We start from the raw sequence: 57,671 nt of genomic DNA on the forward strand, positions 1-57,671 counted from the left end.
AGGCGTGCCGATCGGGAACATGGAGTTCATCCAGTTTCATCCGACCTGCCTTTTTCATCCGCAAGCCAAGTCCTTTCTCATCAGCGAAACAGTGCGAGGTGAAGGCGGTGTGTTGGTCCGCCCGGATGGCTCCTCCTTCATGACCGACTACGACAAGCGGGGCGAACTCGCGCCGCGCGACATTGTTGCACGCGCGATCGACAGTGAAATGAAGGCGCACGGCTTCGACAACGTCTTCCTCGACATCACGTCGTGTTCCGAAGCCTACCTCCTCGAACGCTTTCCGACGATCGTCAACCGCTGCCGCTCTTTCGGCATCGACCCGGCCACCGAACCGATACCGGTGGTCCCCGCGGCCCATTATACCTGTGGCGGAATCCTGACCAACGACGTCGGCGCGACCTCCTTGCAGGGACTCTATGCCGCGGGCGAAGCTGCCATGACGGGACTTCATGGTGCCAATCGGCTTGCTTCGAACTCGCTCCTCGAGGGGCTCGTCTTCGGCCACCGCGCGGCAACCGATGCCGCGGAGGCCAGCGCCGCGACGCCGACTCGAAATCTTCCGATTCCGGACTGGAATCCCGGGGGCTCCCACCCACGCGACGAAGAAGTTCTGGTCAGCCAGACATGGGACGAGATTCGGCGTCTGATGTGGAACTACGTCGGAATCGTCAGAAGTAATCGCCGTCTGGCGCGCGCCCGCGCGCGAATGGACCTGGCCCTCGCAGAGATTCGTTCGGATTATTGGTCATTTCACCCGACCGCCGGATCCATCGAGCTCCGTAATCTCGCCATGGTGGCCGACCTGATTATCGCCTCGGCGGCTCTGCGTCGCGAAAGTCGAGGCCTGCACTTCAACACCGATTTCCCGCATCGCGACGACGCGGTTTGGGCTCGTGATTCGATTTTGGTTCGGAGTCCATCCACCCATCGCCCTGTACCCAGCACCTGAGCTACGTCGGCTCTTTACCGCGAGCGCGGTACCGCATACAGGAGGAGCGTGACTTCCAGCGACGAGCTCTACTTCGACCCCTTCACTGACGAGAACCTGCAGGACCCGCATCCGATCTACCAGCGGCTGCGCGCGGAAGATCCGATCCACTGGAGCCCGAAGCTGCGAGCCTGGCTGGTCACCCGCCACGAAGACGCCCGTCGTTTTTTCCAGGACGATGCCTGCCTGAGTGCCGACAGAGGCAAAGTCAGTCGCAAGCAGGCGACCAGCGTGGAGATGAAACCGGGCACAAAAATTCGTACCATCTCGCTCGACCCGCCCGAACAACTGCCGATGCGGGCGATGATGACCTCTGCGCTGACGCCGGCCATGCGGGCGATGCCTCCGCAAATTGAGCAGCTCATCGAACTTCTTCTCGAGCGCATAGAAACCGCGACGACGACCGCCGCCGAACGTCTGGAAACCGACAACCCTGTCGACCTAGTGACGGAACTGGCCTACCCCTTGCCTATCGGCATCATCACGGAGCTTTTCGGAATTCCGGAAAAGGACCGTAACGAATTTCGAGCGGTCGCCGATGAAATCGCTCGGGGAATGGATCAGTTCTTCTCGAGCAAGACAGTCGGCGAGAAGCTTCGGGAAATCGGTGGCTATATCGGTGGTCTGGTCGCGGAGAGACGAGCGCATTGTGAAACCGATCTGATCTCCCGGCTTTGCGAAGTTGAGCACGATGGGGATTCGCTGGACGATATCGAGATCATTGCGATGGCGACAGCTCTGGTTTTCGGCGGCTATGAGACAACCGCGAATCTGATCTCAAATGGAATGCTGGCCCTGCTGGAGCATCCGGAGCAACGAGCCCTGCTTGAGGAGGACTACTCCAGAGCGCCCGCCGCGATCGAGGAAATGTTGCGTTTCGACACGCCGCCTCAAGCCATCTCGCGCACCGCAGCCAAGGACTTTATCTGGCACGGCAAGTCGATCGCCCGGGGCGACCTTGTCCTCGGATGCCTCGGCGCAGCGAACCGCGATACAGCGATCTTCCGCGACCCCGACACCTTCGACATCCGGCGCGAACCCAACCCGCATATCGCCTTCGGACTCGGCGCTCATTTCTGCCCGGGTGCACAACTCAGCCGCCTCGAAGGGCGCGCCGCAATTCCGGCTCTTCTGCAACGCTTCCCCGGCCTCCAGCTTGCCGGCGCGCCTACGCGACGCCGCACTTTCGTATTGCGCGGGTTGGAGCATTTACCCGTGCGCCTGCGCTAGCGATCCCGGGCACTCAACTCGAACCCGGACGCAGACACAAAACTCAAGGCGTGCGAATTGCCGCGGCGTCGAAGAGGCCAAGTTGCCGAGTCTCGGCGGACTCGTCAACGGCAACCGGGTAACGGTTCGTGAAGCAGGCATCGCAATATGTCGATTTATTCTCGGGCTGATCTTCGAAGGCGTAAAGACCCTCGTCCGACAGATAGGACAGCGTGTCCGCACCGATTGCCTGGCGAATCTCCTCGACCGACTTCGACGCACCAACGAGCTCCGACGTCGTCGGTGTATCTACCCCGTAGTAACAAGGTCGGATGGTCGGTGGAGAGCAGATCCGCATATGCACCTCAGCTGCACCCGCGTTCCGCATCATGGTCACGATCTTCTTGCTCGTCGTTCCCCGCACCAGAGAATCATCCACTACGACGACTCGCTTGCCGCGCAAAACCTCGGAGACCGCATTCAGTTTCACGCGGACGCCGAAGTGACGGATGGAATCGGACGGCTCGATAAAGGTGCGTCCCACATAGTGATTCCGAATCAAACCCAGTTCGTAAGGAATCCCTGATTGCTGAGCGTAGCCCAACGCGGCAGGCACCCCCGAGTCAGGAACTGGCGTGACGACATCCGCGTCGACCAGACTTTCACGAGCGAGTTGCCGCCCCAATTCGCGTCGCACATTATAGACCGTCCGACCAAAAACCTGACTGTCCGGGCGTGCGAAGTAGACGTATTCAAAAACACAGCGACGTGGTTCGACAACTTCGAGCGGCTTCATCGAGCGCATCCCCGAATCGTCGATCACGATCACCTCTCCTGGCTCGACCTCGCGAACATACTCGGCGTTGATCAAGTCCAGCGCGCAAGTTTCAGAGACCACAACATAGGTGCCCTTGTCGCGGATCCGACCGAGAACCAGGGGCCGGAACCCATAAGGGTCTCGCACCGCAATCAGCTGGTCCCGCGCCAGAAAGACGATCGAGTAGGCGCCGCGGACGTGTTTCAGAGCGTCCACCACGCGATCGAGGAGAGGTCCTTTTTCACTCTGCGCGATCAGGTGAATCACGACTTCCGTGTCGGAGTTGGATTGAAAGATCGATCCGCGCCGCTCCAGTTCCGCACGCAGCTCGACGGCGTTGACGAGATTTCCATTATGAGCCACCGCGAGTGGCCCTCCGGCATACTCGACCACCAGCGGCTGGGCGTTTTTAAGAACAGTTTCGCCATGGGTGGCGTAGCGATTGTGTCCAATCGCCGATGTCCCCTCGAGGCGCCGAATCATCTCCGGGTGGAAAATATCAGCGACCAGGCCGAGACCTCGATGCGAGATCAAAGCGTCGCCGCGCGACGAGACGATTCCGGCCGACTCCTGCCCCCGGTGTTGCAGGGCATAGAGGGCCAAATAGGCGAGGTTTGCGGCCTCCGGATGACCGAAAACGCCTACAACGCCGCATTCTTCGTGAAAGCGATCTTCATCCGATGCGAACATGATTCTCCGTTTCAGGCTGCTCCGTCACTGCTTCCATGCCACGCCCGACGCAACGATTCCAGCGCGAGACGCAATTGGCCTTCGATTTCGAGTCGATCACCGCCAATTTCTCCGATGACACGCAGTGGAACCTCCGCGCGGAGAGCTCTCTCCTTGAACAAGGGGAGGTCCTCGGAGGCTACGCTCGCAAGAATTCGGGAGGGACTTTCGCCGAAAAGCCATGCCTCCGGCCGCAGAGACTCCTCAGCCTGGCCCCGGAGTCCGAAAAGCGGCCCCGTGGCCTCATCGACACCGCAGGCATGCAGAACGCCCCTCATCAGTCCCCCGGCATTTAAACTGAGGGCACTTTGCAGCAGACCAGCTTCGCCCGATTTCCGGACCATATCCTGAAGCCGACGCTCCGAGCCGAGATCCACCCACGGCGGCACACCGTGGGAGCCTCCTCGAAAATGGACGTCATGGAGGCTCCCCCCCATTTCCTCGCGGGTCTGGCCCAAAAGGACCGCGAGATGACCATCCTGCCGGAAGCCCGACGGGACCAAATGGGTTGCCGTTGGCCGCCCGAGCGCCACCACCGCCGGCACTGACGCCCCAGCGCCTGCGGCCGTGGCCATTTCTATTGTGGTGCCCAGCGCGTCGGCGGCATGTCGGAGCCCCTCGTATACGAGATCGGCACCCGGTTCCTTCTCCCCCGGAAGGGTCAGCAAAAGCCCAAGAGGCTCAGCGCCCGCTGCTGCCAGTCCGCGAGTGACCCGACAAACGGCGAGACACGCGCCGATATAGGGGTCGAGGGAGCTGAAAGGCTGCGCCGAACCAACCGCCAGTGCGAGGAGGTCACGTCGTGCGCCGAGACGAAGCACGGCGACATCTCCGGCGAGATCGGGCAGTCCCTCAGATGCGCTCCCTCGCGAAGCTCTTCCCCGGGGTGACACTTCTCGGAAATCAGTCATCAACTCGAGGAGTGCGGCCTCCTGATCTTCGAATATCTCCGCCACCGGGGGCTGCCCGTGCTGCGGCAATACAAACTCGGGAGGTTTCTGGTCGCGACGGATCTCCTCGGGCCTCAGTCGCAGGGTCGCTCCCTCGGGCATGGGCAGGTCCAGCAGACGTTCGCCGCTGATGGCTCCGACCTCCCCCACCGTGACCTCTCCCGGCAGGGCCTCGACGAGACTCGTCTCCCCGCGGGCCGACACAAGAAAATCACCGGGCGCCTCACGCAACAAGGAGGAAATATCGGTCCGACCAGCGAAAAGCCGCAATCCAAGACCGGTGGTTTCCAACCAATCTGCCGCGGCCAGCAAACTTCCGTTTCGGCACGAACCGAACCAGGAAAGAATCTCCTGATCGACGGCATTACGAAGAGCCTGTCCCAGCGTGAGAATCCTCTCCGCATAGGATTCCGCCGAAACCTCAGGCAGCGAAATTCGAAAAACGGAATCACCCACTCGGCCTCGACTCTCGTGATCTCGCCTCGGGACACGTGGTAGAACCCCCACGACGACAAGAACAAGCGTATCTTGTGGCGCGGGACTGCGCCCACACTCCCCGCCGCAAACCTCCAGGCCCAACTCTTCGGCGTGACGGGCGATCGACCCGCGCAACGCTCCGGCCTGACCAGAATCGGTCTGATTCTCGCTCCCCGCCGCCAATTGAACGCTATCCATCAGGGCGACAGGCTCCGCGCCGCGCGCCCTCAGCTCCAGACTTAACGAGCCGAGCAAGGCGGCGACCCCCGAACCCTCTGCCGGCAGAACCAACGCCCCCTGCGCCACCAGAACACGGCCACCCTGATCAAGACGAAACCCGCTCTCCGTGAACGAACCCCGTGCCTCACAACTCGCATTCTCCATCCACTGACGTCGACCGCGGGCGACCAGACAGTCTCGGTAGAGAAGTTCCTTGGTCGGGGCCTCCCCGTCGTTCGCCCGCTCCGGCTCAATATCGAGCGAGCTCAATCCGGAATCCGATCCGTCTTTCGTCCGGTATGACCGAAGCCGCCCGCACCCCGTTCCGTGGTCTCTCCAATCGGAAGATCATCCGCCCCGGTTCGCAAAAGGTCCCAGACGACCTGCACAACGGGAGTCACCACCAACTGTGCGATCCGCTCCAGAGGCTCGATCATCACCGACTCGCCACCAAGATTGACAAGCGCGACGCGCAATTCGCCCCGATAATCGCTGTCGATGGTTCCGGGACTATTGAGCACGGTAATCCCCGAGCGCACCGCAAGACCGCTCCGCGGGCGAACCTGTCCCTCGAAGCCCGGAGGCACCGCTACCCCGAGTCCCGTCGAAACCAGAACGCGTTCTCGGGGCGAAATCTCGAGGGGTTGGGCGATGGCCGCACAAAGATCTACGCCCGCGGCACCGGAGGTCATATATTCCGGCAAGGGCGCCTCAATCTTTCCGATGCGCCAGATACCCGTTCGCAGAGAGCCCGCCATCCCCATCCCTCACTAGGTCAGGCGCATCGACGCGTCAGTCACGGAGCCTGCCGGCACCTTACCCAGCAGGGACACAAGAAGATCCTGCTTTCCGAAGAGCTCGGCTGCGAGCTCGCGGATATCGTCTTGAGTGACCGCATCAATGCGCTCGCTGATCTCATCAATTGGCACGCTTCGTCCCAATTGGATTTCGTTGACCGCGATTCGCCGCATTCGGCTGACGCAACTTTCCAGGTTCAGCAGGATACTGCCCTTGATCTGACTTTTTGCCCGCGCGAACTCTCCGGCATCCAAGCCCTTCTCCCGAAGAGAAACCATTTCGTCCCGCACCAGCCCGACAACTTCCCCCACCGATTCAGCTCCCAGGGCTGCGTACACACCGACGCTGCCCGCATTCAGAGTGGAATCGAGAAACGAATAAATACTGTAGGCTTTGCCTCGCTTCTCGCGAACTTCCTGGAACAATCGCGAGCTCATTCCTTCGCCAAATGCGGTATTGAGGACGAACGCGGCGAAACGTCGATCATCGAGGCTGGAAAGGCCGGGCACGCCGAGCAACATCTGAACCTGCTCGAGATCTCGTTGATGCACGTGCAGACCCGTCGCGGTATCAGGCACCGTCAAAGCCGGCGGCTCCGTCACACCGGACAAATCCTCGAAAGCCTCCGAGGCCCAGGCCACCAAAGCTTCGTGATTCACACAACCCGCTGCGGCAATGACGATTCGATCGGCACGATACCGTTCGCCGATAAATTGGATGAAGTCCTCACGATGCATCCCGGTCACCGTGTCCGGTGTGCCGCAGATCGGACGCGACAGGGCGTGATCTGGCCATAGCGCCGTATCAAAGAGCTGCTGGGCCTGCTGATCGGGGGAGTCCTCGCTCTCGGCGATTTCCGACAGGATCACGGTTCGCTCACGTTCGATCTCATCGGCAGGAAAAACAGCCTGACAAAAGACATCGCCCAGAACATCGAGTGCGAGAGGGAGATCGGTCCCGAGAACTCTTGCGTAATAGCAGGTCAGTTCCCGCCCGGTGAATGCGTTGAGCACGCCTCCGACAGCCTCGATCTCCTCGGCGATCTTTCGGGCGCTCCGCTTCTCGGTACCCTTGAAAAAAATATGCTCCAGGAAATGGGAAATACCATTTTCTGGAGCAGTCTCGTATCGAGAACCGTTCTCCACCCATATGCCGACGGTGGCCGAACGGAACTGATCAATTTCCTCGGAGAGGACGCGGACACCGTTCCGAAGAACGGTGTCCTGCACCTCACCCCTGGTTTTCAATCGCTGCTTTCCTCGGAATCCTCGAAGTCTGCTTCCTTCTTCGACAGACGAATCTTGCCGTTCCGGTCCACTTCGAGCACCTTGACCCGCACAACGTCCCCCTCACTCAGAACATCGGTCACCTTGGCGACACGCTCATTCGAGATTTGTGAGATATGGAGCAGACCGTCACGACCCGGCAGCACTTCCACGAACGCACCGAAGTCCTTGATCGAACGAACCGTGCCTTCATAAATCGTGCCCACCTCGGGCTCCGCGGTGATTTCCTTGACCCGACGAATCGCATGCTGGAGAGCAGGACCATCCGCCGAGGCGATCTGAACGGTGCCATCGTCCGACACGTCGATCGAACAACCGGTCTCTTCGACCAAACCGCGGATCACCTTGCCACCTGGGCCGATGATATCGCGGATCTTGTCCGTCGGGATCTTCACTGCCTCAATTCGAGGCGCGAAGGGCGACATTTCCGTCCGTGCGCTTGTCAGCTCCTTGGCCATCTCGCCAAGGATATGAAGCCGACCGTCGCGGGCCTGCTCAATCGCCTTCTGCATCACGGCCTGAGTCACACCGGCAATCTTGATATCCATCTGAAGGGCCGTGATCCCCTCAGCGGTACCCGCAACCTTGAAGTCCATGTCGCCAAGGTGATCTTCGTCGCCCAGGATATCACTCAGAACAGCGATATCATCGCCTTCCTTGATCATTCCCATCGCGATTCCAGCCACCGGCGCTTTGGTCGGCACACCCGCATCGTTCAATGCGAGAGAACCACCACAAACCGTTGCCATCGAAGACGAGCCATTCGACTCGAGAATCTCCGACACGATTCGCGCCACATACGGGAACTCCTCTTCCGTCGGAAGCACCGGCGTGAGAGCGCGCTCAGCGAGAGCTCCGTGACCGGTATCCCGACGACTCGGACCGCGCATGAACTTGACCTCGCCAACACTGAAGGGAGGGAAGTTGTAGTGCAACATGAAACGCTTCTTGACGTCGCCAAGCAGCCCATCGATTCGCTGGGTATCCCCGGAGGTACCGAGGGTTGCCGTCACGAGCGCCTGTGTTTCGCCGCGCGTAAACAGCGCCGAGCCATGTGTACGGGGAAGAACCGTCGTCTCACATGCAATCGGTCGGACCGTCGTCAGGTCACGTCCATCGAGACGCTTGCCTTCCTTCACGACCATCGAGCGGACAGCGTTGTATTTCAAGGTGCTGAACGCATCCGAAAGCTCGCCACCACGATCAGGGTACTCCTCAGCCAATGCTTCTTTGACTTGCGCCTTGGCTGCATCAAATTTTGCGTAACGCTCGAGTTTGGCCGGTTCGTTCATGGCGCCCTGGATCAGCGGCGTTCCAACTTCCGCGACTCGCGCGACCAGAGCCTCGTCGACATGCACTTCGGGTTTCGGGCGCTTGGGCTTGCCCGCGAGCTCAACCAGCTCTTCCTGAAGATCAAGAATCGGCTGCAAGCCGTCGTGCGCGAAGAACAACGCCTCCAGCATCTCGGCATCGGGGACAACGTCGCCGCCGCCTTCGACCATCACGATCGCATCGCGGCTACCCGCAACGGTGAGGTTGATATCGCCATTGGCGAGATCGTCGGCACCAGGGTTGAGGATCAACTTGCCGTCGACACGGCCGACTCGGACCGCTGCGATGGGTCCGTCAAACGGAATATCCGAGATCGAGAGCGCCGCCGAGGCGCCGCACACCGAAAGAATATCCGGGTCGCAATCCTTCTCCGCCGAGAGCACCGTCGTGATGACCTGCGTCTCGCAACGCCATCCATCCGGGAACAGAGGACGAATGGGTCGATCCGTGACCCGACAGGTCAGGATTTCCTTTTCCGTCGGACGGCCTTCCCGCTTGAAAAAGCCTCCCGGGATTTTACCCGCTGCGTAGGTCTTTTCCTGATACTCGACCGTCAGCGGCATGAAATCCATACCCTCACGAGGCTTCGGCTGTGCCGTTGCCGTGACCAAAAGGACGGTGTCGCCATAACGCACGATAACCGCACCGCCGGCCTGCTTGGCCATCCGTCCGGTTTCCATGGAAAGCGTACGACCGCCTACTTCAACTTCAACTACCTTCTTTTGCATAGTCCTCTCCCGTCGTGCCGCATCTTTTGCGACGGGCACGAGCCCAGGGGAAGGGCGTCGATGGCAGAGATTAGCGGCGGATGCCGAGACGCTCGATAAGCGTCTTGTACCGCGCCAGATCTTTGCGCTTCAGGTAGTCGAGAAGACTCCTGCGCTGGCTGACCAATGTGATCAACCCGCGACGCGAATGATGATCTTTCGCGTGGGTCTTGAAATGCTCAGTCAGACCTTTGATGCGCTCCGTAAGGAGTGCGATCTGAACTTCCGGTGAACCGGTATCTTTCTCGTGCGCACGGTAACTCTCGACGAGTTCCGCTATTTGCGCTGAAGCCAACGCCACTTCGCTGATTTCCTTTCTTTTCTGCCTTGTCTGTTCTGTGGCTAACATCGGGCCGTTGGCCTGTAAAGGTCCACGGCATCAGGATAAAGCACACGGCGTAATTGCCACGAACCACCGGGATCGCAGTCCACGATCGCCAGAAGCTCTCCGGCGGGCTCCACAAGAGCGACTCTCGAGGCCCCTGCGGGGAGAGAGAGCCCGGAAAGACAGCCTTTCCCACCCACAGCGACCTGATAGGCTCGGGGCCCATCAACAGTAACCTGCGGTACGCCACGGAGCGCTTCCAGGCAGCTCAAAACAGGGATTTTTTCCGACGCGCACCCTTGAATAGCGTGCAGCTCATGGCACTCGGAGACCCCGAACGGTCCGAAGCGGGTCCGCCGCAGACTCGCCAATGTGGCCGGGCAGCCCAGCGCCGCCCCCACCTCCTCGGCCAAAACCCGAACGTAGGTTCCCTTCGAACATTCCACGGCAAAGCGAATCCGATCAAGCTCGCTGGTCAATTCGAGAGAAAACTGATCGATGCGGATGGGCCGCGGCTGACGCTCCACCTCGATCCCCGCTCGAGCCATCTTGTAGAGCTGCTTTCCCTTGATTTTGACCGCCGAGTACATCGGTGGAATTTGCTCGCGGTGACCCAAAAATTTGGAAGCCACGCTTTCAAGAAGCTCGCTGGAGAGACCTGGCACCTCGCCTCGGGCAGTCTCCTGCCCCGTAATGTCGGCGGTGTCGGTCGCCAGACCGAGCAGAATTTCGCCGCTATAGCCCTTGTCTGCCGCGTCGAGAAACTGCGCAATTCGCGTTCCCCCATCCAGGCAGAGAGGCAAAACGCCCGTCGCCATCGGATCCAAGGTACCAAGGTGTCCGATCTTTCTGGGATGCAGTGTCCGCTTCAGAATCCTGATAATGCCCGCCGAAGTTTCCCCGCCCGGCTTGTCCACCAGAAGGACGCCATCAGGCATCGAAATCGTCCTCCGGATCGACAGCTGATCCGTCCTGCGGACCGATTTTCGTATCACGAATCAAGCTATCAATTCGACGCGCATGCTCGAGTTCGTCATCGTAGAAAAACCGAAACGCCGGCGTATAGCGCAGCTGCATCTTGTCCGCGACATACTTGCGGAAGAACGGTGCTGCCCTCTCGAGTCCCCGGAGTGCCTCTTCGCGCGAGGCCTGCTCCTCTGACAGCAGGAGGAAATACACTGTCGCCAGCTTTAAATCAGGCGTCAGGCGAATGCGTGTCAGATTCACCTGACTGAGGCGCGGATCACGGGCGTGATGCAGCAGAGCCTCAGCCAGGCACCGTTGCACCTCGCCGCCGACTCGATCCGAGCGCCGAACCTCATAACCACCGGCCGCTGGGTCCAGCGAAGGACGCTTACGTCTGCGAGCCACGAGAGAGAGTGCCGCAATCCAGCCTTAGGAGGCCGCGTCCGAGACCTGAGACGGGCCTGCAACCTGTGAGGGCTCGATCTTGCGAGCCACCTCTTCGACCTCGTAGACCTCGACCACGTCCCCGGGTTTCACATCCGAGAAACCTTCGATGCCGATACCGCACTCATAACCATGAGTAACCTCGCGAACATCGTCCTTGAATCGGCGCAAACTCCCGATCTTGCCCTCGTGGACGACCGCATGGTCGCGCAACAAGCGCGCCAGCGAACCGCGCAGAATCTTGCCGTCGGTCACGGTCGAGCCGGCGATCACGCCCGCTCCGCGAACGCCGAAGATCTCGCGGACCTCGGCGCGACCCACGTTCCTCTCGCGCAACGATGGTGCGAGCATCCCTTCGAGGGCCTCGCGGACCTCGCGAATGGCGTCGTAGATAATCGTATAGAGGCGAAGGTCGACTCCCTCGGCTTCCGCCAGAGAGGCTGCCTTGTCGAGGGGACGGACATTGAAACCGATGATGACCGCATTGGAAGCCGAGGCCAAAAGCACGTCAGACTCGGTGATCCCGCCGACCGAAGCATGGATCGTCTTGACCTGAACCTCGTCGTTGGAAACCCGAGAAAAAGCCTCGCGCAACGCGTCGACCGAGCCCTGGACATCGACCTTCAAGACGACGTTCAGTTCCTTGACCTTGGCTTTCTCAAGCTGCGAATAAAGGTCATCGAGCGAAACTTTCGAGCTGCGAGCCAGTTCCGTCTCGCGCTGCTTCTGCTGGCGATGTTCGGCAATCTGCTTGGACTTCGCTTCATCTTGGACCACCGCAAAGGCGTCGCCCGCTGCGGGAACCCCGTCGAGGCCAAGGATTTCCACAGGCACCGAAGGGCCTGCTTTCTTGATTCGGTTGCCCTGCGAGTCGAGCATCGCGCGCAGCTTGCCATGCTGCAGCCCGACCACGAACGATTGTCCGGGCTCAAGAGTTCCCTCCTGCACCAGAACGGTAGCCACCGGACCGCGACCTCGGTCGAGCTTGGACTCGACAACGGTCCCTCGCGCCCGAACTTCCGGATTGGCCTTCAACTCGAGCAGTTCTGCCTGCAGAAGCACCATCTCGAGAAGATTGTCCAGCCCCTCACGGGTCTTGGCGGAAACCGGGCAGAAAATGGTGTCTCCGCCCCACTCCTCGGGAGCCAGACCGTGCTCGGCCAACTGGCCCTTCACTTTTTCGATATCTGCTTCGGCGCGATCGATCTTGTTCAGCGCCACAATCATCGGCACTTTCGCGGCACGAGAGTGGTTGATCGCCTCAATGGTCTGCGGCATTGGCCCATCATCGGCCGCCACGACCAGGATCACGATATCGGTCACCTGCGCGCCGCGGGCGCGCATCGAGGTGAACGCGGCGTGACCCGGCGTATCGATGAAGGTAATATTACGTTCGCCTACAGGCACGGAATAGGCACCAATATGCTGGGTGATACCGCCGGCTTCGCCGTCAGCGACCGTGGTACTGCGGATCTGATCCAGAACCGAAGTCTTGCCGTGATCGACATGGCCCATCACTGTGACGACGGGATCACGAGGGAGCGGTTCACCAACAGCCTCTTCGGCCTCGGTGCCATCGATCTCCTTGTCGGCATCAAAAGCAACGTTCTCGACCGTGTATTCGAATTCGCCGGCCACCAAGGTTGCATGGTCCACGTCGAGCGACTGGTTAACCGTCGCCATCACGCCCATTTCCATGAGCTTCTTCAAGACTTCACCAGCCTTGAGCCCCATGGATTTGGCCAACTCTCCCACCGAGATCACTTCGTGCATGCGAACGATCCGCTTGCGGGCCGAGGGCACGGTGATTTGAGTCGCCTGCTGCTCCTTGCCCGGAGTCGCCCGACGTTTCTGAGGACGCCTGCCGCGAGGTCGGTCGCCACCGCTGAACGGGTCCATCTGGGAACCGCGCCGGATGACTTTCTTGCCCTTCTTGCGTCGTCCTTCGGTCGCGGGAGGAGCATCGGTCCCGGGGCCTGGCTTGCCGCCTGCGGGCGCGGGTGCCGGCGCTGTCTTGAGTTCGATCTTCCCGAGCACCTGAACGCGACGCATACCATCATCGAGAGCGGGGGTATCGTCCGCCATCAGAGCAGCCGGGCGCAGCGTCGAAGTTCGCTGGGGGACTTCGGGGGTGGGCGCGGGCGGTTCGGGAGCCACTGGCTCGGAGGGAGATTCATCGACCTTCGAACCGGCCGCGGCGGGTTCGCTTGGCTGGGGCTCAACCGTCGCGGGTTCAGGTGGAGCCGTAGTCTCAGCCGAGGCTTCCGCTGCTGTCCCGGAGGCCGTTTCCTTGGTGGTCGCCGCGGTATCCGCCGCGGGGACCTCATCTACAGCCGGTGCTTCGGTAGTGGGCGCGGGCTCGGTGGTAAAGTTTTCAATGCCCACATCGGATGGAGGCAGGTCGGGAATCAACCCGGAAGGCTCGGCCGATCCGGTCGAGCTATCCGAAGAGCTTCCCATATCCGGAAAATCGATCAGAGAGCCGTCATTACTTCCGCCAACATCACTCGGGGCGGTATCCTTGCGGCCCACCTCGACGCGACGCCGACGGCGACGAATCACGTTCGGACGGACTCGAGCTTCGACCGTGGACTCACGGGAGGTGACTTCACCTTGTCCGTCTTTTTCGGTGACCATACGCTCACCGACCACCCGTTCGGTACCAACCGTGGGTTCTGCCGAGGGACCGCGTCCGAGTTGCAGAGCAAGACGCTCAACTTCAGGTTCCTGCAGGCTGCTCTGTGAGCGCTTGCCGGAGATCCCGAGAGTTTCGAGGCTGGCGAGCAGTTCCTTCGATTGAAGGTTCCATTCTTTCGCCAATTCGTGAATGCGCTTCGGCATGCCTTTAGTCCTTCTTCCCTGCTGTCGATCGGATCGTGCTTCGTTCGGCCATCAACGCCGACCTTGCTGCGGTCGTCGGTCGAAAACGTAGTCCGGCGAGTGATTTTCGCCCCTGCAAGAACAAGTCTTCGCAAACCTGCGCTGCGTGAAGGTACGTACCGCGCCCACCTTCATTACGCCACTCCAGCCGGTCGCTGGCTCCGACTCGGGCCATTCGAGCCATTCGCGACTGGAGATCAGATTCACCGCAGCCCGCACAAATGCGGCGACTCGCAAAAGCCGGACGTTTCCCCGATGGCCAGGGAAGGCTCGGGGCGCTCGTGCGTCCCCTGTCGATGCGGCGATTTCGCCTCAAACCTGAGGCTCCTCCGGAAGATCAATCAGGCCGTCGCCGGCCGGCGCAGCGTCGCCCTCGGCCGCCGAGAGTCCCGCGGCTTCCGCCTCCGCGGCCGCTGCTGCAGCAACTGCCGCGGCCTCCGCGGCCGCTTCGGCTGCGGCTGCTTCCTCGACCTTCTGTTCAGCGGCGCGGGTGATCGCTGCCTCCACGATGACGTATGCTCTCTCAGGACCAATGCCCTCGACCTCGGCAACTTCCGCAGCCTCCGTCTCGGCCACTTCCTGCACGGTCTTGAATCCGTGCTGCATCAACAGTTCGGCGGTCACGTCGCTCACGCCCTCGATCTGCATGAGAGCAGCCCGCGATTGCCGCACTTCCTCGTCAGCCTCGGACTCCCCGCGGACATCCAGACGCCAACTCGTCAGTCGCGACGCGAGGGTGACATTTTGCCCGCGCTTGCCGATAGCCAGCGAAAGCTGATCGTCCGGCACGATCACCTCCATGGAATGCTCGTCCTCATCCATGATGATCTTGGCTACCTTGGCCGGGGCGATCGCTCGGCAAACAAATTCCGCGGGGTCTGCCGTCCAGTGGACGATATCGATTTTCTCGCCACGCAGCTCCTGAACCACTGCCTGCACGCGTGTTCCGCGCATCCCCACACAAGCACCCACGGGGTCGACATCGCGATCGTGTGAGACGACCGCGATTTTGGCTCGGCCACCAGGTTCGCGGACGGCGGCCTTCACCTCCACGATCCCCTCGTAGATCTCGGGCACTTCCTGCCGGAACAACTCGATCAAAAGGTTCGGATGGGTGCGGCTGAGGACGATCTGCGGCCCCTTTGCCGTCAGGTCCACATCGTAAATATAGGCGCGAATTCGATCGCTTTGCCGATAACGCTCCCTCGGGATCTGCTCGCGCTCCGGAAGGATGGCATCCGTCCGGCCGAGGTTGACGATAATATTTCGGCGCTCGAACCGCTGCACGATACCCGAGAAGAGTTCGCCCTTCCGGTCCTTGAATTCGTTGTAGATAATTTCGCGCTCGGCGTCCCGGACCTTCTGAATGATCGCCTGCTTGGCCGCCTGAGCCCCGATCCGACCAAACTCCTTCTGCGGCAGCTTCCCGAGGAATTCATCGCCGATTTCGGCTTCCGGGTCGTAGTCCGCGCGGGCCTGCTCGAGGGTAATTTCACTTTCGGGATCAGCGACGACGTCCACGACGCGCTTGATCTCGAACAGTTCAACTTCGCCGATCTCGGCGTTGAACTGCGCCTCGATCTGCCGCTCGGCACCCAGCAACCGATGTGCAGCCTGAACCATGGCCTCTTCGATCGCGCCTACAATGACTTCGCGCTCGATCTGTTTTTCTCGGCTGACCTGATCGATGACCCGACTAAGCTGAAATTCCATTCTGCTTTCCCCCTCACGCCTCGTGGGCGTGCCTCTCCCGCAAATCTCGATCGAAATCGTGCTCGTAATTCGCTTTTTCAATCGCCGTCAACGGGATGCGTACCGCCGGTCCCTTCGGGACAGCCAGCTCGAGACCATCCTGTCCCACCGCAACCAGCTCTCCGCGAAAGTTCCGCGAACCGTCGATGGGCTCGACCGTGCGCAAACGAATATTCATGCCCACATGAGCCTCAAAATCTGCCTGCCCCTTGAGCCTTCGATTCACGCCTGGCGACGAACATTCGAGCGAATAAACCCCCGGAACATCGTCGTGGGCATCCAGAACGGCTTCGATTTCATGACTCGCCCGAGCCAGCTCCTCGAGACCAATCCCACCGTCTCGATCGAGAAAAATCCTCAAGACAGAATGCTTTCCGGCGGATGCGAACTCCAAATCCACGAGACGCAGCCCGAGATCTCCGGCGACCGGCTCGATCCTTTGCGTCATTCGGTTGATAAATTCGCTTTTGCTCATCTTCTTTTCCACGGGAGTTGCGACCCTTCCGGTCGCTCAACTTAGCCCTGACGGGACTTTTTCGTCCGTCGCGGAGAAAAAAAAAGTGGGCGAAGGCCCACTTTTCCCCGAATCCGGCCGATGTTGAAGAAAAACCTTCTAGCATGGGCCATTTTCACTCGCAATCCGGCGAGAACTTTGAAGAAATTACTCGTCGACGAGTTCGTGATAGGTCGTCAATTCGAGAATTTCGAATTCCCGCTTGCCATCGGGAATATTCACCTTCACCTCATCGCCAACCTCGTGATTCAGCAAGGCCCGTCCAATCGGCGAACCGATCGAGATCTGCCCCTCGCTCCCATCCACTTCTTCGGGAAATACCACGCGAAATTCGACTTCGTCGCCCGAGCCTAGATCCTCGCATCGCACGATGCTGCCGTAGGAAACGCGCTCCCGCGGAAGTCGAGAAAGGGAATAGGCCGAAAGCTCGCTGACCCGGGCCTGAAGAGCTCCCAGGCGAGCTCGAACAATACCCTGACGGTCTTTCGCCGCGTCGTATTCCGCATTTTCCCGCAGGTCCCCATGCGCGCGCGCCTCTTCAAGGCGCTTCGGCAGGTCGTGGTTCATTTCGCGCTGCAATCCCGCAAGTTCCACTTTGAGCTTCGCCACGATTGGCAGTTCCATAATTAATCCAGCCCTGTTTTCTTCCTTGAAATGCGATCCCGAATCATCCGCCGGGCCACAAACCCTACCGCGCGAGGTTATTCCCGCAGGCGGCTACTATAGGAGCTGGCCTCGTTCGAAAGCCACCGAAAGGAGTCCTCCGACCAGGGAAGCTCCCCCGTGAGATACCAGTACATCAACATGGCCCCACAACCGACACCGAGAAGAAATCGTAGCATGATTCATTAATGTTCCGCAGAAATTGCTTCCACCACAATTGCGGAACCGACCTCCCTTGCCCGACCGCACCGACGCGGCAAAATTCGCCCGAATGATCCTGAACCTAGACGTTTTGACGCGGCTTCTCTACCCTTGCGCCTGCTACCTCTGTCGACGCCCCTTCCACGCCTCCCGAACACCCGATCTCTGCGGGGAATGCCGCAGCGGGTTGCGCGTTCGCCAAAACACCTGCTTCCATTGCGCGCGGCCAGCGGCGGCCGCCTCTTGCCACGAGTGCTTGGCCAACGCCCCCTCCTTCCAGCGGACCTATGCACTATGCCTCTACGGGGCCGGCCAACCCGGCCAAATGGCCCTGAGACGCTGGAAAATCGGGGGCGAAATCAATCTGGGCCGGGCACTCGGTCGGGCCCTGGGCCGGCCGTTACGCCAGCAACTGGGCCCGATCGACGGAATCGTCCCGATACCGGGCCGCCGAATCGCCTCGGCCTGGCGAGGCTTCGACACAGCGAATCTTCTGGCCGAGACTCTGTCACAGGTGCTACCGGAGTCTCCACCCGTCTTCCGCAATTTCGTCCGCCGGGTGCCCCATTGGCACTGGGGAGGAGCCGCGCGACGGCGACGCGCCCGAGGCCAGATGCGAAGTAGCCTTTATCGACCGGGACGCGGGAAAATCCCACAAGGCGCGCGACTTCTGCTGGTCGATGACATCATGACGACTCAGGCCAGCGCCCGTCGCTGCAGTGATTTGTTGCTCGAAGGCGGGGCGGCACGGGTCGAGGTCGCCGTCATCGGCAGGACGGCAAACTCCTGAACTCGGGCCACCGCAACGTGCCATTGCGCCGGCCGAGTCCATCCCCAGGCCCGCGGAAAGGCTTCGGAAGCCATGTCTCCGAACGAGAATAAACCACGAAAATAGGCTCGAAGTCTTGAGTTTCTTCGGACGAGAAGAGAGAACATAGAGCCTGTCTCTGCCCCCGCAAAGGGCAAAGGCAACGCCACAGACCAAATGAAACTCGGGGTACTCATATCCGGACGAGGTTCCAACCTTCGTTCCATCATCGACGCCGTACAGAAAGATCGGCTGAACGCGGAGATTGTAGCCGTACTGAGCAACCGATCCGACGTCGAAGGGCTCTCGCATGCAGCAGCCGCGGGTATTCCCTGCGCGGTATTCCCGCACGGCGACTTCCCCAATCGACAGACCTTTGAATCCGCGATCGTTGCGCACCTCAAGGATGCCGGTGCGGATACGATTGCCCTCGCGGGCTTCGATCGTATCGTCACCTCCACGCTGCTGCGGGCGTTCCCCAATCGCGTGGTCAATATCCACCCGGCCCTCCTGCCAGCATTCAAGGGACTCCACGCGCAAAAGCAGGCGCTGGAGCACGGCAACAAGATCACCGGGGTAACGGTGCATTTCGTCGACGAAGAAATGGACCACGGTCCCATCATTGCGCAGGCTGCTGTTGCCATCGAGGACGGCGACACGGAATCGACGCTGGCCGCGCGAATCCTGCGCGAGGAACACCGCCTCTATCCGGAAGCTTTACAGGCACTCGCCTCCGGGCAACTGCGCCTCGACGGCCGGACGGTACACGGAGGACCACAGTAGGTGAGCGCCTCCCCCGCAGATTCTGCCGCCAAACAGGCCCGGAGGCTTCGAGAAACCGGCTCGGTTCAAAAGCTGTTGGAGACCTACGGCTCGATCAAGTCGCCAGACGCCGCCTGGTCCGACCACGAATTGGTTCTCGAAGTCGCCCGCGCACATTCTCTGGCCGGCAACGAAAAAGAGGTCGAGCGGTTCTTTGCGCGCTGCGTGGAACTGAATCCCCGCAGGGCCGCCCTGTACCACTGCCAGGTCGGATGGTTCTACCAACGCAGGAAACGCTGGGCGCGAGCCATTGATTGGTACGACTCCTCCCTCAAGACTTTCGGGAACTATCATTTATGCCTCTTCCGACGCGGCTATTGTCTGGAAAGACTCCACCGGCCACAGGATGCAGCCGAATCCCTGCAGAGCGCGGTCTCCACTTACGAGAACAGTTCGCCCGAGCAGCAACAGCGCTCACGAGGCATCCAGATTCAGGCACTCTTTCATCTATCCCGCAATCTGCGCGAGATCGACAACCTCGACGGGGCCCGCAACGCGCTCGAGAGCTGCAGCAACCTCGACAATGGACCTGATATCATTATTCGCCACGAGCACCGCCTTGCGAGTCGCGCCGAAATCTCGATTTCCGAAGGCTTGCCCGAGGAAGCCTTGCGCGATCTGCACGCCGCCTGCGAACTCGATGGGAAGTCCCCGGTCATCTGGGAAAGACTTGGGCGGACCTACGCGGCGCTGGGAAATACGGAGAGCGCCGAGGAAGCCCTCGTCCGCGCAACGAGCCTCCCCCGGGGCGCGGTCGCTCTTGTCACCTTGGCAAGATATTACCGACATGAACATCGCTACCTCGAGAGCGCCGAGAAGCTCGTCCTCGCGCTGCGGGAACACCCGCGAGGGGAGTTGCAAATCCGACTCGAAATGGCTCGTCTGCACCTCGACCTCGAGCGCCCCCAAGCCGCCCTCAACATCCTGAAGCGCCTGGCCGACGGCCGGGTGCCGCCCAAATCGACAATCGCCACCACCGTCCGAACAACGATGGCTGAAATCCACGCGGCTTCGGGCAGGCGAACTGCGGCCATCGAAGAGCTTCGCCTAGTCGTCGAGCAAAACCTCACCAACCAAAAACTGCAGGATAAATTCGACGCACTGGTTTCTCTTCATGCCTCTGAGGGTGACGAACCTGCGGTCGAGGACGACGCTCCCCTGCCCAGCCGGGTAGAAGATATTCTCAAGGACAGCACTCCACGGAAGTTCGGAGAAGTCCTCTCCTACTTTCCCGATCGTGGATTCGGCTTTATCGCGCATGGACCCACCAAGGAAACCGTCTTTTTCCACGTCAGCCAATGCCCCGAGATGGAAGGCACATTGCCGGTACCCGGGATGAAGGTTTCCTTCACCATCGCCTCGAACCATCGCACCGGTAAGGAACAGGCGCAGGACGTCCTCCAAACAGAGGAACTTCTCGCCAACGCAGCTACCGTGAGCGGGTAGCCCCGCCTGAACTCGCGCAGGAATCTCCGAGGCTTAGCGACCCCGAGCGTAGATTGCAGCGAGCCGGCCGGGCGACACGCCAATGGCATAGCCCAGCCGCAAGGCCCACATCAGAAGGATCGTCCGGAAGACGCCATTGCTCTCCCAGCGCCGAGAAGATGTCACAACACGCGACCGAAGGGCGGCACATTTCCCCTCGCGGCGAAGGCGGATCGATAGATCGACATCCTCCATCAAGGGCATCTCTCGAAAGCCGCGTATTTCCATGAACACCGACCGTCTTACAAAAATTGCCTGGTCGCCCGTCGAAATCCCGGTCAGACGCGAACGCCAATTCATCAGAAACTCGACGAGTCGCAAGCGAGAATCTTCGCCGGAAAGGCGCACATCAAAACGGCCCCACGCCACTCGAGTGTCCTGCAGTGATTCACGAATCTGCGTTGCGAAGTTTTCCGGCAAGACGGTATCGGCATGAAGGAAGAGCAAGACCTCACCAGCCGTGGTGAAAGCACCCTCGTTCATTTGGCGCGCCCGCCCCGGCTGGGAGGAGAGCACTCGTGCCCCTGCTGCAGCGGCGATATCCCTTGTCGCATCCAGGCTCCCGCCATCAACCAGGACCAGTTCTCGTACCGCCGGGTCGGCAGCACTATGGATGGCAGGCGCCACCGAGCTTTTCTCATTCAATGCGGGGAGAATCACATCGAGAAACGGACCTCCCGGCAACTCTGCGATCGAGGCCGCCGAAGCTCCGGGCGAGCGACTCAAGGTGACTCGGGCTCCGCCTGCAGCGCCTGTCGCAGGCCGTCGAAATCACGCAACCCGCGAGATTCAATCTCCTGCAACAATCCGCGGTTGAGATCCGCTGCCAACAAGGGACCTTCGTAAATCAGCCCGCTGTACAAGGAGACCAGATCCGCACCTGCGGCGATTCGGGACAGAACGTCCTGAGTCGAGGAGAGACCTCCCACGCCGATAATCGGGACGTCAGGGCCGACGGCCGCCCGCAAAAGACGTACACATACATCGGCTCGCTGGCGCAGAGGAGCGCCAGAGAGGCCGCCCCCCTCCTGCCCGGCAGTGCCACGCAGACCCGGGCGCTCAATCGTTGTATTGGTAGCGATCAAACCACCAGCCCCCGCACCCAACGCGGCTTGCGCGATCGAGGCGAATTGATCATCGGGCAGATCAGGAGCCAACTTTACAAAAACAGGCGGCGCCGCCTGCTGTTCGCTCGCAGCCGTCATTACGGCAGCCACCAGCCGCGACAAACGCTCGGGGGCCTGTAGATCTCGCAGGCCTGGCGTATTGGGTGAACTCACATTGACCGCAATATAATCTGCGAAGCGTACGAGACAGCGCACCGAATGGGCAACGTCTTCGAGCTCGGCTGCCTCATCGCCCATCACCTTGCGGGAACAACCCACATTCATACCCAGAGGCGTCGGCCCGGGAGAAGCGAGGACGTCGGCAAGGCGAGCCGCCACGGCATCCGCACCTTCGTTATTGAAACCCAACCGATTAATCAGAGCCTTGGCCTCGGGGACACGAAACATTCGTGGCTTGGCGTTCCCGGATTGAGGGTGCGCGGTTACCGTTCCCATCTCTGCAAAACCGAAACCCAATGCGCCCCAGAGGTGCGGTGCAATTGCGTTCTTGTCGAACCCGGCGGCCAGACCAATCGGTCCGGGGAACCGCACCCCGAGAACCTCGCTCGAGAGTCGCGGGTCGATGGCCGGGCTCCCCGACGTGCGCAAAACACATTGCGCGGCGCGCGCCGCACCCAATGCGAGGTGATGCGCCCGCTCTTCGTCCACCAGAAAGAAGAGCGAGCGCAGGTAATCGTAACCAGGCAGACTCAAGTCTTCTCCAACAAGGGATCCAACTCGCCGGCGCGCTCCAGTGCGGCCAATTCGTCGTAACCACCGATGGGGATTCCGGAGATGAAAATCTGCGGCACGGTCGAACGCCCCTCCGCCCTCGTGCGAAGCAACGCACGTTCACCCGGCTTGCCGGTGACGTCCACTTCCGTGAAAGAAACTCCTTTATCTGCCAAAAGATCCTTTGCAGCGTGGCAATAAGGGCAATAACCAGTCACGTATACGATCACTTCCGCCATCCCCATTCGAGTAATGATTCAGGGGCCCGGCAGCAAATGGAGATAACCGGACGTGCAGGCATTCGATGAATTAGTTCAACTTCTGGCGACCCTCCGTGCCCCCGGGGGCTGCCCTTGGGACCGCGAGCAGACCCATCAAACGATTCGGCGCTACGCAATCGAGGAAGCCTTTGAGGTGGCCGAGGCAATCGACTCCGGCAATCCCGAGGAACTTCGGCTTGAGCTGGGAGATCTCCTGCTTCAGGTGGTTTTCCACGCCCAGATTGGCTCCGAATCCGGAAACTTTGATATCGAAAGCATTTGTCGGGGTGTGATCGAGAAGATGGAGCGGCGGCATCCGCATGTTTTTGGCGACGTCGAGGTCGCCGATGCCGCTGCCGTTGCCCGAAATTGGGAGGAAATCAAAGCGGTGGAGCGCGGGAAATCGTCCTCCGTGCTCGATGGAGTGCCACGTGCACTGCCGGCGCTGCAGAGAGCCGAGCGAATCTCCGAGAAGGCCGCCAAGGGAGGCTATGATTGGAATCAGGCCGAGGAGGTTCTGCCCAAAATCGCCGAAGAAGCCTCGGAACTGACGGCCGCGATGGCGGCCGAGAATCCGGAGGAAATGTCTGCAGAATTTGGCGATTTGCTCTTTTCTCTGGTGAACTATGGGCGAAAGCTGGGCATCGACCCCGAGGAAGCCCTGACTCAAACCGTGCGGCGATTCGAGAGCCGATTCCGATTTGCCGAAGCCAGCGCTCGAGACTCCGGGACGAATCTGGGCGATCTGAGCGACCAGGAACGTGACGAACTTTGGGAATCGGCAAAACGCTCCACCACAACTACGCCTGGCACCATTGACCCCAAAGCCCCTGAAGGCTAGGCATTTCCCCCATGGCGAACCATCCTTCAGCCCTCAAGCGGCATCGGCAGTCCTTGAAGCGCGCAGACCGCAACACAGCGATCCGCACCAATATGCGCAACTCAATCAAAAAGCTCCGGAGTCTCGTGGAAGCTGGCGACAAGCCCGCCGCCCAACTCCAGCTTCGAGAAGTCGAGAAAAAGCTCCAAAAGGCAGCGACCAAGGGTGTTCTTCACGCCAACGCAGCTTCCCGCCGCGTGTCCCGATTGACCCGCGCCGTGGGCGGTCTGGACTAGGCAGAGTCGACCCTGCGGCGCCGCGCCCTCGGCTTCGCGCCCCGACTTCAGCTCCCGACTTCAGCTCCCGGATTCAGCTAGCAGCTTCCGCTGGCCGATCGTGAGAAAAAGGTATTCAAGCGGCGGCGAGGCCGGTATCCCTCTTTTCGATCGAACATCGATCCGAGAGAGCTCCTGCAGAATTCGCTGCAACTCCAGTGACCGGTAGTTCCTGGCCTTGGGAACTACGAAAAAGCCCCGCCCCCCGCCGAAAGCTTTTTTTGCCTCGGCCTCCGAAAGGCCCTGATCCAAAAGAGCGCGCGCTCGCAACAGCGCCCGGACCTCTCCGGCTAACTCCCCGATCACCACCTCGGTCGCAACGCCCTGCGCCAGGGCGGTTCGGAGTTCCACCAGAGCCCGACCCATCCGTCGGTCTCGGAGGGCTCCGGAAAGTGCGAATGCCGTGCGCGCCTTGTCTCCGCCCAGGGATAGCAAGGCCTGCTCATGGGTGACCGGCTGGTCGCCGAAGCGCAAAGAGAGCTTTTCCAGCTCATTCGCGAGCCGGCCAGTATCGCCGATGACATGACCAAGCACCGCCTCTGCGGCCTCCGGTTCGAGACGCAAGGATTTCTCCTTGCAAAGCTTCCGCAACAGATCTTTCCATTCCGGGAGGGCCTTTCGCATATCCTTTTGTTGCGGCCCGACTGTCTCGATACAATTTGCCTTTTTCAAGGCCGCAAAAAGGCTGCGTCGCAAATCGGGTGCCTGAGCCAACAACAGCAAACGCGTGTCCTCCGAGATTGTGCCGCAAAGCTCCAGAACATCCCGCTGCAGATCGTCCTTCATGCGATCGGCCATCCGCAAGACGATCAACCGGCGACCCGTCATCGAGACGGTACGAATCGCCGTCGAGATTTCCTCGATATCCACCTTGTCTCCATAGAGAACATCGAGAGCACCAAACATCGGGGTCTTGCCGAGCCATTCGTTCTGAATCTTCTCGAGCTGGCCATCCACCAGAGCCGGATCCCCGAGCAGCAATCTGACCCGCTCCGGGTCCGGCGGGCTGGGCTTGGGGGCGGCTTTACCCATCAGAAGTTGTCGACCATCGAGTTGTAGAGTTCGCGAGCCAGATTCTCCGAAACCTTCCGCAACGCATCACCCTGCTGCGATTCGGCGACCTGCACATCCGACAAACGCAGAAGGTCAGCCTCATTCAGTGTCGAACTCTCCTGAAACTCGGAAGACTGCGCAATCACGGTTGTCGCCGCCGCACCGTAGGAATCACTCTGCTGGAGTCCGTCAACCCGCCACACGACCTGCCCGGTTTTCGGATTCGTGAGTCGCGCACTGATGCGAACAATTGTTTCGTACTGCAAAGCTTCGTCGCTGCGGGAAAACCCGACCGGCCGAACGTCCAGGCTCTGGACCACACCCGACAGGACCACATCGGCGCGCCCTGCCGAGGTTTGCTCAAAACTGCCTCGCTTGGCGACCTCCAACGAAAATGCTTCCTGAATTCCGGTCACCAGGCCGGGCTCCTCGGTCGCATTTGCAAAAGGCTCGAGCGCGATCTTTGTGCCTCCGCCGGGCAACGCGGTCGCCACACCGGGAAAGTTGTACCCGCAGGAAGTCAGAAGGATCGCGGAGAAGACGACCGGCAAAATGCCTCGGAAGCTCTTCATCCGATCACCACATTCACCAGGCGACCCGGAACGACGATGATCTTGCGAACTTCCTTACCTTCCAAAGCGGCCTGGACCTTCTCATTCTCGACGGCAATACCCTCGAGAGCCTCCTTCGAAACATCAGCTGCGACGGAAAAACGCCCCCGCACCTTACCGTTGATTTGCAAAACAATCTCGAAGGAATCCTCAACGAGCGCCTCCCCGGAGTACGATGGCCACCCACCGTCGAAGATACTCTCTCCATGCCCGAGCCAGGAATGGAGTTCCTCAGCCAGATGTGGCGCAAAGGGCGCCAATAGCCGCAGAAATACTCCAATGGTTGCAACATAGGTGGGAGAAAGATCAGCGTGCGCCGCTCGATGCTTTTGTAATTGATTCAGCATCTCCATCAACGCTGCGATCGAAGTATTGAAGGCGAGCTTTTCGAGATCCTCGGAAACCTTCTTCACGCTCGCGTGAAGAAGGCGCAGGAGATCACGATCCCCTTCACCTTCGACCCGACCTGCTTCGGCGGCAGCGATCTCGGCCGCTGCACTCGCCCGCAGAGCCGTGAGTGCCTCGCGATCCTTGCCAACAAGTGTCGTGATGCGAGTGAGAAAGCGCTCCGCCCCCGCGACCCCCTCATCACTCCATTCCATATTGTTCTCCGCAGGTGCGGAGAACAGAATGGTAATCCGAGCAACATCCGAGCCGTGCTCCCGGATAAAGGGCCCCATCGGAACCCCGTTACCCGCGCTCTTGCTCATCTTCTCTGGGCCACTCCGAGCAAAGAAGAGTCCGTCTTTTTCCACCAAATCATGGCTGGCCGCCCGCAGAGCGGTCTGCATTTCGGATTGGGGAAGTGATCGGGCTTCGATGCCGATAGACTTGCAGAGAGACTCCGGCGCGAGCAGTTGGCCATCTTCGCTCAAGCTCAGCGGCGTTTGTACACGGCGTTGCACCATACCCTGCGTGAACAGCGCACGGAAAGGCTCGCTCTCCGGCACAAGGCCCTCGTCAAAAAGAACTTTCGTGATAAACCGCGAATAGAGCAGATGGAGGATCGCGTGCTCCACGCCACCGATGTACTGATCCACGGGTAGCCAACGCTCCATAGCTGCCTTCGACCAAATTTCTTCGGTATTCGTAGCGTCGGCATAGCGCAGGAAATACCAGGAGGAGTCGACAAAGGTATCCATCGTATCCGTATCCCGAAACGCGACACCGCCGGTTTCCGGATCCACCGCGTTCACAAATTCCTCGTTCGCCGCCAACGGCGAGCGACCGCGGGGTTTGTAATCCTCAATCACCGGCAACACGACCGGTAGATCCTTGTCCGGTACGGGAACAATTGTGCCGTCAGGGCGGTGCAACATGGGGATTGGCGTCCCCCAATACCTCTGCCGACTCACCAACCAATCCCGCAAACGGTAGGTGACCTTGGCTCCCCCTTGTGACGCGGCCTCGAGCCGCGTCACAATTCCTTCGCCTGCCTCCCGATTGGGAACTCCATCCCAATCGCCCGAATTCACCAGAACGCCCTCCCCAATATAGGCGGCATCCGGCTCGGCGGTCGGGGGCGTTTCGCCCTCGGGGACAATCACCGTCCTGCGCGAGATTTCGAATTTTTCGGCAAATGCAAAATCTCGCTCATCGTGGGCCGGCACCGCCATGATCGCGCCTGTTCCGTATCCCGTCAGAACATAATCAGCGACCCAAACCGGAACCGATTCTCCGTTGACCGGGTTTTCCGCATAGCTGCCGGTAAATACGCCGGTCTTTTCGCGGTCGAGATTTTGCCGCTCGACATCGCTACGACGCGAGGCTGCGGCGACGTAGTCGTCCATCGCTTCGCGCTGATCGACCGTGGTCAGAGTGTCCACCAGGGCATGTTCCGGTGCAAGAACCAGAAACGTGGCTCCGAAAAGGGTGTCGGGCCGGGTCGTAAACACCGAAATCGAATCTCCCGCGGCGCCAACGGCGAATTCGACCTGCGCACCCTCGCTGCGACCGATCCAATTGCGCTGCATGGCCTTGACCTTTTCAGGCCATCCCGACAGTTCGTCCAGATCCTCCAAAAGACGCTCGGCATAGTCGGTGATCCGAAAAAACCATTGGTCCAGATCGCGCTTCTCGACCAGTGCGCCGCTGCGCCAACTTCGACCTTGTGCATCTACCTGCTCGTTAGCGAGCACTGTCTGATCGACAGGGTCCCAGTTGACCGTCGCCTTGGCGCGGTACGCCAGACCCCGACGGTAGAGCAATTGAAAGAGCCATTGCGTCCATCGGTAGTAATCTGGTTTGCAGGTGGTGACCTCGCAATCCCAGTCGTAGATAATCCCTGCAGCTTCCAGCGACCCCTTGGACTCCGCGATATTCTGCAAGGTCCACTCACCCGGCGGGCGTCCGGTCTTGATCGCCGCGTTCTCGGCGGGAAGGCCGAAAGCATCCCAACCAAACGGATGGAGGACGTCATAGCCCTGCATCACGTAATACCGCGTCAGCGAGTCGCCGATATAGTAATTCTTGCCGTGGCCCATATGAAGATCGCCACTTGGATAGGGGAACATTTCGAGCACATAGCGGCGTTCGGCATCAGGACGACGTCCCGCTTTAAAAATCCCTCGGGACTTCCAAATTTCCTGCCAACGCCCCTCGATTCGAGGATCAAACCGGAACCGGTCCTTGTCTGTTGCCTCCACGCTAACCCTCTCCGCTTCACCCGCATTGGGGACTTTGTCTTCCAACATCGTGCGCGCCACGGCATCCAGAACACCGTTCACAAACTGCGGCGACTCATCCCCACAAAAATCACGTGCCAGACGAATGGCCTCATCGATCACAACCGCAATCGGCGGGGCATCCGGACCCGTCATCTCGGCTACGGCCAGTCGGAGCACTTGCGCGTCCATCCGAGCCATTCTCTCCAACCGCCAACGAGCGCCGGCGCCGTCGATCTTCTCGTCAATCGCCGCGCGATGATGCCCGACTTGAAGAGCCAACCGGAGGGCTAACGCGGCCTCGGGAGGAGCATCCACCCTCGCCTCTGAAGAGACATCTGAAGGCAGCTCTTCGCTTCCGCTCCCGGCCGCAGAGTCGTCGCTCTCGACAACCAGCAGGGCCGAATCAATAGCTTCCTCTGCGGAGGCCCCGGCCAATTCCATCTGATAAAGCGCCTGCACCGCCAACCGTCGGGCGCGGCGCCGCTCTTCCACATCGGCTGCCACCAATCAGCTCCGACGGGCAATCTCGGCAAGGACGCTCACCATCTCGAGCGCGGTCACCGCAGCTTCGTAGCCCTTGTTACCGTGCCCGTCACCAGACCGGGCCAATGCTTGATCCATCGTATCGGTTGTGAGAACCCCGAATGCAACCGCGATCGAATGGCGCAATCCAATTTCATTTACGCCGCGACTCACTTCCTGCGAAATGAAATCGAAATGAGGAGTTTCGCCACGAACGATTGCCCCGAGACAAAGGATTGCCTTGTAGGATCCCGTTCGCGCGCAGGCGTCGGCCGCTGCCGTAATCTCGAAAGCGCCAGGGACGTGAAAGACATCGATCGCCTCCCGCTTCGCACCATATTCGAGCAATCCAGCGATCGCCCCGTCCAGAAGCGACCGCGTCACAGCGCGATTGAATCGAGAAACCACGATCGCATAGCGACCACCACTGGCGTCGAGCGAGCCTGTGAACTCCTGTGTCATCAATCCCCACCGCCCTCGCCGGAAAGCCCGCTGAGCAAATGACCCAGCTTCCTCTTTTTGGTTCGGAGATATTCGATATTGCCATCGTGCGGATCCACTTCGAGAGCCACTCGTTCGGCGACATCGATCCCGTGCTGAGAGAGTCCCTTTATCTTGCGTTCATTATTCGTCAGCAGACGGACCGACCGGATCCCCAGATCGCGCAGAATCTGCGCCGAAATCCCGTAATCGCGAGCGTCTTCCTGAAAACCGAGCTCAAGGTTCGCCTCGACCGTATCCCGTCCCTGGTCCTGCAGAGCATACGCTCGAATCTTGTTCGCCAATCCAATTCCACGGCCCTCTTGATGAAGGTAGACGACAACACCCTCGCCAGCTTCGTCAATCCGGTGCATTGCCGCTTCGAGCTGCTCGCCGCAATCACAACGCCGCGAACCCAGGACATCCCCAGTAAGACACTGTGAATGCACCCGAACCAACGGGGCCCGGTCGGCCTGCAAACTGCCTCGTACCACGGCGAGGTGCTCCGTATCGTCAATCTTGTTGCGGTAGGCCACAGCTCGATAGGTGCCACCGAAGGACGATTCGAGATTCGACTCCTCCAACCGTTCGACAAGGAGTTCATGGCGCAGTCGATGCGCCACCACATCCCCCACAGCCACGACCGGCAAACCATGCGTTTCGGCGAAACCCAACAAGGTGTCCCCAGCGGCCAACTCACCTGCCTCATCCAACACGGCGCAGGTCGCTGCGGCAGGCCGCAGCGAGGCCAGACGCGCGAGGTCAATGGCGGCTTCCGTTGGTCCGGGCTTTTCCAATACCCCGCCCTCGGCGGCCTGAATGGGAAGCACATGCCCGGGCATCACGATATCCGCCGAGTTGCTTCGCGCATCGACAGCCACGCGAATCGTGGCAGCGCGATCAGCTGCCGAAATCCCCGTCGTGACTCCCCGACGAGCCTCAAAGGATGTCCCGTAGGCAATAGCGGCATCGGTGGAACGATCCGCTGCGATCAGCGGAATCCCCAGACGCTCCATGGAGGCCGGCAGCAGAGGCATGCAGACCAAGCCCTTCGCGTGAACCGCCATGAAGCTCACATGATCGTCGAGAACCATCTCCGCGGCCACGCAAAGATCCCCCGCTGTAGGTTGGTTCAGATCATCCACAACCAGAATCATCTTCCCCTCGCGCAGCGCCGTGAGCGCCGGCTCCAGATTGCTTTCTTCCATCCTCAACTATTTCCTTCCCGCTCGTATTGGTCGGCCGGAATGCAGAATATCGCGCCCAACCATCGCTATCTCATGCGCCTCAAGTCGAATACCCTTTCCGGGGTCTTCGATTCCCAGCGGGCCGAGCATGCTTGTCCCGTCACCTCCGATGAAAACAGGCGCCTGAAAAAGTGCCACCTCATCGACATATCCGTGACGCATCAGGGAACCGGCCAGAGCCGCTCCCCCTTCAACCAGTACCGAAAGAATGTCCAATTTGCCCAGATGGCGTAGAAGGCTTTGTGGATCCACCCGGCCCGCACGACTCCCGACCCGCACGACCGTGGCGCCCGCACGGACCAACTCTTTCGCTCGACGCTCCGAAGCCGCCCGCGTCGTCGCAAAAAGGACTTGCCCCCTGCCCTTGTGAAGCAGAGCAGCAGATGGTGGCGTTCGGAGCCGACTGTCCACAATCACTCGGATCGGGTCGCGGCCTCCACGGTTTCTCGCGTTCAGGAGCGGATCATCCGCCAACACCGTGCCCACCCCTACCATCACCGCATCCATTTCATTGCGCCAGTCGTGAACGAGTCGTCGCGCCGGCACACCGGTGATCCAATGAGAGGCGCCGGTGGACGCCGCAATCTTCCCGTCCATCGAGGTGGCCAGCTTCAACCGGACGAACGGCAGTCCGGTTAGAATATGCTTGCGAAAAAAACGGATCTGCTTCTCGCAAGCCTCCTGCTCCACTCTGCGAACAACTTCGATCCCCGCATCCGCGAGCCGGCGAAACCCTCGGCCACGGACCCGAGGGTTCGGATCGATTGCACCACCGACCACACGCGCGATCTCAGCGGAAGCGATCGCGTCGGTGCAGGCACCCGTTCGACCGACGATATTGCAGGGTTCCAGCGTGCAATAAAGGGTCGCTCCGGCAGCCTTTGAACCTGCGGATGCCAGCGCCTGAATTTCCGCATGAGCGCCTCCCGCGGGTTGCGTAAAACCTTCACCCACCACCCGGCCGCTCCGGACAACCACCGCGCCCACAGCGGGGTTAGGACTGGTGCGGCCAGTTCCCTGAGTCGCCAACGCCAGAGCCCGTCGCATATAACGGGCATCTTGGTCAGCCTGAGTCCCTCGGCGGTCCATCGTTCACTTCGCCCGTCTCTCGCGCTTCTTCTTGTTCCCCTTCTTGCCGGTCTTGCGGCGGTCTCGAAGAAGATCTTGAAGTTCGTTCATGAACTCATCAATATCCTGAAATGAGCGATAGACAGAGGCGAATCGCACGTACGCCACGGTGTCCAATTTATGCAAGGCTCGCATCACAGCCTCGCCGATCACCGAGCTGACCACTTCTTTCTCGCCCAGCTCCAACAGAGATCGCTCGATCCGATCTGCCGTCTCCTCGATTGCATCCACGCTGACAGGACGCTTCTCGCATGCCTTGAGCAAACCCTCGCGAAGCTTGCGCCGGTCAAACTGCTCGCGACGATCGTCTTTCTTGACGATCGCCGGGAGATTCTCTTCGACCCTCTCGTAGGTCGTGAAGCGACGGCCGCAGTTTTCACATTCTCGGCGACGCCGAATCACGTCCCCGTCCTTGCCGAGCCGCGAGTCAACCACCCGGTTATTCAGGTCTCGGCAGCCCGGACACTTCAAGGCGCAGCCTGTGCTCCAGGGTACAAGGGAAACTGACGACAGAGTTCCGAGGTTTCCTCAGCAAGAGCCGCCAAAGCTTTTTCGTCACCCACGCTGGCCAGCGATCGTGCGATCAAATCGGCAACTTGCGTCATCTCCCCGACACCCATGCCTCGCGTGGTCACCGTAGGAGTGCCCAACCGAACGCCACTTGTCACAAAAGGCGAACGCGATTCAAAAGGAACCGTATTCTTGTTGGTGGTGATTCGAGCTTCGTCCAGAGTTTCCTGAGCGATCTTGCCCGTCATCTCGGTACCGCTGAAGTCCACCAGCAAAAGATGATTGTCCGTGCCGCCCGACACAAGCTTGAACCCACGCTCGATCAGAGCCGCACCAAGCGCCTGAGCGTTCTTCACGACCTGTTTCTGATACTCCTGAAAATCAGCAGTTGCCGCCTCCTTGAAAGCGATCGCCTTACCGGCAATCGCGTGCATCAAGGGGCCACCCTGGTTCCCCGGAAATACGGAACTATTGGTCTTCTTTGCCTCCACCTCGCGACCCAGAATCAGACCCCCACGAGGTCCACGCAGAGTCTTGTGCGTCGTCGTCGTCACCAGATCAGCATGCGGCACCGGCGAAGGGTGGACACCGGCCGCCACGAGTCCCGCAAAATGCGCCATATCGACGAGCATCTTCGCTCCAGCCGCGTCAGCCGCTTCGCGGAAGGCCGCGAAATCCAACTGACGGGGATAGGCACTGTGCCCGGCAATCAGGAGCTTCGGTTTATGCTCAGCTGCGAGACTCTTGACCTCGTCATAATCGATCCGTTGCGTATCCTCGCGCACACCATAAGGAACCACCTCAAACCACTTGCCGGAGAAATTCACCGGACTGCCGTGAGTGAGATGTCCGCCGTGGGACAGGTTCATCGCGAGGATCTTGTCGCCGGGTGCCAGTTGAGAGAACATCACGGCCATATTGGCCTGCGAACCCGAGTGCGGCTGGACGTTCGCAAACTCGGCACCGAAGAGGCTTTTCGCACGATCGATCGCTACCTGCTCGATCACGTCCACATGCTCGCAGCCACCGTAGTAGCGCTTGCCGGGGAGACCTTCTGCGTATTTGTTCGTGAGAATCGAACCCTGAGCCTGAAGAACAGCGCGGCTGGCGGCATTCTCGGAAGGAATCAGTTCGAGATTTTCCTCCTGCCGCAATGCCTCGCGTTCAATCGCCGCGGCGATTTCCGGATCGGATTCCCTTAAATCTGCATGCAATTTTGTCACGTATTTCCTTCGATATAGGTAACTACGTCCCCCACCGTACGAATCTTCTCGGCCTCCTCATCGGAGATCTCCAGATCGTATTCCTCTTCGAGGGCCATCACCAGTTCTACAATATCCAACGAATCTGCCCCCAGATCCTCGATAAAGGATGCACCCAAGGACACTTCCTCCTCGGCGACGCCGAGCTGTTCGCAGACGATTTCCTTAACTTTGCCTTCAATTTCAGAAGCCATATGATCCCCTCTTTCCCCTCCGGTACCGCCAGAGAGGTTGATATTTAACGGGTTCGTCGAGGCGGTGCCACATCAGCACCGTCCTTCTCAAACGTACATGCCACCGTTCACGGCGAGCACCTGACCGGTAATATAACCTGCCTCGCGAGAGGCAAGGAAACCAACGACAAAAGCGACCTCTTCGGCCGAACCGAGACGTCCGGCCGGAATTCCGGTCAGATAGGCTGCGCGCACGTCATCGGACAGCGTTTCGGTCATTTCCGTGTCAATCATGCCCGGAGCAATCGAATTGACGGTGATTCCGCGCTGCGCGAGCTCGAGAGCAAGCGAACGCGTCATCCCCTCGAGGCCCGCCTTCGTAGAAGCATACGCCACCTGGCCGGGGTTCCCCATCGATGCCACGACCGAACTCAGGTTGATGATGCGACCGTAGCGAGCCCGCACCATGCTGCGCGCCGCGGCGCGCGCGCAATGAAAAGCGCCGCCCAGATTCACCTTGACGATGCGATCCCAGTCGTCGGGCTTGTAGCGCAAGATCAGCCCGTCGATCGCAAGGCCGGCATTGTTCACCAGAATATCGAGTGAGCCTCTGGATTTTGCAAAGGCACGGACCCGTTCCGAGGCTGCTTCAGGGTCGGAGACATCAAACCCCAAGAGCTCACCGCTTCCTCCGAGCGAAGTCACCTCCGCCAAGGTAGAGGCAGCGGCTTCTTCGTTGGAGACGAAGTTGATGCCCACATAAGCGCCCTGACGTGCGAGATGCAGAGCGATTGCACGACCGATTCCACGCGAGGCCCCGGTAACCAATGCCGATTGCCCCGCCAGCGAGTGTTTCCCGGTTTCATCCATCGGTCATTTTCCGTTCTCTTTTTGCAAGGAGATCACGAATCCCGTCGGTGGTACTTGTCGGCGTGCAAGAGTAGCCCCTCGCGATCCTTCGCATCAAACCCGAGAGAACCCGCCCCGGGCCGACCTCGATCGCCGCTGAAGCTTGATGGCTCACATTTGTGGCGCATTCCTCCCAACGCACCGGTGAGGTCACTTGCTCCGCCAAAAGTTCCGGCCACATGCTCGGGTCGAGTATATTCTCTGCTGTCACATTGGCAACAACCGGCACCTGCATCGACCGAAAGGAAATCGCCGCAAGAACCTCTTCCAGTCGGTCGCGTGCAGGTTGCATCAGGGGACTATGAAAGGGCTGGCTCACCTTCAGACGAGTCGCCCGGTGCTTTGCCGCACGGGCCGCGATCTCCAAGCGGTCCAAGGCGTCAACGTGGCCCGCCACAACAACCTGACCTCCGCCGTTCCAATTCGCCGCACCGACGAAACTTTCCGGTCCATTGGTGGCCTCGGAACAAAGCTGTCGCACGATCGATGGCTCGGCGCCGAGCAGTGCGGTCATCCCGCCACATCCCCGAGGCACGGCCTCCCTCATGAACAAACCTCGCTGACGAACAGCGCGTAAGGCATCCGGCAAATCAAGTGCACCCGAGATCACCAGTGCCGACCACTCACCCAGGCTATGACCCGCAGCCAGCGACGGCTTGATGCCCCCCTCCGACTCCAGGGTCCGCGCGATCGCCACAGACATCGCCAAAAGTGCCGGCTGAGCATTCTCGGTCTGCATCAGATCATCGGCGGGCCCCGCCGCGCACAATCCCGAGAGCGAAAAGCCCAGAACATCGTCCGCTTCCGCAAAAACTTCGCGGGCCTGGACGAACTCGGCAATCAAATCGGTGCCCATCCCAACCTGCTGGGCCCCCTGACCGGGGCACAGGAATGCGATCGTTTCAGCCATTATCATCCTCCTTGCGCACGAGGGCTTCCGCCGTTGCGGCTTCGGGGGGATCCGGGTCCTCGTTTCGAGAGGAGCCCCGGAGTCGATTGCGAAGCGATTGCCACAGCTTTCGGGTTCGCGTCTCCGGAACCTCGGCGGGATCGCCCCCCGACATCTCGATGAACCTCTCCATACTTTGTGCGATTTGCAACGGAACCTCGCGCTCGGCAAGTTGCTGGGCCAGAACAATCGCATTCTTCACGGCCGCTGCATCCGAGGAGCCATGCGCTTTCACCAACGTCCCCTGAAGCCCCAACAGGAGCGCTCCTCCAGTCTCTCCGGGATCTACCGCGCGACGAATCTTCAGGATCGATCGCCGCACCAGGAGGTAGGCCAGACGCCCACGAAGCCCCGACCGAAATGTCTCGGAGAGGTTGCCGCCCAGAAATTTGCCGAAGCCCTCGAGACTCTTGAGCGCGATGTTGCCCGCAAAACCATCACACACCACCACATCCGCCTTGTCGTGACAAAGTTCGTTCGCCTCGATCGCTCCCACAATATTCAGCGGGAGCTGAGAGACCAGAGGCAAGGCTCGCCTGACGCGCAGGTCTCCTTTACTTTCCTCCGACCCGTTCGAGAGAAGGGCAACCTTCGGAGCCTGTTGCCCCTGCATGGCTCGCACGTAGGCATCACCCATAACGGCGAACTGCGCCAGATGGACCGGCTTGGTGTCGACGTTGGCGCCTGCGTCCAACAATACCGTGTACCCTTTGGCTCGGGGAATCTGGACAGCAATCGCCGGTCGTTCCACACCCACCACGCAGCCCAGCAAATGACGTCCCAGCACCATTCCCGCGCCAGTATTGCCGGCATAGACGCAGGCTTGAGCCTTGCCGTCCTTCACGGCGGCTACCGCCGCGCGCAGGGAGGTTTCCGGACGACGAAGGGCCTCGGTCGGCGAGTCCTCCATTTCGATTTGTCCGGAGGCGTGGCAGATTTCGATATCAAGGCCGGCGACATCGTGATCCCGGAGCGCCGTTTCGAGCTGGTGACGATCCCCACAGAGAAGCACGCCAGCCTGAAGTTCTCGGGCGGCCCTGACCGCACCGGCCACCAGAGCAGCAGGTGCGTGATCCCCGCCCATGGCATCGACCGCAACGCGCATTTAATCCCGCCAGCCTCGCGGGAGGTTCAGACTAATCGTCCCGGGCTTCTGCGGCCTGGCGACCACGATAAGCGCCGCAGGAACCACAGGCCCGGTGGCGCTGCTTGGGCTCGCCGCACTGGGAGCACGCAACAAAATTCGGTGCCGTCAGCGCATCGTGCGCGCGTCTCATATTCTTTTTCCGGACCGAGGTCCGTCTCTTCGGGACAGCCATGTTCTTCTCCTGGAGGCTTCCGCACTAGTGCGGGATCACTCAACCTCCTGATTATATTTACTTTTCCTGATCAGCGTCCGGTTCAACCGCTTCGACGGCACCAGCTTTGACTTTGAAGTTCTTTAGCACCGCAAAACGTGGATCGGCAGGCTCAGAAGTGCATCTACAGGTTTCTGTGTTGAGATTCGAGCCACAATTAACACAGAGACCGCCGCAACTCTCCTTGCAGAGAAGGCGGCTGGGCAATTGAAGCATCAGTTGCTCCACACACAACGGCTCGAAATCGAGTTCTTCGCCCCCATAATGGCCCAGAGCCACATCATCGGCCCCGAGATCCGTGCCTTTTTCCTCGGGAATCGGCTCGGGCATCAAAACTGTCTGAAAATCGAAGCTGGCCTCGATCGGTACGTTGACCAGACAGCGAGCACAATCCGCGACCACCTCACCCTGGATATTGCCCGAGAGAAAAATATCTTCCGTTGCCCTGTAAACAGTGACTGATGCCTTCAGACCCTCAGGACACCGGTATTCGGCAGGAATCGCCGTCTCGAGTAACTCCGAGATTCGCTCGGCGGTAATCGAGAAGGCGCATTCGCGCGTTTCCTCCGTAATTTCGTCCAATGGCAACTTCATGACCGTGTCCGGTGCTTTGTAGTGGTTGGCCAGCCGAATTCAACGATCTGCCCCCGCACGTTCCAGACGAAGCACCCTTTTGAGCAAATCCGGGAGGCGCCGCAGCGCTGCCTCCTCTCGGCGCCAACGGCCAGCTTCACGGTGCGGAAACCCCGAAACCGTAGCCCCGGGGGGCACGTCGTTCACAATCCCGGTGCGACCCGCAACCCGCGCATCATTCCCGACGACCAAATGCCCCGCAGCCCCGGTTTGGCCCCCCATCTGCACCCGATCCCCGACAGTGGTGCTTCCCGCGAGGCCGGTTTGCGAGGCCAACAAGGCCTCCGCTCCGATCTGGCATCCATGTGCGATCATCACCAGATTATCGAGCTTCGCTCCTGACCTGATCCGAGTCACCCCGATTGTCGCCCGGTCGATCGTTGTATTCGCCCCGATATCCACATCATCGCCAATTTCCAGACGACCAATCTGCGGCATCTTGTGAACACCACCACCCGGCAAGGGTATGTTCCCAAAACCTTCGCTGCCCAGAATAGCGCCGCTCAACACCGTCACCCGATCCCCTATACTGGTGTTTTCCCGAACCACCGCGTTCGCATGCGCGACAAAATCGTCGCCGATGACAGCGCCCGGGTAGATGCACGCCCCCGGATGCAGAATAGCCCGGGCACCGATCTGCGCCCCGCACCCCACACTGACATGAGCACCAATCCGCGCATCCGCGCCAATCGACGCCTCCGGGTGCACGCTCGCGGTGGGGTCTGTTCCCGGCGTACCGCCCGGCCCGGGCTTGAAGAGCTCCAAAGCCATCGCAAATCCGAAATAGGCATCATCCACCCGCAGGACAGCACATCCGGGACCGGGAACATCCCGCCCCAGAATCACCGCTCCCGCGCGCGTCGACTCCAGCTTTTCCAGATATCGAGGATTGGACAGAAACGACAGATCGCGCGCGGTCGCCTCCTCGAGAGGCTGGATCGAATCGATCTCCAGGTCAGCCTTCCCTTCGAGGGTCGCGTTCAAGGATCCGGCAATATCTGCGAGTTTCATAGCTTCAGGCTTTATCAGGAGTCCCTGCGAGGCGGAATCCATTGCCCGAGACTTTCCGCGGAGGATTTACCCACAAGATCGTGGTGAATTGCGTTTTGGACAGCCTGTCGGTAGAAATTTCTCGTGCAAGGAATCTCGAGAAAGAAAGGTATCGCCCTAATTTGGGCCCTGACCGTCATGGCGTCAGCCTGCGCTGCACCGGTCCGAATTCCGCCATCCCGACCGCTGCCCGAAGTGCGCTTCATAGCCCCCGGGGACCCCGCGGCCGTAATCGCCCTTTCGGCCGACGACGAGATCAATCTGCAGCAACGGGACCGACTCCTGCGGGACAGGATTCGGACACTGGAAGGCCTCCTCCAGTCGGAGTAGCCCGACCTGGACGGAGCGAAATCACGGAATGGAATCTCCCGATTGGAGCAAGGGCCTTGTGCCCGCGGTGGCACAGGACGCTGACACCGGAGATGTCTTGATGCTGGCCTATATGAACGAGGACAGCTGGAACGAGACGCTGCGCACCGGACGAGCATGCTACTGGAGTCGATCGCGAAAGAAACTCTGGCGCAAGGGCGAAGAGTCCGGGCACCATCAGGATATCCAGGAGATTCGCATCGACTGCGACAGAGACACGATTGTCCTGAAAGTCCTCCAGCATGGTGCGGCCTGTCACGTCGGTTATCGAAGCTGTTTTTACCGCAAGCTCGAAAATGGCGTGTGGCAGATCTGTGAAACCAAAATCTTTGACCCCGACAGCGTTTACGAGAAGAGCAAATGACCAAAGAAATAGAACCGCTGCGGTTGGGCATCCCCAAGGGCAGTCTGGAAAAAATGACCGTCGACCTCTTCGCCCGTGCCGGGTGGGGAATCCAGACGAGCTCGCGAAGCTACTTTCCTTCGATTGACGATCCCGCCATACGCTGCTCGCTTATGCGTCCGCAGGAAATGTCTCGGTACATCGAGAACGGGACCCTCGACGCGGGCATTACAGGGCAGGACTGGATCACGGAAAATCAGTCCGATGTCGAGAAGGTCGCTGACCTCGTCTACTCGAAAGTCAGCTTGCAGGGCACGCGCTGGGTTCTGGTCGTCAAGGAGGACTCCGCTATCACAAAACCCGAAGATCTGGCGGGCAAGCGAATCTCGACAGAGCTGATCGGGGTCACCAAGCGATTCTTCGCCGACCGCAAGATCGAAGTCGATGTCGAGTTCTCGTGGGGTGCCACCGAAGCCAAGGTAGCCGAGGGCCTGGTCGATGCGATCGTGGATGTCACCGAAACCGGATCCACACTGCGCGCAAACAACCTGCGCATCGTGTCGGAACTCATCCCTTCCAACCCGGTCCTCGTCGCGAACAAAAAGGCCTGGGCTGATCCGGGTCGCCGACGGAAGATCGAGCAAATCGCCATGCTCCTGCGCGGAGCGCTGGAAGCTCAGGGCAAAGTAGGCGTCAAACTGAACGTCAAGGATAGCGGGCTCGAGGAGGTCATTGCCCTATTGCCGAGCTTGACGGCGCCTACCGTCGCCAGCCTTGCCCAGACGGAAAAACTCCACGGTGACAAGTGGTACGCTGTTGAGACAGTAATCGCTGAAGCGACCGTGCGGGACCTGATCCCGCAACTGCTGGATGCCGGCGCAACCGGGATCCTCGAGTACCCGATCAACAAATTGATTTAGGTCGCCTCGCATTTGAGGCGAAAAGATCGGCGCTACTCGACGCCGTTCGTCCCGTCAGGACCAAAGGCAAAGGTAGAACCATTTGCACGGTTCCCTTGGCCATCCACATTCCCTGCGGCAATCACGAACTCGGCCAGATCATTGCGTTCGGCGACGTTGGTATCGAGATTGTTACCCGAAACCGCGATTTCGAAACCGACGCCGTGGTTGGCTCCCGCGTAGTTACCATCCATCGCTGCCGTGACCGTCGCGATATAGAAACCCTGCTCACCATTAGCCTCAGCCCGATTATTCTCGACAATCGTGCCCGCACCGAAGATCTCGAAGCCGACGCCCAAGTTCCCCTGGTCCGCCGGAGTGCCGGCGCCATTATTGTTCAGGTCGTTCAGGAGGGCGCCAACGGCCACCGAATAACCAGCAAGTCCGTTCAAATCACTCCGGTTCGCGGTAAGTTCGTTCGCCGTTCCGTTGAGGCTGATACCGTTGCCGCCATTGGACTTGATCGAATTGCTCTCGATCTTGCTTCCCCAGCCGTCAATTCGCAAACCATCGCCGCCATTGGCGACAAAGTCGCTTTCCTCAACCTGATGGGCGCCTCCCATGATCCAGAGACCGATCCCCTGATTCCCCTCGAATTCAACGGAGGAGACGCGCACGGCCCTTGGATTGATGTTTTCCATGATATCACCGAAGGGCAACCCCAAGATCATACCGATGCCATCGAGCCCTTCCGAGCGGGTGATCCTGGAATTGAGCACCGAGCTATCGTGCCCAGAGACCTCCACACCGATATTGTTCCGATCCGCCCGTATATTATCGATACGCGCCCGAGTGGCACTCAGGCGCACCCCAACCTGCACATTTCGTCGGAACCCGATCGAGTCAATATCGATATTATTGCTGAATCCGACGTCTCCGATTCCGACGGCAAACCTCTGGATGGCCCGAAACTTCTTGATCGAGATATCCGAGATTCCCTGGGCGATTCGAATCCCGAAACCTGTCCGAAGCCGAGAGCTGCGAGGCCCCTCAATCGACCATTTCTCCCGACCAGTCACGCTTACGCCACTGTGGTTGATGACGAAGCCGTCTACCCCTGTTGTCGCATCGCGACAGTCCAGATTCGATTCAAAATCCAGATCGGTATCGTCGCGCTCATCGGAGGAGCCGCGAAAGAATGCTCGATCGAGCACCTGACCGCAGGAAACCGTCGTTTGAATACCGCTCGGGCTGAGCGTGACCACGGCCGGAACAAGATCGGGGTTTTCGTCGCCAGCCAGGTTTGCCTTGCAACTCGAGCGGAAGGTCTGGGTATTAAGCTCGATCAAACCGCGGTACATGCGCTCCCAAAGCATGACAGACAGATAGTCCGGTCGGGACTCCCCCAACGGGCAACCCAACTCCGTCAGCAAAGTCTCGTCATCTTGAGCGTCCTCATCCACACATCGTTCGGTCAATACATCCTGAAGGTCTCCGCGGGCACGCTCCAAACAGGACTCAAGCTTCCCACCCACCGTTGGCAGGTTTGTATCCGGGTCGACGCACGGTTCGCGATAAGACGAACGAAGGTTGGAGAGTTCGCATTTATAATGGCACTTCAGAGCATCGTCATTCACTTCTTCGACGGCCCGAACCAAACGACTCGCGCACTCCTCTGCCTTCTTGGAAACCGCTGCGACAGGTTTCGGGCAGGAGGAATTCAGATTGGTCTTGAAGAGATCAGCCATCAAACTCTCCAAAAACAAACCAGGGCCACTTGTCGATTGATCTACGGCAAGCGAGAGCTCGTCGAGGGTCTTGGCTCCGAGAGGACACACCGCACGAATAGCGGCCGCCCCGCATTTACGAACCTCTCGCCACAGTTTGGAGTTCGCTTTGTATCGATCCTTCAGGACCTCCTCGTCGTCAGCGCAGGAGACGAAAACTTCATCGTCTTCGAGGTCGTCGATCTCGCATTCGCCCAGAATTTCTGCGGTCGAACTGGAGAAACTTTTCAGCCCCTTGGCGATCCGCTTGGAGCAAGACACGATATCGCTGGCGGCAAGCGCCGAAGACGGCAAAGTCGCCAAAAACAGCATGGCTAGACAACTCGCAGCAATGGCTGCCAAGCGCCTCCTGTGGCCTGTCTTCAAGTCCATATCGACCTCGCTAAATCCTTCTGTAGTTTCCGAGCCGAGCGGGGATCGAGGATTGAGGAAGAGGAAGAGGAACTCGGTGCAGATGTGAGATTGCAAAATTCATGCCCGGGCGTGACAGTTCGGCGTTGACAATTCCGATTTTCTCGCCGTGCGGGGATGCAAGATTCCAGATCACGACGGTGATTCTTGCAAAGCTGCCCTGCCGCGAAAGAATCGTCTCATTTGGGTGCTTTAAATTTCAGACTCAATTGCGCGCTGGCGTAGCCCGTCGCACTTCCTTCGGGATTAAACGGAGGACCAAAGGAGTGGAATTCCAGAAGCTTGGGCGTGATTTCGGATCGATCGGAGTCGATCTCGAAGGTCTCCATAAGTTCGGTGCGCACGCTGCGACCATCCGGATCCTCGCTTGTAGAGTTTAGTGCCTGTTCCAGGAAAACGGACGGAGCGGCATAGAGGGCCGTGGCGCCGCCCTCGAATTTGTCGTTATTGCCCGGGATTCCGTCGCAGCCGGCATTGAACAGCGACAAGTCCGGCCGCAGTGTTGCCCGCCCGACGAAAACGCTGCCGGGCTTGCGGCCTTTCTGCAGTCTGGCGTGGACCTGGATATTGCCCGGCGCGATCGCACCCCCGTTTGCGGGGTCACTCGTCTGCGCAGCAAGAATATTGCAGGTATGCTCCCCGACCAATTGCGGATCCGGGATCACCCAGACGGCCCCGGAGATCCAGGCATGATGCGGAAGAGAAAAGGTCACCAACTCCGAAATCGGATCGCCAGCGGGATCAGGCGACAAAACGGCACTGCCTTTGACGGTAACAGCTTGCACCGACACCGGAGCCAATCCCACCGCCAGGATGGATAGCCCCAACGCCGGCCATTTTCGGAAACAGTTCCTTTTCAACACTTCGCTCATTGGCATAGTAAGCCCCTTCGACCTTTGGGGGCACAGATTGGCAATTCAAGCTTCCTGTCGATCCCGCGGGTCTTCAACCCCAGAATGACCGGCGCTTCAGCGACTGTCGGAATGTTGATTTCCTTCAATTTGATCTTGTATTTATAGGACACGATGGCGGTCTTGTCCTCGTTCAGGACCGGCTTGAACAATGCAGAACCCCCACGCGATGGCAGCTTGCATAAAGATGCACCTGAACGGGTGATCGAGCACTGGTCCGCGGTGAAGTTCATCGAGGCATCAATCGTCACGGCTCCATCGGTATTGGTCGCATAGAGCGTGACGTTCAAGCCCCCGGTTGCGTCGAACACGTCGGCCGCAGAATCCGCCATCACGCCGACCGGAAACGTGCCCTTGGAAACAAAGGAGCCTAGTCGAGACAGCCAGGAGAACTTCATCTTCAGATACTGAACAACAAGAACGCCTTCGTCATCATCGCAATTATCAAATGTGGCGTCGCCATCAACGTCTCCGCCATCGCACCCACAAAAGCCGTCCACGCAGGTTTCGCCGGTCGTGGCCGGATCAAGGTCGTCGCAGACAGTATCTTCGGCGACGTAGGTGTCCGGCGGGCAGGCAACGCTCGTTCCGTTGCAGGTCTCGGCCAGATCACAGCTCTCATCGTCTCGGTCCCGGCAAACCTCGCCATCCCCCGAGATCACGTCTTCCGGACAGGCTGCGGCCGCCCCGGTGCAGAGTTCGGCAGGGTCGCAGCCACCTTCCGATGCGTTGCATACCGTTGTAGCGGGTTCGAAGCCGTTGACGGGACATTCGGTAGATACCCCGTCACAAAACTCGGGCACATCACAGACACCCGCAGCACGTCGGCAGCGCTTGTCTGCCATGCGAATCTCATCGCTCGGACAGGTCTTGTTGATGCCGTCGCAACTTTCAGGAAGGTCGCAGTCTCCGGCACGGGAGCGACATAGGAAACTGGAATTATGAACGCTGTCCACAGGACACGTCGGCTGTGTTCCGTTGCAGTACTCTTCCTTGTCACAATCCTCGTCAGCTTCGCGACATTCCCACTCGTCGTCAGCCGGAATGAACTCGTCCACCGGGCATTCGATACTCTCCCCGTCGCAGTATTCCTCGACATCGCAGCAAGTATCGTTATCAATACTGTCCTGATCACATTGGAGGTCTCGGCAAATATCGCCATCAAGTAATTCGTCTTCAGGGCATTCGAAATCGGAACCGTCGCAGTAATCAGGCGCATCGCAGGCGCCAACGGGCGCGCGACATACAACCGTATCCGCCGCGGCCTCATCGTCAGGACAATCGTCGTCCACGCCATTGCAGGTTTCCGCAGCGTCGCAGAGATCCGTCCCGACCCGACAGACGGTCGTACTGTCGAGCTTCACGTCTTCAGGGCAAAGACCCGCCGAACCCGTGCAGTATTCAGCTACGTCACAATCACCTGCCGAGGCGCCGCACTCAAGAGAACTGGGCTGGAAAGCATCACCGGGACAAGCGCCGCTGGAACCATCGCAGACCTCTGCCACGTCGCAGATCCCCACGGAACCGCGGCAAACAACTCCAGCGTCAAAAACGGTATCATCCGGGCAGAACTTGGATTCCCCGGTGCAGGTCTCCTCGAGGTCACAACCCGTCAGGGTTGTGCGGCAGACCACCCCGGATGGGCGCAAGATGTCGGCCGGGCATCCCGCCGTAAAACCGGTGCATTTATCCGCCAGATCGCAGATCCCGCCAGCAGGTCGGCATGTGTCGGTTGCCGATTTGAAATTGCAGGACGCGTCGCAACACAGACCACCGTCGCATTGCTCTCCGGCATCAACCACCGAGTCGCCGCAGACCGCCTCAGCCCGCGAAGGCGCAAACACGCCAGCGAAGAGCAGGAGGAACATCACAAGACCTGCCGAACAGTTCCATCTACGAGAACGCGCAGCTTTGTTTATTTTGTTGGGATGGTCCATCCGTTACCTCGGCTGATCTTGCTTTGGGGCTTGATAAAAGTGCGAAGACAGGCCGCGTCCGAAGGCTCGAAAGCGGCAGTCATATTTTTACTCCTTTACGATGCACAACTCGGGATACGGGAGCAACGGGAAAAGTTCAAAAATTCACTCCCTATCCTGCTTTTCCTCCCCCCAAGGCATCTTCAGGGAGGTCCGCCGTTGAGTCGCGGACCCGATCAGCGCCCTTTTTTCGTGCAGATCCGCGATACATCGCATTTATGCCTTGCTTAAAAACGAATCCGCATGCCAAAATCGACCGAATTCGATGCCTTTTTCGATAGGTTGGCCGTGGTACGAGGCTTGCGTAACAAGGAGTTGTCGAAATACTCGGGGCCACGACCGCAGAATCCCCTACCCTGCACTTCAAAATCTTCTCAGAACCATCGCCGAGTCCCCTTCAAATGATCAACGGCTGCCATACGGCAGGACGAAAACGTACAGGTCCAACGATGAGAAGAGCCCCCAAAGAAATGACGAATTCGACTTCAAAACACAAAAGAGCCCCGAGAAATATAGCTTTTTTCCTTATTTCTCTCCTGATGGCGGTAATCTGGTCTTCGGCGGGCCACGCCCGCGAGATCCGCGAAATCAGGCTCCACCCTCTGGAAATCACACTCGCCCCCGGCGCATCGATGAACCTGCAAGTGTTCGCCCTTTTCGATGACGAAACCGAGGAGGAGTTGACCGAAGGCGTCGTCTTTGAGGTCAAAGATCATAAGGTAGCCAGAATCGACGGCTTCGTTCTGACAGCCACCGGCGGCGGTGACACCCGGATCGAGGCCTCGCATGACGCTTCGAACACCCGAGAAGCGGACCCCGTCGAACTCAATGTTCTGAAGGTCGAAAAGCTCGAAATCAGCCCGACCGCACTGGCCCTGGCCGCAGGCTCCAAGGGCCAGCTGCGAGCCCTCGCCACCCTTGAAGATGGACAAACCGGGGTCGACATCACCGACGGCGTGGATTGGGAGTCTCGGAAAGAGGGTGTTGCCGTGGTCTCGAACACACCCGGTTCCAAGGGTGAGGTCACAGCTCTGAGCGCTGGAATCGCTGAAATCTCGGCCGAAGACCCCGAGTCCGGTGAAAAAACCGAGAAAAATCAGATGCTTGTCACGGTAACCGGCCGCGGCAACGACGGTGACGGGGACAGCGAAGAAGACCCGCCGGAAATCGAGGAACTGACATTTGAGGTCGACAATACAAGTTTGATCCCCGGCGAGACCATGCAAATCGCGGTCACCGCCGAATTTGAGGATGGCTCGACCGCCGACGTAACGGACGATTGCCTCTTCCGAAGTCGACGAGGGAAGGTGGCCAGCGTCAGCAGTACCGGCAGGGTCACCGCCGGCGAATCCGGCACAGCCAAAATCGAGATCGAACATATCTCGGGCGAGGAACCCCGCCGAGATCTGGAGATCTGGGTCGGCGAAGTCGAGCAACTGACGCTCCAACCGAAAAAGCCCCGTCTCGAGGTCGATGAGACACTCGCCTTGAAGGCGCTGGCCACCTACGACAATGGCCGAAGCGCGGATGTCACCCAGATGGTCAGTTGGACCTCCGGCAAGACGCGCGTAGTCACCGTCGGCGAAAACGGCAGCGCTGCCGGCCGCCTTACCGCAATCAGTCGCGGTGAAACTACCGTCATGGCGCGGGACCGTGCCTCGGGCACCAAAACCGAAAAGCGCGACGGTGAAGTCATCGTCACCAACCCGGGCGAGTCACCCGAAGACGTCCCCCCCGATCCGGATGCTGAACGCTCCATCCGAGACATCAAGAATCTCGTATTCCAGCCGGGGTCGATCTCTCTGCGCCCCGGAGAAAGTCAATCCGTAAGAATATCCGCCATCTACAAGGACGGCTGGGCCGAAGATGTCACCGACCTGGTCGAACTTCGGGTTCGGAGTCGCCGCGTCGCGAACGTCGAATCCGGTGCTTTGATCACCGCTATCAGCGGGGGCGAAACCGAGGTTCGTGCACGTTACGCGGACGCAGGGCGGAGCTCACGAGTCGCCTTGAAGGTACGCGTGGCTCAACTCTCCAGCCTCAGAATTTCACCGGCGCGTATTGGATTGGAACCCGGTGCGACGACTCAGCTTCGCGCGCTGGCGAAATTTGATAACGAGACTGCCGAAGTCGATGTCACGGAAACCGTGGAATGGAGTTCGGACCGCACCAAGATCGCCACGGTTGATGATGCCGCACTCCGGGGCCACCTGACCGCAATCGAGCCGGGCGAGACAGAGATCGAAATCCGCGACCCCGAGAGCGGGATTCGAAACGATCGATCCACAGGCCGCGTCGAAGTCGGCTACGACCTGGATCCAGACGGACCTGAAGCCTCCTCCGATACGGTCGTCGGACTCAAATTTGAACCTGATGCCCTGACCCTGAGCGTCGACGAACTGGCTAGTTTCACAGTTCAGGGTGTAGCCGAAGACGGAACACTTTCCCCTCTGCCTCTCGATGAACTGCGACTGCGTGTCGCCTCGAGGCGCATCGCATCCATCAATAATGAAGGATTCATCGAAGGGCGACGCGGGGGCACCACGGCGCTGAACGTGGAATACCGGGAGGAAAATCTCGAAGCAGCGCTGCCCATTACCGTTCGAGAAATCATCCGTCTTGAAATCTTCCCCGCCGACGTCTCTCTCCGTGTTGGCGGAACACTCCAGCTAACCGCCTTGGCGGAATACAATGACGGCACCACGGGTGTCGATGTCACCGACGAGGTCGAGTGGCGTAGCCGGGATCGATCCAGCGTGTCTCTTGATGACTCCGACCAGAAAGGACTGCTCACCGGTCTCGAACCGGGCTCAGGCCGGGTCGAAGTTCGCCACCGATTCTCCAAGACCATGTCCGATGCTTCCACCGGAAGTTTCGAGGTCGTCAGCGGATTGCAGAAAATATACGTTGCACCCGAGAACTTGCTCGCCGAACTCGACGAAGAGTACCAAATGAGTGCACTCGCCATTTTCGAAGATGGCGCAACTGTGGACGTCACCAAAGAAGTCATCTGGAGTGTCAGCAGCCCGAGCATTGCGAACATCAGCGACACGGGGCGCCTTGTTGTGACGGCCCTCAGCAATAATCCGATCTACGTTAAGGCAATCGACCTCCAAACCGGCGTCTCCTCGACTCTCAGCAACGGCGACGCCACGGTATCCACATCGGACCTCAACGGCGGAGGTGGTGACGATGACGGTGGTGACGATGGCGGCGACGATGGCGGCGGGACCAGCCCAACTCCAATCGGGCTGCAAGTGTCCGCGACTCCAGATACCATCGTTCAGGCCCCGCAACGAGAACTTCTCGCGCCTGGCGAGTCCCGACAACTCTACGCGTTGCTCGCGATCTCCGGCGAAGATCGTCCGTTCGACCGAACGTCGAGCTCACTCTGGTTCTCGTCGAACAGCGATGCAGTTCCAGTCGAGCTAGGACGAGTCACCTGTCGCGAGATCGGGATTGCTGTCATTTCCGCGGCTCTCCCTGATGGATCCATGACCTCGACAGGAACTCTGGGCGACGTCACTATCGAGTGCACCGCCGCAGAGCTGGTGGAACTGCGGATCGTTCCGAGCGACCACGACCTCAATTACGGGAAAAGTAAGCAACTCCGAGCTTATCGCGTCTACAGCAGCGGCGTTGAGGTCGAGATCACCAACAAGGTCATCTGGGAGTCCGAAGACCCAGCTTCGGTAAGCGTGATCGAGTCAGGCGCTCAGGGAGGACGAGTGACCGCCCATGACGACGCCATTGTCGAGATCAGCGCATACGACCCTGAGTTCGACATCTCTTCGGAAGACACAGACTCCAACTCCAAGATTGGTGTCAGAAAGACCCGGATTCGGCTCCAGATTTACCCGTTCCTGCCGGCTGTGAGTCCCGACGGAAAGATCCGCGGTCGGGTCGGAGATACCATGGCCCTCAAGGCGAAGGTCTGGTACAAAGCTGGCCCCACGCAGGGTGTCAACTTGTTGGTGAATTGGACTTCATCCGACGACACGGTGGTCCAGATGGGAACCGGCCGGACATCAAGCGCCGAGTTCAAGGTCAATCAGGGTCGCTTCCTTTCCGATGGGGAAGTGGTCATTACAGCGACTTGGCCAGCGGATGAATTCTCCAACGAACTTTCGGATACTATCGAGGTCGAGGTAAGCGAATGATCATCGGAAGCCCCCCTCCAAGGGGGGCTTCCGATGGCATCCTAATGCTTGATCTTGACCTGCTCGGGAGTTTTGAACTTCCCACCTGCAGCCAGCCACGCCTTCATGACATTCGGCGCATCTTTCTGCGGATTGTAAACGTCTTCCTCTGACGACCACCGGCCCTCTCCCGCGTAGACAATCCGGGTCCAGTTCGGAAACCGATAGGGCGTCCCATCGGGCTGAAAGGGCTCCGGGAAGGCATTCCAGGATTCCCAAACCACAGCGCCCCGCTCCGCATCGATGACCGACCAGCCCTCCGGGAATGTCATGGTGGGGAAGGGCTTCATCACACCAACAATCCATTCACGGATCGCCTCCCGGCCTTGCAGTTCTCCATAAGCGTGCTCCGTATAGTGGGCATCTTCAGTAAAAAGATCCGCCCACGCGTCCCAATTTCCGGTCCGCGAAGCTCGATCGCGCACTTGACGGTAGTGCTGGAACGCTTCCAGCAATTCCTCTCGGGTGAATTTCCCCATTCATCTCTCCCGGGCCATGACCCACTCGCCCGGACCAACCCGGGCTGCCATCCTTTTGACCCGTCCCGCTTCGTCCGTCAATCCTGACGTTCGCCGCACGCCCGATGGTGCCGGCGATCCGGCACCAGATTTCCTGAGGGCTTCGAAAACCCTGGCGCCTGAGCAGCGGGGAATCGAATGCAGGGAAATCCGCTGATTCGAATCGCGCGCGCCTCCGGACAAATCGCAATTAATCGCGGCGCACGCAGCTGCTGGCGGCGTTCAAACAGGCCGCCTCAAGGCCCTTTCCCCAGAACAATCATCGTCCGAAGCATCAAACCGTGAAGCGCGTGACGCGGCCTAGGCGCTACTCACGCCGACGGATCAACCCACAGCCCTGTCGGCCGGACATCGTCTCGCGCCTTCGTCCTTGCCCCCGGTTTCGAAAGCCACCGAAGCATCAACGGCCCTTGCGCCGCCGGGCTTCGGTTCGAGTGGTGGGTTCTTCAGAGGCGATTGTCGGGAACGGCAACCCCGTTCTCGACCTCGCCGTCGGCCCTACTCGACCGTTGTTCCGTCCTGGCCGAAAGAAATCTCCTCGCCATTGGCGACGTTGCCGCCAAGGTCAACATTATAACGACCGATCGAATACTGCGTTGGTCGATTTCGATAGCTACCGTTGCCACCTAACTCGTTCTCGATCCCTGTCACCGTGATGCCGCCACCCTTGCTACCGTTACCTCGTCGGGGGTCGCCGGCGCTATTATTGGTGATCGTATTGCCATTTCCGGTAACCGCAAAGGCCGCGAGTCCGTTACTCTCCGATTGGTTTTCGTTGATGATATTATTGACGCCGCGAACTTCCAGCCCGAAGCCCTGACGACTGTCGCGGAACAAATTGCCGTCGTAAAGCGAATCGGATGTATCGGATTCAATGGCGGAATAGCGCGAGCGCGTGACTCGATTGTCCAGAACGCGGTGAAAACTTCCCACCAGATCCACGCCGACGCCATTGTGCTCGAAAAACATATCGCGCACCTCTACCGCCACGCCGTTAGCGTCGGCATCCATTCCTCGCACCAAAAGCCCGACACCGCGACTCCCGTCGCATCGGCGAATCGTCGAATCACGGATCACGATATTATCGCCTTCCAGGATCGCGCCTATTTTATTTCGGTCCGCATAGAGGCCCTCGATCACGACCCCCGGAGAGTGGATGGACAGTCCCGCCGTATCATTCCGGCGTAACGCGACATTCTGAATGCGAAGGCCGGTATTCAGCCCCGAGTCAGCAATACCCACTCCGAATCTGCGGATCGACTTCAGGTTCTTCAGGGTGATATTCGTAGCGCCCGGAAGCAGTCGGATACCCGCGCCCGTGCGATAGCGGCTTCTATCCATCCCGACAAGGCCGTACTCATCCGCACCATCAATCGTAATTCCGGTCGCGCTGACCATCAAGCCATCGATCGCGGCCTGCACGGAATCGCAGTTCACATTGCTATCGAGTCTGAGGATCGAGTTCCCCGCCATGAAATCGGCATCAACGAGCGTGCCGCAACTGACCGTGACAGGTGAGCCACTTGGCAACAAGGTCGCAGATGACGGCACCGTATCCACGACGATATCCGTCTCGGAGCGACAAATGGAATGAAAAAGGCCCAGATTCAAAGACTCGGCCATCTGCAAAAATTCCGTCGCGACAGAAGCGGCCACAGCCACCGATGTCGTTTGCCCGTCCGGACAACCCAACTGGTCGACCCCATCGTCGCTGCACTTGCGATCCATCGTCGAGAAGAACGCCGTCAATTCCTTGTTGACGCAGTCGCTGACCTTCGAGGTTGTCGGCGCTCCCGTGCTCACATCAACACAGAATTGTTCGACGTCATCCTGCTTCATCTGCTTCAATTCGCAGTCAGCAAAGCATTCCTGCAATTCCTCGAAAAGTTCTCCACCGTTCCGCGAAAGAACCTTGACGCACTCCTCCGCAGGGCGGTCAGCATCCCAACCCGGCCTCGGAGAACAACCGGATGCGCTAATCGGTGCCACGAACAATCTCCCTACCAAAGCTTCCAGTTGCGAAGCGATGGACGACGGGTCGCCCTCCGAGGCAAGCCCCGCGGTCAAGGAGACACTATTCCGGGCACCCAGGGGGCAGAGGTTTGCAAGCGCTCCCTCCTTGCAGTTTCGGATCTCTCTTTCGAGGCGCTGATTGGCTGCGGCGAGGTCCTTTGTCTTGCGCTCGTCCTGACCGCAAAACTTCGGTCGGGAACTCGCAATTCGCTTTGCCTCGCAGCCCGACTTGGCTTCGTAGACCCGCGTCGTAAAATCGACCATGGCTTTGGAAACAGCCTGTGCGCATCGGACCGTATCCTCATCCGCCTGAGCACGTGCCTCCCGAGGAGATCCCCCCTCAAGCAGCAACATTCCCGTCAAAACCGAGAGAAGAAAATAGAATTTTTTGTTCTTCATGACCGAACTCCTCGAGACCCTGTGGGACTCCGTGCGGAACCCCGATAACTCTGAATTTTAGCGCCTGGCAGGCCTTGTTCGCAAGACACAATCTTTGTCCCCGAGAATGATTGTGTCTTTAAAAGACACCAAGGGAAATCACCTACGAGGTCAAGGGTTTACGCTAGCTGGTGGTCTTCAGGATGGATCGAATTGAGGCTCGAACTGCCGATCGAACTAAGGATCAACGTCGGTCGAGTCGCACATCGACTCCATGGCGCACTCCGTAGCCTACTTTCGGCCTGCGAATTGCCAGAGGCCGGAACCCGGCACGAGATCAGGCCGTGCCCGAGGTCGCGTTATACTCTTCCTCTGTGTAGCCCAAGGCATCGAGAAACGGAGCCTTTTCTTCGCCGGGCATGATATAAATGCCCTCCCAACCGCAAACCTCTTCACACAGTCGGCAACCTACGCAGGTCTTTTCGTTCACGATCACTTTACCCAGAAAGCTTGCCTCGTTGCCGGGAGCCGAGTCCAGAGAATCGAAAGGACAGACGTCGATGCAGACACCACAACCGTTGCAATTATCAGGGTGAACGATGGCAACCGGCCGCTGGGGTTTCTTCAACACGGAAGTCATGTTTCCGAAGGTGTCGAGAATCGCTTCGTCCGGACAGATCACGCCGCAAGCGCCGCAATCGATACACATTGAGCCCTCGATCAAATAGGCTTTTTTAGGGTCACCCGAGATGGCTCTTGTCGGGCATCTCTGCTCGCAGGCGCTACATCCCGTGCAATTCTCGGCGATGATCGTAAAGGGCATAGATCCGTACTTTCTCTGTTATTCCCGCTATTCCTGCATTCGGCGAAGCACTTCGTCTTCACGTCCCTGACGGATCAGCTCATCATTCTTGCGAGCTTCCTTGAATCCGAGAAAGGTAAAACCCAACACCAGAACCAGCATCCCGATAATCGGGAGATTGTCCGGACGAATCAACATCATCATGAATTGGGTCAGTGCGGGCGTGGTCGGATCGTAATGCATAGCCTGAAAATACCAATGGTAGGGGGCGAGGTCAAATATCGCCCAACTGCGGTAGCTTTTCCTTCAAATCGAGAAGATCCGTCATTTCTCTGCGCATCGCCCTCAAACGACCAAGAAGGCCATGCACACGAAGCAGACCCGCATCGATCTCTTCCTTGGCAACCTGCTCGGTCGCGACACGCACCTGGCCATGTTGAGAAATCAGATCCTCGACACTGCGAAACCCCGAATGGCCGACTCGTCGGCCAATTTCGCCCCAAATCCGCAGAAGGTCATCGGCCTCCTTCTTGATCTCCGCATCGTCCACAGCGACGATTTCTACAGCGGAAAACGCTCCGAGGAAACCCGCTGAAGCGAGAAATCGCCTTCAGCGTTATCCGGGAGGTTCCGGGGGTCTGCCCTCGGGACTAAATGCAGACCCTGCCGCTCCTCGACCGACTGCGAACATGCCAGCAGAGGCTCAATCAAGCTGTCCCAGGAATGTTCCGCGAGCACCCTCTGATAGGCAGCAGCACCTCGACGCCCGGACTCCGCCGGGCTTGCCAACGCCTCAAGCATGCAAGACGCAAAATCCGCGGGTTCATCCGAGTTGACCACCCAGCCGGAAATCCCGTCGAGCACGCCTTTTGCCGAAGCCCCGAGAGCCACTGTCGGCAGACCCGCTGCCATATAATTCAAATTCTTGATCGGAAAACCCGACCAGGAAACCCGCGGGGAGACACCCACACGCGCCCGACCAAGCTCGGCCGCCACTTCCGACAGGGCCTGAGCCTCAACGAAATGAATCCGGGGCCCAAGAGCAGAGCACCGCCAGCGCTTCAACGCTGCGCCCCGGGCGTGTGTGACAATGCGCAACTCGGCTTGCGGGTCGCTTGCGGCAACGATCTCCCAGGCACGAAACAAATGCTGCAGATTTTGATAGCCATCACAATTCCCGGCAAATACGACCGCTCGTTCTCGCTTCTCACGGCGACCCGCCTGGAACGGCTCCGGGTCGAGTCCCGGAGGAATTATCCAAACCTTTTCGGCAGAGACCCCTCGCCCCACAAGGTGGTCCCCCACGTCTGCGCTGAGCGCCACGACAGCATCGGCCATCGCCGGCAAAACACCATCCATTTTCCGGGCGGAGGCGCGGACCGAGGAGGCAAGCCAATCGGGGCTGTAGAGTGGCAATTCATCTTCAGCAACATTATGCGCGTGGTAGACAACTTTGACGCCAAGCATCCCGCGCACCAGCAGAGAGGCCGCCAAGGCCTCGTAATTATGGGCATGAAGAATTTGCAACCGCTCCCGCCGCACCACCTGAAAAAGTCGGCCCACCAGTAGTGAATCGAAAAAAGGGCGCTCCAGCAGGTGCAATCCGCTTACAGATGGGCGTGGACGAAACTTCGCCATCCGACTCAAGGGATGACGGCGATAGAGGCCTTCCGCAGCACGCGGATCCAGAGGTCCGATCAGGTGAACGCTTTCGCCGGATCGAGCCAACGCATTGGCCATCTCTCCAATATGGACTTGCGAGCCTCGCGGTGCGGGAAACCGAGACGCAGCAACGATTCCCACCCTCCGCCGGGCAACTGCCGATTCTGCCGCAGGAAACTCTGCCAATGCCAAATTTTCTTGCACGTTTGAATCCTGGCCCTCAGAACAATGTATAAACAAAAGGAGAGGCGCCATCATCAGGCGCCGCCCACAACATGGCCGCTGTCAGCGCAAGGACACCAACCGCCGGCGCGAGCCACCATACCTTGTGGCGCCAAAGGAAAGCCAGAATTCCTTCTTCGGAGTTTTCGTCCATCGATCCGTTGTCTTCACGAGTTTCCGGAAAGAAGTTCATCGCTATCCCTTCGGGAGGCGCTGGATTTTGACTTCCCCTTGGAGCGGAATTCATCTCTCTTCATCCCGTAAGATTTCATCTTGCGATGCAGCGTCGCGGCATCCACCAGAGCGTGTTTCGCGCTATTGCTGATAGCCCCCTGGTATTTCCTTAGCACATGCCCGAGATAATCTCGTTCACATCGCCGGAGGAACTCTTTCAAGGGGATCTCGTAGTCATTGCCGCGGCTGCGAGTGCCCGCAAGTGCGCGCGTTTTAGCATTCGTCGGCAAGTCCACCACTTTCAGGACATCGCCGCTGGTGCGAAGAATGGAACGTTCGAGCACATTCCCCAACTCTCGAACGTTGCCAGGCCACTGATGGCTCATGAGTTCGGACAACGCCTTGTTGGAAATTCGCTGCAAACCCTTGTCTTTGGCCGATTTGGAGTTTTGCAGAAACTCGGCAACCAGCAATGGGACATCCTCGATCCGATCGCGCAGCGGAGGAATGCGGATTGGCACGACATTGATCCGGTAGTAGAAGTCTTCGCGCATCTTGCCGCTGGCGACCAATTCCTCGAGATCGACGTTGGTGGCTGCAATGATCCGCAAGTTCACTTGAATGCGCCGATTCGAACCGAGACGCTCGAACTCGCACTGCTCCAGAACGCGCAGAAGCTTCATCTGCATATTCAGCGAAATCGCCTCGACTTCGTCCAGGAACAAGGTTCCGCCAGAGGAAAGCTCAATCTTGCCCACGCGGTCCTGAACGGCCCCGGTGAACGCACCGCGATCGAATCCGAACAACTCGCTCTCCAGCAGGGTGTCCGGAAATGCAGCGCAGTTCAGAGCCACGAATTTTCCGCTTTTGCGCTTGCCCTGATAATGCACCGCCCGAGCACAAAGTTCCTTGCCGGTGCCCGACTCCCCGACCAGCAACACCGTCGATTCGGTCTGGGCCAGAGCTTCGATCTGCGAGAAAATATCGTGCATCTTGGGATTACGCGACACCATATTGGCGAAGGAGTAACGCTCCTCAAGTTGGCCGCGGAGGTAGCTGATTTCGTCGATGAGGCGTCTCTTCTCGAGAACTTTCTCCGCTGCGAGCAGGATCTCCTCATTTTGAAATGGCTTGGTGATATAGTCTGCAGCCCCTCGCTTGATGGCCTCAACCGCGCCCTTGATGCTGGCGTAACCAGTGATCATGATCACGTCCAGATCCGGCTGTCGCTCGCGAAGCTCGCTGGTCAGACTCAGGCCATCGGTTCCGGGGATCTTGAGATCGACAAGCGCCAGAGAAAACTCGTGGTTCACGAGAGCCTCTTTGGCCTCCGGCCCAGAGTTTGCGGTGGCCACCAGATATCGCTGGCTCGTGAGCAATTCGTCGAGTTGTCTGCAGATGAATGGGTCGTCATCAACGATCAGTATGCGTGTTTCCATTACGTTTCAGGCATCCCAAGGCAGAACCAGACACACCTGCGTGGTACCGTCCTTCAGTTCGCACAGAGACAGAGTGCCTCCGTGAGTTTCGATCGTGCGTTGAGCGTTCGCCCAATCAAGCATGCGAACCTCTTCGGCGGCTTCGGGCCTGAGGGCCGACGCAGCCGCCATCCGAAATTCAAAGGCTCGCATATGCTCGACCGTATCGACGAAGATCCGGTAGCCGAGCAAGGATCCGTCGCTGGCTTGATTCAAGGTCCGTCCGACCGTCTGGATCGAGGCAGAGAACTTCCCGGGGTCAATCAAGATTCCGCGCTCTTCGATCCCCGCCGCCATCGTCAATTCGATTTTCGCTTCGGGAACCTCGGACGCGAGCAACTGCTCAATCGCGTTCGCAACCTCGGAGAGCTCCATCCGGACGCTCTCGAGCGGAGCCGGACTCAGATACTGCATGGCGCGGTTCAAAAAGCTCTCAAGCTTCTGAATCGATCCCGTAAGCGGGTCGCCTAATGGCTCGGCTTCATCGCCCCCCGCAAGTTCCTGAACGTAATCTGCCCAGTAGTAAAGTTTGTGAAAATGGTTGCCCAACTCGTGGCGAATCTCGCGAAGAACGTCTTCGTCGAGATTATGCCCCTCAGGTGCTCGGCGAGAAATGGCCTCGGCCACGGCGACCAGATCGAAATTCGAAGAGATCTCGGTCTTGTTCGCCTCTCGGCTTCCTGGACTTGCTCCGCGCATCAACCCCGCCTCCCTTTCCCGACAGCACCAATCGTGCATCGCTGAGAGATATGTCGGCACAAACGAGCCGACACTTTACTGCAAAGCTGCCACGTTTCGAAGGTTGATTGCGGAAATGCGAGGTAGGTCCAGGGTGGGGATTCGAAATTGAATTTGGTGGGAATCGAAGTGGGAAGACTGAAATGAACAGCTTCTAAAGAATGTCAAAACTATAAATGGATTTTGCTTCAGTGAATGAGACCGGCGAACCACAAGAGAAAATGCGTTCCCACCACGGCACCAGCTATCGCCACGACCACGACGAAGGAGGAGCCTTCTCGTTTGCCGGCGCGCTTTCTGCGTGGAGGGTTGAACTCTATTCGGACCGCCATACTCTCTGAAATAAAGCCTAAACAGTAATTCTGTCAACACGGGAGTTCATGCCGCGTTGCGTTATTGCACGAAAATCTGGTTCCGGCGGCCTTGCGGAAATGCCGGTTATTCTCGCGGGAAAAGGTCGACCACCTTACCCGTTCGGCCCCCGGTCGGACCGGGCTTGGGCCCAGGGGCCGGCGCCTCTGGCGTATTTCCGGCAGATTCCTCGGGGCTGTC

Annotated in this window: 55 protein-coding genes (2 of these 55 only partly in view); 11 read left to right on the plus strand and 44 right to left on the minus strand. The window is 59.3% G+C overall.

Annotation, left to right across the window (positions count from 1 at the left end; genetic code table 11):
* Together nadB and P8K07_04025 are read left to right on the plus strand one after the other, a co-directional pair.
* Positions 1-952 carry the 3' portion of an L-aspartate oxidase gene (nadB, locus tag P8K07_04020; protein ID MDG1957687.1) on the plus strand. 713 nt of this gene lie to the left of the window's left edge, so 952 of the gene's 1,665 nt are visible here — the last part of the coding sequence; the start codon falls outside the window, past its left edge; it ends in the stop codon at positions 950-952.
* A gap of 48 nt (positions 953-1,000) precedes the next feature.
* On the plus strand, positions 1,001-2,221 hold the full coding sequence (locus tag P8K07_04025) for a cytochrome P450 (GenBank protein MDG1957688.1): 1,221 nt from the start codon (positions 1,001-1,003) through the stop codon (positions 2,219-2,221).
* 43 nt (positions 2,222-2,264) lie between these two features.
* Here the strand turns inward: P8K07_04025 and purF are convergent, their stop codons facing one another.
* From purF to P8K07_04090, 13 genes are all read right to left on the minus strand, one after another.
* Positions 2,265-3,707, minus strand: coding sequence for an amidophosphoribosyltransferase (gene purF / locus P8K07_04030; protein MDG1957689.1), 1,443 nt, complete (start codon positions 3,705-3,707; stop codon positions 2,265-2,267).
* A gap of 11 nt (positions 3,708-3,718) precedes the next feature.
* Complete coding sequence (locus P8K07_04035; GenBank protein MDG1957690.1) at positions 3,719-5,662, minus strand: AIR synthase related protein; 1,944 nt, start codon at positions 5,660-5,662, stop codon at positions 3,719-3,721.
* Positions 5,659-6,150, minus strand: coding sequence for a dUTP diphosphatase (gene dut, locus P8K07_04040; GenBank protein ID MDG1957691.1), 492 nt, complete (start codon positions 6,148-6,150; stop codon positions 5,659-5,661). The genes P8K07_04035 and dut overlap by 4 nt, the downstream gene beginning before the upstream one ends.
* A 12-nt stretch (positions 6,151-6,162) precedes the next feature.
* A complete protein-coding gene (locus tag P8K07_04045) occupies positions 6,163-7,437 on the minus strand; it encodes a pitrilysin family protein (protein MDG1957692.1) in 1,275 nt (424 codons plus the stop codon).
* Positions 7,434-9,536 (minus strand): polyribonucleotide nucleotidyltransferase, encoded by a 2,103-nt coding sequence (pnp, locus tag P8K07_04050; protein MDG1957693.1) that lies wholly within the window; start codon positions 9,534-9,536, stop codon positions 7,434-7,436. The genes P8K07_04045 and pnp overlap by 4 nt, the downstream gene beginning before the upstream one ends.
* Before the next feature lie 70 nt (positions 9,537-9,606).
* On the minus strand, positions 9,607-9,876 hold the full coding sequence (rpsO, locus tag P8K07_04055; protein MDG1957694.1) for a 30S ribosomal protein S15: 270 nt from the start codon (positions 9,874-9,876) through the stop codon (positions 9,607-9,609).
* A 41-nt stretch (positions 9,877-9,917) separates the two neighbouring features.
* Entirely contained in the window at positions 9,918-10,838 is a 921-nt protein-coding gene (truB, locus tag P8K07_04060; protein ID MDG1957695.1) for a tRNA pseudouridine(55) synthase TruB, read from the minus strand.
* Positions 10,831-11,271, minus strand: coding sequence for a 30S ribosome-binding factor RbfA (gene rbfA / locus P8K07_04065; GenBank protein ID MDG1957696.1), 441 nt, complete (start codon positions 11,269-11,271; stop codon positions 10,831-10,833). The genes truB and rbfA overlap by 8 nt, the downstream gene beginning before the upstream one ends.
* A gap of 24 nt (positions 11,272-11,295) precedes the next feature.
* Entirely contained in the window at positions 11,296-14,151 is a 2,856-nt protein-coding gene (infB, locus tag P8K07_04070) for a translation initiation factor IF-2 (protein MDG1957697.1), read from the minus strand.
* A 351-nt stretch (positions 14,152-14,502) separates the two neighbouring features.
* Complete coding sequence (gene nusA, locus P8K07_04075; protein MDG1957698.1) at positions 14,503-15,903, minus strand: transcription termination factor NusA; 1,401 nt, start codon at positions 15,901-15,903, stop codon at positions 14,503-14,505.
* Between the two features lie 13 nt (positions 15,904-15,916).
* On the minus strand, positions 15,917-16,417 hold the full coding sequence (rimP, locus tag P8K07_04080) for a ribosome maturation factor RimP (GenBank protein ID MDG1957699.1): 501 nt from the start codon (positions 16,415-16,417) through the stop codon (positions 15,917-15,919).
* A 186-nt stretch (positions 16,418-16,603) separates the two neighbouring features.
* The gene (gene greA / locus P8K07_04085; GenBank protein ID MDG1957700.1) at positions 16,604-17,080 is read right to left on the minus strand and encodes a transcription elongation factor GreA; all 477 of its coding nucleotides are present in this window, start codon (positions 17,078-17,080) and stop codon (positions 16,604-16,606) included.
* A gap of 77 nt (positions 17,081-17,157) precedes the next feature.
* Positions 17,158-17,298 (minus strand): hypothetical protein, encoded by a 141-nt coding sequence (locus P8K07_04090; GenBank protein ID MDG1957701.1) that lies wholly within the window; start codon positions 17,296-17,298, stop codon positions 17,158-17,160.
* A gap of 92 nt (positions 17,299-17,390) precedes the next feature.
* Here P8K07_04090 and P8K07_04095 point away from each other — a divergent pair, with 92 nt between their 5' ends.
* From P8K07_04095 to P8K07_04105, 3 genes are all read left to right on the plus strand, one after another.
* Positions 17,391-18,110: a hypothetical protein gene (locus P8K07_04095; GenBank protein ID MDG1957702.1), complete on the plus strand. Its 720-nt coding sequence runs from the start codon at positions 17,391-17,393 to the stop codon at positions 18,108-18,110.
* A gap of 195 nt (positions 18,111-18,305) precedes the next feature.
* Positions 18,306-18,911: a phosphoribosylglycinamide formyltransferase gene (gene purN, locus P8K07_04100; GenBank protein MDG1957703.1), complete on the plus strand. Its 606-nt coding sequence runs from the start codon at positions 18,306-18,308 to the stop codon at positions 18,909-18,911.
* Positions 18,912-20,396: a cold shock domain-containing protein gene (locus P8K07_04105; protein MDG1957704.1), complete on the plus strand. Its 1,485-nt coding sequence runs from the start codon at positions 18,912-18,914 to the stop codon at positions 20,394-20,396. It abuts the gene before it with no gap.
* 33 nt (positions 20,397-20,429) lie between these two features.
* On the opposite strand, the gene P8K07_04110 is transcribed toward P8K07_04105, so the two are convergent.
* The 3 genes from P8K07_04110 to grxC are packed head-to-tail and all read right to left on the minus strand — an operon-like array spanning position 20,430 to position 22,512.
* On the minus strand, positions 20,430-21,161 hold the full coding sequence (locus P8K07_04110) for a TIGR04283 family arsenosugar biosynthesis glycosyltransferase (GenBank protein MDG1957705.1): 732 nt from the start codon (positions 21,159-21,161) through the stop codon (positions 20,430-20,432).
* Complete coding sequence (locus P8K07_04115) at positions 21,158-22,255, minus strand: quinone-dependent dihydroorotate dehydrogenase (protein ID MDG1957706.1); 1,098 nt, start codon at positions 22,253-22,255, stop codon at positions 21,158-21,160. The genes P8K07_04110 and P8K07_04115 overlap by 4 nt, the downstream gene beginning before the upstream one ends.
* Positions 22,252-22,512, minus strand: coding sequence for a glutaredoxin 3 (grxC, locus tag P8K07_04120; protein MDG1957707.1), 261 nt, complete (start codon positions 22,510-22,512; stop codon positions 22,252-22,254). The genes P8K07_04115 and grxC overlap by 4 nt, the downstream gene beginning before the upstream one ends.
* A gap of 52 nt (positions 22,513-22,564) precedes the next feature.
* Here grxC and mazG point away from each other — a divergent pair, with 52 nt between their 5' ends.
* Both mazG and rpsT read left to right on the plus strand, forming a co-directional pair.
* Positions 22,565-23,374 (plus strand): nucleoside triphosphate pyrophosphohydrolase, encoded by an 810-nt coding sequence (gene mazG, locus P8K07_04125; protein MDG1957708.1) that lies wholly within the window; start codon positions 22,565-22,567, stop codon positions 23,372-23,374.
* Positions 23,375-23,385: 11 nt separating this feature from the next.
* Entirely contained in the window at positions 23,386-23,649 is a 264-nt protein-coding gene (rpsT, locus tag P8K07_04130) for a 30S ribosomal protein S20 (protein ID MDG1957709.1), read from the plus strand.
* A gap of 60 nt (positions 23,650-23,709) precedes the next feature.
* On the opposite strand, the gene holA is transcribed toward rpsT, so the two are convergent.
* The 15 genes from holA to lpxD form a co-directional block, all read right to left on the minus strand.
* Entirely contained in the window at positions 23,710-24,720 is a 1,011-nt protein-coding gene (gene holA / locus P8K07_04135) for a DNA polymerase III subunit delta (protein MDG1957710.1), read from the minus strand.
* Positions 24,720-25,313: an LPS assembly lipoprotein LptE gene (lptE, locus tag P8K07_04140; protein MDG1957711.1), complete on the minus strand. Its 594-nt coding sequence runs from the start codon at positions 25,311-25,313 to the stop codon at positions 24,720-24,722. Before lptE ends, holA begins: the two co-directional genes overlap by 1 nt.
* The gene (leuS, locus tag P8K07_04145; GenBank protein ID MDG1957712.1) at positions 25,310-28,522 is read right to left on the minus strand and encodes a leucine--tRNA ligase; all 3,213 of its coding nucleotides are present in this window, start codon (positions 28,520-28,522) and stop codon (positions 25,310-25,312) included. Before leuS ends, lptE begins: the two co-directional genes overlap by 4 nt.
* A 3-nt stretch (positions 28,523-28,525) precedes the next feature.
* A complete protein-coding gene (ribH, locus tag P8K07_04150; GenBank protein ID MDG1957713.1) occupies positions 28,526-29,002 on the minus strand; it encodes a 6,7-dimethyl-8-ribityllumazine synthase in 477 nt (158 codons plus the stop codon).
* Positions 29,002-30,228, minus strand: coding sequence for a GTP cyclohydrolase II (ribA, locus tag P8K07_04155; GenBank protein MDG1957714.1), 1,227 nt, complete (start codon positions 30,226-30,228; stop codon positions 29,002-29,004). Before ribA ends, ribH begins: the two co-directional genes overlap by 1 nt.
* Positions 30,229-30,234: 6 nt before the next feature.
* Positions 30,235-31,356 carry a bifunctional diaminohydroxyphosphoribosylaminopyrimidine deaminase/5-amino-6-(5-phosphoribosylamino)uracil reductase RibD gene (ribD, locus tag P8K07_04160; protein MDG1957715.1) on the minus strand — a complete coding sequence of 374 codons (1,122 nt, stop codon included), beginning with the start codon at positions 31,354-31,356 and terminating at the stop codon, positions 30,235-30,237.
* A gap of 3 nt (positions 31,357-31,359) precedes the next feature.
* Complete coding sequence (gene nrdR / locus P8K07_04165) at positions 31,360-31,866, minus strand: transcriptional regulator NrdR (GenBank protein MDG1957716.1); 507 nt, start codon at positions 31,864-31,866, stop codon at positions 31,360-31,362.
* Entirely contained in the window at positions 31,863-33,119 is a 1,257-nt protein-coding gene (gene glyA, locus P8K07_04170; protein ID MDG1957717.1) for a serine hydroxymethyltransferase, read from the minus strand. Before glyA ends, nrdR begins: the two co-directional genes overlap by 4 nt.
* A 5-nt stretch (positions 33,120-33,124) precedes the next feature.
* Positions 33,125-33,361 (minus strand): acyl carrier protein, encoded by a 237-nt coding sequence (acpP, locus tag P8K07_04175; protein MDG1957718.1) that lies wholly within the window; start codon positions 33,359-33,361, stop codon positions 33,125-33,127.
* Positions 33,362-33,448: 87 nt separating this feature from the next.
* Positions 33,449-34,210, minus strand: coding sequence for a 3-oxoacyl-[acyl-carrier-protein] reductase (gene fabG, locus P8K07_04180; protein ID MDG1957719.1), 762 nt, complete (start codon positions 34,208-34,210; stop codon positions 33,449-33,451).
* Positions 34,203-35,159: an ACP S-malonyltransferase gene (fabD, locus tag P8K07_04185; protein MDG1957720.1), complete on the minus strand. Its 957-nt coding sequence runs from the start codon at positions 35,157-35,159 to the stop codon at positions 34,203-34,205. The genes fabG and fabD overlap by 8 nt, the downstream gene beginning before the upstream one ends.
* Complete coding sequence (gene plsX / locus P8K07_04190) at positions 35,152-36,303, minus strand: phosphate acyltransferase PlsX (protein MDG1957721.1); 1,152 nt, start codon at positions 36,301-36,303, stop codon at positions 35,152-35,154. Before plsX ends, fabD begins: the two co-directional genes overlap by 8 nt.
* Positions 36,304-36,334: 31 nt before the next feature.
* Entirely contained in the window at positions 36,335-36,517 is a 183-nt protein-coding gene (gene rpmF / locus P8K07_04195) for a 50S ribosomal protein L32 (GenBank protein MDG1957722.1), read from the minus strand.
* 57 nt (positions 36,518-36,574) lie between these two features.
* Entirely contained in the window at positions 36,575-37,150 is a 576-nt protein-coding gene (locus P8K07_04200; protein ID MDG1957723.1) for a DUF177 domain-containing protein, read from the minus strand.
* A 39-nt stretch (positions 37,151-37,189) separates the two neighbouring features.
* A complete protein-coding gene (lpxD, locus tag P8K07_04205; GenBank protein MDG1957724.1) occupies positions 37,190-38,200 on the minus strand; it encodes a UDP-3-O-(3-hydroxymyristoyl)glucosamine N-acyltransferase in 1,011 nt (336 codons plus the stop codon).
* Between the two features lie 397 nt (positions 38,201-38,597).
* On the opposite strand from lpxD, the gene hisI reads away from it, so the two are divergent.
* Together hisI and hisG are read left to right on the plus strand one after the other, a co-directional pair.
* A complete protein-coding gene (gene hisI, locus P8K07_04210; GenBank protein MDG1957725.1) occupies positions 38,598-38,972 on the plus strand; it encodes a phosphoribosyl-AMP cyclohydrolase in 375 nt (124 codons plus the stop codon).
* Positions 38,969-39,871: an ATP phosphoribosyltransferase gene (hisG, locus tag P8K07_04215; protein MDG1957726.1), complete on the plus strand. Its 903-nt coding sequence runs from the start codon at positions 38,969-38,971 to the stop codon at positions 39,869-39,871. Before hisI ends, hisG begins: the two co-directional genes overlap by 4 nt.
* Before the next feature lie 32 nt (positions 39,872-39,903).
* Here hisG and P8K07_04220 read toward each other — a convergent pair whose 3' ends face one another.
* From P8K07_04220 to P8K07_04230, 3 genes are all read right to left on the minus strand, one after another.
* A complete protein-coding gene (locus tag P8K07_04220; protein MDG1957727.1) occupies positions 39,904-42,009 on the minus strand; it encodes a right-handed parallel beta-helix repeat-containing protein in 2,106 nt (701 codons plus the stop codon).
* 218 nt (positions 42,010-42,227) lie between these two features.
* Entirely contained in the window at positions 42,228-42,854 is a 627-nt protein-coding gene (locus P8K07_04225; protein MDG1957728.1) for a hypothetical protein, read from the minus strand.
* Positions 42,855-42,916: 62 nt separating this feature from the next.
* Positions 42,917-44,827, minus strand: coding sequence for a hypothetical protein (locus P8K07_04230; protein ID MDG1957729.1), 1,911 nt, complete (start codon positions 44,825-44,827; stop codon positions 42,917-42,919).
* Positions 44,828-45,474: 647 nt separating this feature from the next.
* Between P8K07_04230 and P8K07_04235 the strand changes: the two genes are divergently transcribed.
* Complete coding sequence (locus P8K07_04235; GenBank protein ID MDG1957730.1) at positions 45,475-49,095, plus strand: Ig-like domain-containing protein; 3,621 nt, start codon at positions 45,475-45,477, stop codon at positions 49,093-49,095.
* A gap of 41 nt (positions 49,096-49,136) precedes the next feature.
* On the opposite strand, the gene P8K07_04240 is transcribed toward P8K07_04235, so the two are convergent.
* The 9 genes from P8K07_04240 to P8K07_04280 all read right to left on the minus strand — a co-directional run bounded on the left by P8K07_04240 (position 49,137) and on the right by P8K07_04280 (position 57,080).
* On the minus strand, positions 49,137-49,613 hold the full coding sequence (locus P8K07_04240; GenBank protein ID MDG1957731.1) for a nuclear transport factor 2 family protein: 477 nt from the start codon (positions 49,611-49,613) through the stop codon (positions 49,137-49,139).
* 537 nt (positions 49,614-50,150) lie between these two features.
* Complete coding sequence (locus tag P8K07_04245) at positions 50,151-52,064, minus strand: NosD domain-containing protein (protein MDG1957732.1); 1,914 nt, start codon at positions 52,062-52,064, stop codon at positions 50,151-50,153.
* Positions 52,065-52,380: 316 nt separating this feature from the next.
* Complete coding sequence (locus P8K07_04250) at positions 52,381-52,866, minus strand: 4Fe-4S binding protein (protein ID MDG1957733.1); 486 nt, start codon at positions 52,864-52,866, stop codon at positions 52,381-52,383.
* A gap of 27 nt (positions 52,867-52,893) precedes the next feature.
* On the minus strand, positions 52,894-53,088 hold the full coding sequence (locus P8K07_04255) for a hypothetical protein (protein MDG1957734.1): 195 nt from the start codon (positions 53,086-53,088) through the stop codon (positions 52,894-52,896).
* 31 nt (positions 53,089-53,119) lie between these two features.
* The gene (locus P8K07_04260; GenBank protein MDG1957735.1) at positions 53,120-53,395 is read right to left on the minus strand and encodes a hypothetical protein; all 276 of its coding nucleotides are present in this window, start codon (positions 53,393-53,395) and stop codon (positions 53,120-53,122) included.
* An 11-nt stretch (positions 53,396-53,406) separates the two neighbouring features.
* On the minus strand, positions 53,407-54,762 hold the full coding sequence (locus P8K07_04265; GenBank protein ID MDG1957736.1) for a glycosyltransferase family 4 protein: 1,356 nt from the start codon (positions 54,760-54,762) through the stop codon (positions 53,407-53,409).
* Positions 54,728-54,922 (minus strand): DUF5989 family protein, encoded by a 195-nt coding sequence (locus P8K07_04270; protein ID MDG1957737.1) that lies wholly within the window; start codon positions 54,920-54,922, stop codon positions 54,728-54,730. The genes P8K07_04265 and P8K07_04270 overlap by 35 nt, the downstream gene beginning before the upstream one ends.
* Positions 54,897-56,342, minus strand: coding sequence for a sigma-54 dependent transcriptional regulator (locus P8K07_04275; GenBank protein ID MDG1957738.1), 1,446 nt, complete (start codon positions 56,340-56,342; stop codon positions 54,897-54,899). Before P8K07_04275 ends, P8K07_04270 begins: the two co-directional genes overlap by 26 nt.
* 6 nt (positions 56,343-56,348) lie before the next feature.
* On the minus strand, positions 56,349-57,080 hold the full coding sequence (locus P8K07_04280; protein MDG1957739.1) for a hypothetical protein: 732 nt from the start codon (positions 57,078-57,080) through the stop codon (positions 56,349-56,351).
* A 215-nt stretch (positions 57,081-57,295) separates the two neighbouring features.
* Between P8K07_04280 and P8K07_04285 the strand changes: the two genes are divergently transcribed.
* Positions 57,296-57,460: a hypothetical protein gene (locus P8K07_04285; GenBank protein ID MDG1957740.1), complete on the plus strand. Its 165-nt coding sequence runs from the start codon at positions 57,296-57,298 to the stop codon at positions 57,458-57,460.
* A 97-nt stretch (positions 57,461-57,557) separates the two neighbouring features.
* Here P8K07_04285 and P8K07_04290 read toward each other — a convergent pair whose 3' ends face one another.
* Positions 57,558-57,671, minus strand: the final stretch of a protein-coding gene (locus tag P8K07_04290; protein MDG1957741.1) for a hypothetical protein. Its footprint extends 333 nt past the window's final position; 114 of the gene's 447 nt are visible here — the last part of the coding sequence; its start codon lies beyond the right edge, outside the window — the gene reads right to left on this strand; it ends in the stop codon at positions 57,558-57,560.

Source organism: Candidatus Binatia bacterium (genome assembly GCA_029248525.1).
Taxonomy (GTDB): domain Bacteria; phylum Desulfobacterota; class Binatia; order UBA12015; family UBA12015; genus UBA12015.

Excerpts from the sequence above, each read along its gene's own strand:
- hisI (MDG1957725.1), top strand. The coding sequence starts at position 38,598 with ATGGAATCTCCCGATTGGAGCAAGGGCCTTGTGCCCGCGGTGGCACAG.
- P8K07_04235 (MDG1957730.1), top strand. The coding sequence starts at position 45,475 with ATGGCGGTAATCTGGTCTTCGGCGGGCCACGCCCGCGAGATCCGCGAA.
- P8K07_04270 (MDG1957737.1), bottom strand. The coding sequence starts at position 54,922 with ATGAACTTCTTTCCGGAAACTCGTGAAGACAACGGATCGATGGACGAA.
- P8K07_04220 (MDG1957727.1), bottom strand. The coding sequence starts at position 42,009 with ATGGACTTGAAGACAGGCCACAGGAGGCGCTTGGCAGCCATTGCTGCG.
- P8K07_04095 (MDG1957702.1), top strand. The coding sequence starts at position 17,391 with ATGATCCTGAACCTAGACGTTTTGACGCGGCTTCTCTACCCTTGCGCC.
- greA (MDG1957700.1), bottom strand. The coding sequence starts at position 17,080 with ATGGAACTGCCAATCGTGGCGAAGCTCAAAGTGGAACTTGCGGGATTG.
- ribH (MDG1957713.1), bottom strand. The coding sequence starts at position 29,002 with ATGACACAGGAGTTCACAGGCTCGCTCGACGCCAGTGGTGGTCGCTAT.
- P8K07_04090 (MDG1957701.1), bottom strand. The coding sequence starts at position 17,298 with ATGCTACGATTTCTTCTCGGTGTCGGTTGTGGGGCCATGTTGATGTAC.
- fabG (MDG1957719.1), bottom strand. The coding sequence starts at position 34,210 with ATGGATGAAACCGGGAAACACTCGCTGGCGGGGCAATCGGCATTGGTT.
- lpxD (MDG1957724.1), bottom strand. The coding sequence starts at position 38,200 with ATGAAACTCGCAGATATTGCCGGATCCTTGAACGCGACCCTCGAAGGG.
- rpmF (MDG1957722.1), bottom strand. The coding sequence starts at position 36,517 with ATGGCTGTCCCGAAGAGACGGACCTCGGTCCGGAAAAAGAATATGAGA.
- pnp (MDG1957693.1), bottom strand. The coding sequence starts at position 9,536 with ATGCAAAAGAAGGTAGTTGAAGTTGAAGTAGGCGGTCGTACGCTTTCC.
- ribA (MDG1957714.1), bottom strand. The coding sequence starts at position 30,228 with ATGGAAGAAAGCAATCTGGAGCCGGCGCTCACGGCGCTGCGCGAGGGG.
- P8K07_04250 (MDG1957733.1), bottom strand. The coding sequence starts at position 52,866 with ATGCCCTTTACGATCATCGCCGAGAATTGCACGGGATGTAGCGCCTGC.
- P8K07_04245 (MDG1957732.1), bottom strand. The coding sequence starts at position 52,064 with ATGAAGAACAAAAAATTCTATTTTCTTCTCTCGGTTTTGACGGGAATG.
- rimP (MDG1957699.1), bottom strand. The coding sequence starts at position 16,417 with ATGAGCAAAAGCGAATTTATCAACCGAATGACGCAAAGGATCGAGCCG.
- P8K07_04230 (MDG1957729.1), bottom strand. The coding sequence starts at position 44,827 with ATGTTCCTCCTGCTCTTCGCTGGCGTGTTTGCGCCTTCGCGGGCTGAG.
- plsX (MDG1957721.1), bottom strand. The coding sequence starts at position 36,303 with ATGCGCGTTGCGGTCGATGCCATGGGCGGGGATCACGCACCTGCTGCT.
- infB (MDG1957697.1), bottom strand. The coding sequence starts at position 14,151 with ATGCCGAAGCGCATTCACGAATTGGCGAAAGAATGGAACCTTCAATCG.
- rpsT (MDG1957709.1), top strand. The coding sequence starts at position 23,386 with ATGGCGAACCATCCTTCAGCCCTCAAGCGGCATCGGCAGTCCTTGAAG.
- P8K07_04240 (MDG1957731.1), bottom strand. The coding sequence starts at position 49,613 with ATGGGGAAATTCACCCGAGAGGAATTGCTGGAAGCGTTCCAGCACTAC.
- P8K07_04285 (MDG1957740.1), top strand. The coding sequence starts at position 57,296 with ATGGATTTTGCTTCAGTGAATGAGACCGGCGAACCACAAGAGAAAATG.
- P8K07_04265 (MDG1957736.1), bottom strand. The coding sequence starts at position 54,762 with ATGGCGCCTCTCCTTTTGTTTATACATTGTTCTGAGGGCCAGGATTCA.
- fabD (MDG1957720.1), bottom strand. The coding sequence starts at position 35,159 with ATGGCTGAAACGATCGCATTCCTGTGCCCCGGTCAGGGGGCCCAGCAG.
- truB (MDG1957695.1), bottom strand. The coding sequence starts at position 10,838 with ATGCCTGATGGCGTCCTTCTGGTGGACAAGCCGGGCGGGGAAACTTCG.
- P8K07_04255 (MDG1957734.1), bottom strand. The coding sequence starts at position 53,088 with ATGCATTACGATCCGACCACGCCCGCACTGACCCAATTCATGATGATG.
- purF (MDG1957689.1), bottom strand. The coding sequence starts at position 3,707 with ATGTTCGCATCGGATGAAGATCGCTTTCACGAAGAATGCGGCGTTGTA.
- holA (MDG1957710.1), bottom strand. The coding sequence starts at position 24,720 with ATGGGTAAAGCCGCCCCCAAGCCCAGCCCGCCGGACCCGGAGCGGGTC.
- lptE (MDG1957711.1), bottom strand. The coding sequence starts at position 25,313 with ATGAAGAGCTTCCGAGGCATTTTGCCGGTCGTCTTCTCCGCGATCCTT.
- P8K07_04280 (MDG1957739.1), bottom strand. The coding sequence starts at position 57,080 with ATGCGCGGAGCAAGTCCAGGAAGCCGAGAGGCGAACAAGACCGAGATC.
- acpP (MDG1957718.1), bottom strand. The coding sequence starts at position 33,361 with ATGGCTTCTGAAATTGAAGGCAAAGTTAAGGAAATCGTCTGCGAACAG.
- dut (MDG1957691.1), bottom strand. The coding sequence starts at position 6,150 with ATGGCGGGCTCTCTGCGAACGGGTATCTGGCGCATCGGAAAGATTGAG.
- P8K07_04200 (MDG1957723.1), bottom strand. The coding sequence starts at position 37,150 with ATGAAGTTGCCATTGGACGAAATTACGGAGGAAACGCGCGAATGCGCC.
- hisG (MDG1957726.1), top strand. The coding sequence starts at position 38,969 with ATGACCAAAGAAATAGAACCGCTGCGGTTGGGCATCCCCAAGGGCAGT.
- nusA (MDG1957698.1), bottom strand. The coding sequence starts at position 15,903 with ATGGAATTTCAGCTTAGTCGGGTCATCGATCAGGTCAGCCGAGAAAAA.
- P8K07_04275 (MDG1957738.1), bottom strand. The coding sequence starts at position 56,342 with ATGGAAACACGCATACTGATCGTTGATGACGACCCATTCATCTGCAGA.
- purN (MDG1957703.1), top strand. The coding sequence starts at position 18,306 with ATGAAACTCGGGGTACTCATATCCGGACGAGGTTCCAACCTTCGTTCC.
- ribD (MDG1957715.1), bottom strand. The coding sequence starts at position 31,356 with ATGGACCGCCGAGGGACTCAGGCTGACCAAGATGCCCGTTATATGCGA.
- grxC (MDG1957707.1), bottom strand. The coding sequence starts at position 22,512 with ATGGCGGAAGTGATCGTATACGTGACTGGTTATTGCCCTTATTGCCAC.